54 protein-coding genes and 1 tRNA gene (1 of these 55 only partly in view) are annotated in these 56,884 nt (G+C 72.4%); 36 read left to right on the forward strand and 19 right to left on the reverse strand.

The features are described 5' to 3' along the window. On the reverse strand, window positions 1-113 hold the beginning of the coding sequence (locus AB0367_RS02920; protein ID WP_366224436.1) for a hypothetical protein. 310 nt of this gene lie to the left of the window's left edge; the window shows 113 of its 423 coding nt (coding positions 1-113); the start codon lies at window positions 111-113; its stop codon lies beyond the left edge, outside the window. Between the two features lie 157 nt (window positions 114-270). On the opposite strand from AB0367_RS02920, the gene AB0367_RS02925 reads away from it, so the two are divergent. The 13 genes from AB0367_RS02925 to AB0367_RS02985 all read left to right on the forward strand — a co-directional run bounded on the left by AB0367_RS02925 (window position 271) and on the right by AB0367_RS02985 (window position 10,660). Beyond that, the gene (locus tag AB0367_RS02925; RefSeq protein WP_366224437.1) at window positions 271-927 is read left to right on the forward strand and encodes a hypothetical protein; all 657 of its coding nucleotides are present in this window, start codon (window positions 271-273) and stop codon (window positions 925-927) included. Between the two features lie 105 nt (window positions 928-1,032). After that, a complete protein-coding gene (locus AB0367_RS02930) occupies window positions 1,033-1,356 on the forward strand; it encodes a PadR family transcriptional regulator (RefSeq protein WP_366224438.1) in 324 nt (107 codons plus the stop codon). 178 nt (window positions 1,357-1,534) lie between these two features. Further along, on the forward strand, window positions 1,535-2,455 hold the full coding sequence (locus tag AB0367_RS02935) for a hypothetical protein (protein WP_366224439.1): 921 nt from the start codon (window positions 1,535-1,537) through the stop codon (window positions 2,453-2,455). Between the two features lie 10 nt (window positions 2,456-2,465). Continuing rightward, window positions 2,466-3,167, forward strand: coding sequence for a uracil-DNA glycosylase (locus AB0367_RS02940; RefSeq protein WP_366224440.1), 702 nt, complete (start codon window positions 2,466-2,468; stop codon window positions 3,165-3,167). A 23-nt stretch (window positions 3,168-3,190) separates the two neighbouring features. Continuing rightward, window positions 3,191-3,925 (forward strand): DUF4129 domain-containing protein, encoded by a 735-nt coding sequence (locus AB0367_RS02945; protein ID WP_366224441.1) that lies wholly within the window; start codon window positions 3,191-3,193, stop codon window positions 3,923-3,925. After that, the gene (locus AB0367_RS02950; RefSeq protein WP_366224442.1) at window positions 3,915-4,568 is read left to right on the forward strand and encodes a hypothetical protein; all 654 of its coding nucleotides are present in this window, start codon (window positions 3,915-3,917) and stop codon (window positions 4,566-4,568) included. Before AB0367_RS02945 ends, AB0367_RS02950 begins: the two co-directional genes overlap by 11 nt. Next, the gene (locus tag AB0367_RS02955) at window positions 4,565-5,554 is read left to right on the forward strand and encodes a MoxR family ATPase (RefSeq protein ID WP_366224443.1); all 990 of its coding nucleotides are present in this window, start codon (window positions 4,565-4,567) and stop codon (window positions 5,552-5,554) included. The genes AB0367_RS02950 and AB0367_RS02955 overlap by 4 nt, the downstream gene beginning before the upstream one ends. 5 nt (window positions 5,555-5,559) lie before the next feature. Continuing rightward, window positions 5,560-6,888: a DUF58 domain-containing protein gene (locus tag AB0367_RS02960; RefSeq protein WP_366224444.1), complete on the forward strand. Its 1,329-nt coding sequence runs from the start codon at window positions 5,560-5,562 to the stop codon at window positions 6,886-6,888. Further along, window positions 6,885-7,454: a hypothetical protein gene (locus AB0367_RS02965; protein ID WP_366224445.1), complete on the forward strand. Its 570-nt coding sequence runs from the start codon at window positions 6,885-6,887 to the stop codon at window positions 7,452-7,454. The genes AB0367_RS02960 and AB0367_RS02965 overlap by 4 nt, the downstream gene beginning before the upstream one ends. A gap of 144 nt (window positions 7,455-7,598) precedes the next feature. After that, window positions 7,599-8,966, forward strand: a complete 1,368-nt coding sequence (locus AB0367_RS02970; RefSeq protein WP_366224446.1) for an NAD(P)/FAD-dependent oxidoreductase — start codon at window positions 7,599-7,601, stop codon at window positions 8,964-8,966. Between the two features lie 391 nt (window positions 8,967-9,357). Beyond that, window positions 9,358-9,438: transfer RNA gene (locus tag AB0367_RS02975), tRNA-Leu, on the forward strand. Between the two features lie 116 nt (window positions 9,439-9,554). Then, entirely contained in the window at window positions 9,555-10,340 is a 786-nt protein-coding gene (locus AB0367_RS02980; protein ID WP_366224447.1) for a Bax inhibitor-1/YccA family protein, read from the forward strand. Further along, on the forward strand, window positions 10,340-10,660 hold the full coding sequence (locus AB0367_RS02985; RefSeq protein WP_366224448.1) for a hypothetical protein: 321 nt from the start codon (window positions 10,340-10,342) through the stop codon (window positions 10,658-10,660). The genes AB0367_RS02980 and AB0367_RS02985 overlap by 1 nt, the downstream gene beginning before the upstream one ends. Before the next feature lie 70 nt (window positions 10,661-10,730). Here the strand turns inward: AB0367_RS02985 and AB0367_RS02990 are convergent, their stop codons facing one another. Together AB0367_RS02990 and AB0367_RS02995 are read right to left on the reverse strand one after the other, a co-directional pair. Continuing rightward, complete coding sequence (locus AB0367_RS02990) at window positions 10,731-12,095, reverse strand: cystathionine beta-synthase (protein ID WP_366224449.1); 1,365 nt, start codon at window positions 12,093-12,095, stop codon at window positions 10,731-10,733. A 9-nt stretch (window positions 12,096-12,104) separates the two neighbouring features. Beyond that, on the reverse strand, window positions 12,105-12,446 hold the full coding sequence (locus tag AB0367_RS02995; protein WP_366224450.1) for a YkvA family protein: 342 nt from the start codon (window positions 12,444-12,446) through the stop codon (window positions 12,105-12,107). Between the two features lie 64 nt (window positions 12,447-12,510). Between AB0367_RS02995 and AB0367_RS03000 the strand changes: the two genes are divergently transcribed. The 4 genes from AB0367_RS03000 (at window position 12,511) to AB0367_RS03015 (ending at window position 16,341) form a co-directional block, all read left to right on the forward strand. Next, window positions 12,511-12,960 (forward strand): PPOX class F420-dependent oxidoreductase, encoded by a 450-nt coding sequence (locus tag AB0367_RS03000; protein ID WP_366224451.1) that lies wholly within the window; start codon window positions 12,511-12,513, stop codon window positions 12,958-12,960. A gap of 101 nt (window positions 12,961-13,061) precedes the next feature. Then, window positions 13,062-14,117 (forward strand): SGNH/GDSL hydrolase family protein, encoded by a 1,056-nt coding sequence (locus AB0367_RS03005; RefSeq protein WP_366224651.1) that lies wholly within the window; start codon window positions 13,062-13,064, stop codon window positions 14,115-14,117. 102 nt (window positions 14,118-14,219) lie between these two features. Next, window positions 14,220-15,002 carry an SGNH/GDSL hydrolase family protein gene (locus AB0367_RS03010; RefSeq protein ID WP_366224452.1) on the forward strand — a complete coding sequence of 261 codons (783 nt, stop codon included), beginning with the start codon at window positions 14,220-14,222 and terminating at the stop codon, window positions 15,000-15,002. A 91-nt stretch (window positions 15,003-15,093) separates the two neighbouring features. Then, window positions 15,094-16,341 carry an acetyl-CoA C-acetyltransferase gene (locus AB0367_RS03015; RefSeq protein ID WP_366224453.1) on the forward strand — a complete coding sequence of 416 codons (1,248 nt, stop codon included), beginning with the start codon at window positions 15,094-15,096 and terminating at the stop codon, window positions 16,339-16,341. Window positions 16,342-16,413: 72 nt separating this feature from the next. On the opposite strand, the gene AB0367_RS03020 is transcribed toward AB0367_RS03015, so the two are convergent. After that, window positions 16,414-16,584: a hypothetical protein gene (locus AB0367_RS03020; RefSeq protein ID WP_366224454.1), complete on the reverse strand. Its 171-nt coding sequence runs from the start codon at window positions 16,582-16,584 to the stop codon at window positions 16,414-16,416. Between the two features lie 54 nt (window positions 16,585-16,638). Next, window positions 16,639-18,312, reverse strand: a complete 1,674-nt coding sequence (locus AB0367_RS03025; protein WP_366224455.1) for an aminotransferase class V-fold PLP-dependent enzyme — start codon at window positions 18,310-18,312, stop codon at window positions 16,639-16,641. Window positions 18,313-18,461: 149 nt separating this feature from the next. Here AB0367_RS03025 and AB0367_RS03030 point away from each other — a divergent pair, with 149 nt between their 5' ends. After that, window positions 18,462-18,785, forward strand: coding sequence for a hypothetical protein (locus AB0367_RS03030; RefSeq protein ID WP_366224456.1), 324 nt, complete (start codon window positions 18,462-18,464; stop codon window positions 18,783-18,785). Window positions 18,786-19,150: 365 nt separating this feature from the next. On the opposite strand, the gene AB0367_RS03035 is transcribed toward AB0367_RS03030, so the two are convergent. From AB0367_RS03035 to AB0367_RS03055, 5 genes are all read right to left on the reverse strand, one after another. Then, window positions 19,151-19,273 carry a hypothetical protein gene (locus AB0367_RS03035; protein WP_366224457.1) on the reverse strand — a complete coding sequence of 41 codons (123 nt, stop codon included), beginning with the start codon at window positions 19,271-19,273 and terminating at the stop codon, window positions 19,151-19,153. Window positions 19,274-19,312: 39 nt separating this feature from the next. After that, window positions 19,313-19,609: a type II toxin-antitoxin system PemK/MazF family toxin gene (locus tag AB0367_RS03040; protein ID WP_366224458.1), complete on the reverse strand. Its 297-nt coding sequence runs from the start codon at window positions 19,607-19,609 to the stop codon at window positions 19,313-19,315. After that, window positions 19,599-19,829, reverse strand: coding sequence for a hypothetical protein (locus AB0367_RS03045; protein ID WP_366224459.1), 231 nt, complete (start codon window positions 19,827-19,829; stop codon window positions 19,599-19,601). Before AB0367_RS03045 ends, AB0367_RS03040 begins: the two co-directional genes overlap by 11 nt. Window positions 19,830-19,894: 65 nt before the next feature. Next, entirely contained in the window at window positions 19,895-20,560 is a 666-nt protein-coding gene (gene msrA, locus AB0367_RS03050) for a peptide-methionine (S)-S-oxide reductase MsrA (RefSeq protein WP_366224460.1), read from the reverse strand. Between the two features lie 86 nt (window positions 20,561-20,646). Further along, a complete protein-coding gene (locus tag AB0367_RS03055) occupies window positions 20,647-21,060 on the reverse strand; it encodes an HIT family protein (RefSeq protein ID WP_366224652.1) in 414 nt (137 codons plus the stop codon). Between the two features lie 34 nt (window positions 21,061-21,094). Between AB0367_RS03055 and AB0367_RS03060 the strand changes: the two genes are divergently transcribed. The 3 genes from AB0367_RS03060 (at window position 21,095) to ilvA (ending at window position 25,034) form a co-directional block, all read left to right on the forward strand. Beyond that, window positions 21,095-22,234 carry a cystathionine gamma-synthase gene (locus AB0367_RS03060; protein WP_366224461.1) on the forward strand — a complete coding sequence of 380 codons (1,140 nt, stop codon included), beginning with the start codon at window positions 21,095-21,097 and terminating at the stop codon, window positions 22,232-22,234. A 43-nt stretch (window positions 22,235-22,277) separates the two neighbouring features. Then, on the forward strand, window positions 22,278-23,666 hold the full coding sequence (locus AB0367_RS03065; protein ID WP_366224462.1) for an amidase family protein: 1,389 nt from the start codon (window positions 22,278-22,280) through the stop codon (window positions 23,664-23,666). A 138-nt stretch (window positions 23,667-23,804) separates the two neighbouring features. Continuing rightward, window positions 23,805-25,034, forward strand: coding sequence for a threonine ammonia-lyase (gene ilvA, locus AB0367_RS03070; protein ID WP_366224464.1), 1,230 nt, complete (start codon window positions 23,805-23,807; stop codon window positions 25,032-25,034). A gap of 67 nt (window positions 25,035-25,101) precedes the next feature. On the opposite strand, the gene greA is transcribed toward ilvA, so the two are convergent. Further along, window positions 25,102-25,602, reverse strand: coding sequence for a transcription elongation factor GreA (greA, locus tag AB0367_RS03075; protein ID WP_366224465.1), 501 nt, complete (start codon window positions 25,600-25,602; stop codon window positions 25,102-25,104). Window positions 25,603-25,704: 102 nt separating this feature from the next. Next, window positions 25,705-26,133, reverse strand: coding sequence for a DUF4307 domain-containing protein (locus AB0367_RS03080; RefSeq protein WP_366224466.1), 429 nt, complete (start codon window positions 26,131-26,133; stop codon window positions 25,705-25,707). A gap of 113 nt (window positions 26,134-26,246) precedes the next feature. Here AB0367_RS03080 and mca point away from each other — a divergent pair, with 113 nt between their 5' ends. From mca to AB0367_RS03100, 4 genes are all read left to right on the forward strand, one after another. Next, complete coding sequence (mca, locus tag AB0367_RS03085; protein ID WP_366224467.1) at window positions 26,247-27,116, forward strand: mycothiol conjugate amidase Mca; 870 nt, start codon at window positions 26,247-26,249, stop codon at window positions 27,114-27,116. A gap of 5 nt (window positions 27,117-27,121) precedes the next feature. Next, the gene (locus AB0367_RS03090) at window positions 27,122-27,379 is read left to right on the forward strand and encodes a hypothetical protein (RefSeq protein WP_366224468.1); all 258 of its coding nucleotides are present in this window, start codon (window positions 27,122-27,124) and stop codon (window positions 27,377-27,379) included. A 229-nt stretch (window positions 27,380-27,608) separates the two neighbouring features. Beyond that, window positions 27,609-30,095 (forward strand): bifunctional diguanylate cyclase/phosphodiesterase, encoded by a 2,487-nt coding sequence (locus AB0367_RS03095; protein WP_366224469.1) that lies wholly within the window; start codon window positions 27,609-27,611, stop codon window positions 30,093-30,095. A 93-nt stretch (window positions 30,096-30,188) separates the two neighbouring features. After that, window positions 30,189-30,824, forward strand: a complete 636-nt coding sequence (locus tag AB0367_RS03100) for a hypothetical protein (protein ID WP_366224470.1) — start codon at window positions 30,189-30,191, stop codon at window positions 30,822-30,824. Here AB0367_RS03100 and AB0367_RS03105 read toward each other — a convergent pair. From AB0367_RS03105 to trpB, 3 genes are read right to left on the reverse strand one after another with little or no spacing between them, the layout of a single operon-like run. Then, the gene (locus AB0367_RS03105) at window positions 30,804-31,592 is read right to left on the reverse strand and encodes a GntR family transcriptional regulator (protein ID WP_366224471.1); all 789 of its coding nucleotides are present in this window, start codon (window positions 31,590-31,592) and stop codon (window positions 30,804-30,806) included. The two genes, AB0367_RS03100 and AB0367_RS03105, sit on opposite strands and share 21 nt — an antisense overlap. Before the next feature lie 3 nt (window positions 31,593-31,595). Then, on the reverse strand, window positions 31,596-32,312 hold the full coding sequence (trpA, locus tag AB0367_RS03110; protein WP_366224472.1) for a tryptophan synthase subunit alpha: 717 nt from the start codon (window positions 32,310-32,312) through the stop codon (window positions 31,596-31,598). Then, window positions 32,309-33,454, reverse strand: coding sequence for a tryptophan synthase subunit beta (gene trpB, locus AB0367_RS03115; protein ID WP_366224653.1), 1,146 nt, complete (start codon window positions 33,452-33,454; stop codon window positions 32,309-32,311). The genes trpA and trpB overlap by 4 nt, the downstream gene beginning before the upstream one ends. Window positions 33,455-33,650: 196 nt before the next feature. Between trpB and AB0367_RS03120 the strand changes: the two genes are divergently transcribed. From AB0367_RS03120 to AB0367_RS03150, 7 genes are all read left to right on the forward strand, one after another. After that, complete coding sequence (locus tag AB0367_RS03120; protein WP_366224473.1) at window positions 33,651-34,784, forward strand: Fic family protein; 1,134 nt, start codon at window positions 33,651-33,653, stop codon at window positions 34,782-34,784. 38 nt (window positions 34,785-34,822) lie between these two features. Then, window positions 34,823-36,793 (forward strand): thioredoxin domain-containing protein, encoded by a 1,971-nt coding sequence (locus AB0367_RS03125; protein WP_366224474.1) that lies wholly within the window; start codon window positions 34,823-34,825, stop codon window positions 36,791-36,793. 108 nt (window positions 36,794-36,901) lie between these two features. Continuing rightward, a complete protein-coding gene (locus tag AB0367_RS03130; RefSeq protein WP_366224475.1) occupies window positions 36,902-37,468 on the forward strand; it encodes a hypothetical protein in 567 nt (188 codons plus the stop codon). 131 nt (window positions 37,469-37,599) lie between these two features. Further along, entirely contained in the window at window positions 37,600-38,730 is a 1,131-nt protein-coding gene (locus AB0367_RS03135) for a 5-(carboxyamino)imidazole ribonucleotide synthase (protein WP_366224476.1), read from the forward strand. Further along, window positions 38,727-39,236, forward strand: a complete 510-nt coding sequence (purE, locus tag AB0367_RS03140; RefSeq protein ID WP_366224477.1) for a 5-(carboxyamino)imidazole ribonucleotide mutase — start codon at window positions 38,727-38,729, stop codon at window positions 39,234-39,236. Before AB0367_RS03135 ends, purE begins: the two co-directional genes overlap by 4 nt. Before the next feature lie 55 nt (window positions 39,237-39,291). Further along, on the forward strand, window positions 39,292-39,852 hold the full coding sequence (locus tag AB0367_RS03145) for a 3'-5' exonuclease (protein WP_366224478.1): 561 nt from the start codon (window positions 39,292-39,294) through the stop codon (window positions 39,850-39,852). A gap of 122 nt (window positions 39,853-39,974) precedes the next feature. Next, window positions 39,975-40,802 carry an SAM-dependent methyltransferase gene (locus tag AB0367_RS03150; protein WP_366224479.1) on the forward strand — a complete coding sequence of 276 codons (828 nt, stop codon included), beginning with the start codon at window positions 39,975-39,977 and terminating at the stop codon, window positions 40,800-40,802. A gap of 62 nt (window positions 40,803-40,864) precedes the next feature. Here AB0367_RS03150 and AB0367_RS03155 read toward each other — a convergent pair whose 3' ends face one another. Further along, window positions 40,865-42,013: an acyl-CoA dehydrogenase family protein gene (locus AB0367_RS03155; protein ID WP_366224480.1), complete on the reverse strand. Its 1,149-nt coding sequence runs from the start codon at window positions 42,011-42,013 to the stop codon at window positions 40,865-40,867. Between the two features lie 184 nt (window positions 42,014-42,197). Here AB0367_RS03155 and AB0367_RS03160 point away from each other — a divergent pair, with 184 nt between their 5' ends. Both AB0367_RS03160 and AB0367_RS03165 read left to right on the forward strand, forming a co-directional pair. Then, window positions 42,198-43,619 (forward strand): UDP-glucose/GDP-mannose dehydrogenase family protein, encoded by a 1,422-nt coding sequence (locus AB0367_RS03160; RefSeq protein WP_366224481.1) that lies wholly within the window; start codon window positions 42,198-42,200, stop codon window positions 43,617-43,619. A 127-nt stretch (window positions 43,620-43,746) separates the two neighbouring features. Continuing rightward, the gene (locus tag AB0367_RS03165; protein WP_366224482.1) at window positions 43,747-48,786 is read left to right on the forward strand and encodes a permease; all 5,040 of its coding nucleotides are present in this window, start codon (window positions 43,747-43,749) and stop codon (window positions 48,784-48,786) included. 146 nt (window positions 48,787-48,932) lie between these two features. Here the strand turns inward: AB0367_RS03165 and AB0367_RS03170 are convergent, their stop codons facing one another. Both AB0367_RS03170 and AB0367_RS03175 read right to left on the reverse strand, forming a co-directional pair. Next, complete coding sequence (locus tag AB0367_RS03170; protein WP_366224654.1) at window positions 48,933-50,255, reverse strand: glycosyl hydrolase family 18 protein; 1,323 nt, start codon at window positions 50,253-50,255, stop codon at window positions 48,933-48,935. A 236-nt stretch (window positions 50,256-50,491) separates the two neighbouring features. Continuing rightward, on the reverse strand, window positions 50,492-53,212 hold the full coding sequence (locus AB0367_RS03175; RefSeq protein WP_366224483.1) for a hypothetical protein: 2,721 nt from the start codon (window positions 53,210-53,212) through the stop codon (window positions 50,492-50,494). A gap of 24 nt (window positions 53,213-53,236) precedes the next feature. On the opposite strand from AB0367_RS03175, the gene AB0367_RS03180 reads away from it, so the two are divergent. Both AB0367_RS03180 and AB0367_RS03185 read left to right on the forward strand, forming a co-directional pair. Then, complete coding sequence (locus AB0367_RS03180) at window positions 53,237-53,758, forward strand: acyl-CoA thioesterase (RefSeq protein ID WP_366224484.1); 522 nt, start codon at window positions 53,237-53,239, stop codon at window positions 53,756-53,758. Between the two features lie 246 nt (window positions 53,759-54,004). Continuing rightward, the gene (locus AB0367_RS03185) at window positions 54,005-55,966 is read left to right on the forward strand and encodes an acetoacetate--CoA ligase (RefSeq protein WP_366224485.1); all 1,962 of its coding nucleotides are present in this window, start codon (window positions 54,005-54,007) and stop codon (window positions 55,964-55,966) included. Window positions 55,967-55,989: 23 nt separating this feature from the next. Here the strand turns inward: AB0367_RS03185 and AB0367_RS03190 are convergent, their stop codons facing one another. Continuing rightward, window positions 55,990-56,685 (reverse strand): TIGR03089 family protein, encoded by a 696-nt coding sequence (locus AB0367_RS03190; protein WP_366224486.1) that lies wholly within the window; start codon window positions 56,683-56,685, stop codon window positions 55,990-55,992. Between the last annotated feature and the right edge of the window lie 199 nt (window positions 56,686-56,884).

Here is a 56,884-nt window from a genome sequence, read left to right on the forward strand (position 1 = left end):
CGCACCACCGAGGTCACCTTGATGCGGGCGACGAAGGGCCCGGACTCCAGCCCGTCGCCGCGCCCGCGATACACACCGGGCGCCGCGGCGAGTCGTTTCAAGAGATCGGTCACGGTGCACACCGTAGTACGGTCACGCTCGCTGCTGCGCACCTTGGTCCTCTACCGCTATCGTGAGCCGGTCCAGCGGGCCAGGGGTCGGTTTGCCAAGCTCAAACCCCCTTTTCTGCCCGTTAGGCGATCTTTGCGGCATACCCCCGGAAGGAAACGCATGTCTGATCAGTACCCGCCGCCCGGCAGCTATCCGCCTCCAGGTGGCGGGGGTTACCCGCCGCCGGGTGGTGACCAGCCCCCGGCGTACGGTGCGCCGGCTTCCGGCTCTCCTTACGGTGCGCCGGCTTCCGGCTCGCCTTACGGTCCGCCGACGTCCGGCTCGCCCTACGGTGCGCCGGCGTCGGGCTCGCCCTACGACCAGCCCCCGGCGTACGGCGCGCCCGGCGCTCCGTTCGGCGCCCCGCCGCCGCCTCCGAAGAAGAGCAGCGCCGGCAAGATCATCCTGATCATCCTCGGCGTCATCCTGGTCCTGGTGCTGGTGTGCTGCGGCGGCATCTTCCTGTTCGCCAAGGGCACCTGGAACGACATCGTCGACAGCGTCGAGAGCAACTCGGCGAACGCCAAGGTCGGCGACTGCCTCGCTGGCGACGACATCACCAATGAGACCTCGAAGAGCGTCAGCGTGAAGATCGTCAAGTGTGACGACTCGACCGCCAAGTACAAGGTCTTGGGCATCCCGGGCGGTGTGTCGCAGGCCGACGCGCTCGCGAAGGAGACGAAGGTCTGCGACGCCTACCCGGACACCCAGTACGTCGTCTGGCAGGGCCCCGACGTCAGCAGCGGCGACGCCCTCTGCCTGGAAGACGCGAAGTAGTCCAGCAGCACCTCGCGAGGCGGTCCGCTCCGGGCGGGCCGCCTTTTGCGTGCCCGGGTGTTCCGCGCTTGATACTACTGTGCATTGCGTACTACTCTGCTTGCCGTGGACACCACCCAGCTGCTGAAGGGGGTGCTCGACCTCGCCGTCCTCGCCGTGCTGCGGGACGAGGACGGTTATGGGTACGACATCCTGCGCCGACTGCGCTCGGCGGGCCTCGACGACGTCGGTGACGCGTCGGTCTACGGCACCCTCCGCCGGCTGTTCCAGGCCGGGGCGCTCACGACCTACGTGGTGCCGAGCGAGTCCGGCCCGCACCGCAAGTACTACGCGCTCAACGCCGCCGGCCGGGCCCAGCTCGCCGAGTCCGGCAAGGTCTGGCGCGGCTTCGCGCAGACGATGAACCAGCTCATCGGGGAGGGCACATGACCGGCCCGGAGCGAAGCGGAGGGGCCGGTCATCGGCTGGCTCAGGTTTCAGTCAGGCCGGGGCCGGAGCGAAGCGGAGGTTTCGGCATGACCGGTCCGGAGCGCAGCGGAGGGGCCGGCCCTCGCCGGGTTCCAACAGCAACCTTCTCAGAAGGCCCTGTCAGAAGGATGGTGCCCTAGTGACCGCGCCGATCAGCAGCAGCCTGGAGATCGACTACTACCTGGAGCGGGTCGGGGCCGAGCTCGCCGACCTGCCGCCGGACGTGCGCGACGACCTGATGGAGGACCTGCCGGCGCACTTCGCCGAGGTCCTGGAGGAGCGGGGCGGGCCGCTGGTCGAGCGGCTCGGGCCGCCGGCCGCCTACGCCGCCGAGCTGCGCGCCGCGGCCGGTCTCGACGCGGCGGCCCGGCCGAAGGATGGCCGGGCGGACCTGGGGCGCGTCCTGGAGCGCGTCACAGCCCGGCTCCGGGTCGTCGACGGGCGCGCCGGCCGGCTCATCGGCTACGAGCGGGCCACCGACTTCCTGCGGCTGCTGCGCCCGGCGTGGTGGATCGCCCGCGGGGTGAGCCTGGTGGCCCTGATCTTCGCGCTCGACATCATCCCCAGCGATCGCTTCGACGACCCCCTCGGCTGGTTCCTCGTCGCGGTCGCCGTGGTGATCTCCGTCCGCGTCGGCGCCACCGGCCGCCCGCGCATGCCCCGCTGGGCCGGCTACGCCCTCACCGGGCTGGCCGCGATCGGGGGCCTGGCGCTCCTCGTCAATGCGACCAACGGGGGCCAGTACTCCTCGAGCCCCGGCATGTACAGCCCGTACTCGCACGTCACCGATGTCTACCCGGTCGATCTGAACGGGCGACCGATCGAGGGCGTCACGCTCCTCGACCAGAACGGCGACCCGATCGTCCTCGGCGACCCGTGGCGGTGCGCGACCAACGACCAGCCGCCCCAAGATCCGCCGACCTACCCGATGTGCGTGCGGCCCCGGGCGGAGCCGACCGCGACGCCGTCGCCATCCCCGTCGGCCTCCCCGTCCGCATCCCTGTCCGCATCCCCGTCCGACTTGTTGTCGGCTTCGCCGTCGGCCTCCGCGTCCAGCTAACCTTCGGCGGGTGGAGGACGCCCGCGATGCCTTGGACCGCCTCGACGCGGAGATCACCCAGTGCCGCCGCTGCCCCCGCCTGGTCGCCTGGCGGGAAGAGGTCGCCGCGACGAAGCGAGCGGCGTTCCGCGACGAGGAGTACTGGGGGCGTCCGGTGCCCGGCTTCGGCCCGCACCGGGCGCCCATCGCCATCCTCGGCCTCGCCCCGGCCGCCCACGGCGGCAACCGCACCGGCCGGATCTTCACCGGCGACCGCTCCGGCGATGTGCTCTTCGCCGCCCTGCACCGCGCCGGCCTGGCCAGCCAGCCCACCAGCACGTCGCGTGACGACGGGTTGACGCTCACCGCGACGAGAATCTTCGCGGCCGTGCGGTGCGCGCCGCCGGAGAACAAGCCCACCCCGCTCGAGCGCGACACCTGTGCGCCGTTCCTGCATCGCGAGATGCGCGAGATCGCCCCCGACCTGCGGGTCGTCGTCGCCCTGGGTGCGTTCGCGTGGGCCGCCTTCTGGCCCGCGCTTCGCGCCGTCTACGGTGTAGCACCAGCGCGGAAGGTTCCGTTCGGTCACGGCGCCCTGTGGCGGATCGATGGCGCTCCCGCGTTGCTCGGTTGTTACCACGTGAGCCAGCAGAACACCTTTACCGGTCGGCTCACGCCGGGAATGCTGGACGAGATTTTTGCCCGAGCGAAGCAGCTCGCCGGGCTCACATAGAGCGACGGGATGCCCTCGACATCATGGACCGCACCCTCAACCGCTGGTTGCCGGTGCTGGGCGTCGTTGCCGTGCTCGCGGTCGCGGCCCTCGCGGCGTCGATGTCCTCCCCCGAGATCACCAACGTGCCGGTCCCGCCGACGAACACGGCCCAGCCTTCGCCGTCGGTGCGGACCACGCAGATCGACCTGGACACGGGCCAGCCGAGCACCGGCGCGCCCGGGACGGGCGAGCTGCCGGCCTGGCTGACGTATGTGGCCGTGTCCCTGTGCGTGGTGCTGGTCGCGGTTCTCGTCGGCAGCCTGGTGTGGTATCTGCTGCGCCACCGCGCACCGAAGCGGCCGCCGCGGCTGTTCGTCGAGCCGGAGCAGCCCAAGCCGATGGCGGCCGGCGACGCCGGTGAGGAGGTCATGGCCGCGGTCGAGGCCGGCCTGGTCGACCTCTCCGACACCGACATCGACCCGCGGCGGGCCGTGATCGCGTGCTGGGTGCGGCTGGAGCGCGCCGCCGCCGCGGCCGGCACCCCGCGCCTGGTCGGCGACAGCCCGACCGAGCTGGTCACCCGGCTGCTGGCCGCCCACCAGGTGAGCCGCCCGACGCTGGAGGGATTCGCCGAGGTGTACCGCGAGGCTCGCTACGCCACCCACCCGGTCGGCGAGCGCTCGCGCCAGGACGCGATCGACGCCCTGCGGCAGATCCGCGCCGAGCTGTCCGGCATCGGCCGGGCCGTGCCCGGGGGTGTGCCCGATGCCTCGTGAGCAGGAGCGGGTGGTCGGCCTCGAAGAGCTGTTCGAGGGCGGCCGGGCGGCCCAGCGCCGCGACTCGCGCCCGGTGCGCCGCCCGTCGCGGCCGTTCGACACGCGCTGGTGGGTGCGCCGGCTCTTCGTCGCCGTCGCGCTGAGCACCGTCGGCTGGTTCGTGCTCTGGATGGCCGATTACGTGGTCTCGTACCCCCTGGTGTTGCTGTCCATCGTGGCCATCCAGGTGATGCGCCAGGTGCTGGCACAGGTGCACGCCGACGAGTTGCCCGCCGCGGTGACCGGCATCGGCCTGGAGCCCGTCCGCGAGCCGCCGGAGCGGGGTGACCGCCCGGCCCGCCGCGAGCTGCGCACCGCGATCCCGGCCGGCGACGGCATCCGGCTCGCCGTGGCCAAGTGGGACGACCGTTTCGTGTGGGGCGAGCGCGACCCGGGGCGGTTCGCGGCCGTCCTTATTCCACGCTTCGCCGACATCGTCGACGCCCGGCTGCGCCAGCGCCACGGCATCACCCTGGCCGGCGCCCCCGAACAGGCCCGCCGGCTCGTCGGCGAGGAGCTCTGGCAGCTACTGCACTACACACCGTCCCGGGTGCCCAGCCCGCAGGACATAGCATCGATCGTCGCGAAGGTGGAGGCGCTATGAAGACGCTCGCACCGGCCGAGGTGGGCCGGATCGCCAAGGTGGTCCTGGACCAGGTCGGCACGGTGGTCGTCGGCAAGCGCGACTCGCTCGAGCTGGTCCTGGCCGGGATCCTGGCCGGCGGCCACGTGCTGCTGGAAGACCTGCCGGGCCTGGGCAAGACGCTGACCGCGCGCTCGTTCGCCCAGGCGCTCGGCATCAGCTTCCGCCGCCTGCAGTTCACCCCCGACCTGCTGCCCGCCGACGTGACCGGGTCGTTCCTCTACGACCAGCGCAACCACGAGTTCACGTTCCGGGCCGGCCCGGTCTTCACCAACCTGCTGCTCGCCGACGAGATCAACCGCACGCCGCCGAAGACGCAGTCGGCGCTGCTGGAGGCGATGCAGGAGCGCCAGGTGTCGGTCGAGGGCGCCACCTACCGGCTCGACTCGCCGTTCCACGTGCTGGCCACCGCCAACCCGATCGAGTACGAGGGCACGTATCCGCTGCCCGAGGCCCAGCTGGACCGCTTCCTGCTGCGTGTGTCGTTCGGCTATCCGGAGGCCGACGAGGAATGGGACGTGCTGCGGCGGCGGATGGCCCGCCGGCAGGAGGAGGCCAACCTCGAGGCGGTCGTCGACTCCGAGACGCTGCTGGCCATGCAGAACGCGCTCGAGGAGGTCATGGTCGAGGACTCGATCGGGCGGTACATCGTCTCGCTCACCGCCGCCACCCGCGTCCACCCGCACGTGCTGGTCGGCGCCTCGCCCCGCGGCTCGCTCGCGCTGCTGCTGCTCGCCCGGGCCTCCGCCGCGCTCAGCGGCCGCGACTACGTGGTGCCGGAGGACGTCAAGGCGGTCGCCGTCCCGGCCCTGGCGCACCGCATCTCGCTGCGCCCGGAGATGTGGCTCAAGCGCATCGACCCGCGCTCGGTCGTCGGTGAGGTGCTCGCCGAGACGCCCGCGCCGGCGAGCGGCGCGCTGCCGACCTACGACGGAAGGCGTGGCTGAGCCCTATGGCTGAGCGCGGCGCACCCCGGTCCCACGCCCAGGCCTTCGAGCCGACCCGGGCGCTGGGCCGGGCGGTGCTGGTCGCCGGAGTGCTCGTCTTCGTCGCCGTGCTCACGGGCCGCTTCGACCTCGTCGTGCTCGCCGCGCCCTTCGCCATCGGCACTGCGGTCTCGCTGGTGCGCCGGCCGCAGCGGGTGCCGACGATGGAGGTGAGCGCGGCCGAGCCGTTCCTGGTCGAGGGCAACGACCTCGGTGTGACGATCAACCTGGGCAACCCCAACCCGTCCGGCTTCGACCTGGTCGTGGTCCGGGCGGTGGTACCACGATGGGTCCGCCTGGTGCACAGCGACCGCCCGTACGCGGTCAACGTCGAGGGCGGCACCATCGCCGGCGTCGAGCTCGAGGGCCGGGTGCTGCGCTGGGGCCGCCACCCGCTGGGCCCGATGATCGCGCACGCCGTCGCCGCCGACGGGCTGCTCATCAGCCGCGCCGTGACGACACCGCCGCTGCCGCTCAAGGCCTACCCGGCGACCGAGCACTTTGACGCCGCCGAGGTGATGCCTCGCGCGGCCGGCCACGTCGGCGGCCACCGCTCCCGGCGCACCGGCGAGGGCGGCGAGCTCGCGGGCGTGCGCCGCTTCGGCCCCGGCGACCGGCTGCGCCGCATCGACTGGCGGGTGTCGCTGCGCACCCGCGAGATCCATGTGGTGAGCACGCTGTCCGACCGCGATGCCGAGGTCGTGGTGCTGCTCGACGCGCTGCACGAGGCCGGGCGCTCCGACGGCATCGACGGGAAGGCCTCGGTCCTCGACATCACCGTGCGCGCCGCGGCCGGCATCGCCGAGCACTACCTGCACCGGGGCGACCGGGTGGCGCTGCTGCAGTACGGCGGCACCGTGCGCCACCTGCGCGCGGCGAGCGGCAGGCGGCACTACATGACGGCGCTGGAGTTCCTGCTGGACGTTGCCGCCGGCGGGCACGACGACGAGCCGCCGCCGTCGACGTTCGGGCCGCACATGGTCCAGGCCAACGCGCTGGTGATGGTGCTCACGCCGCTGCTGGACGTGCGGTCGGCGGCGATGCTGGCCAACCTGGCCCGCGCCGGAAGGTTCGTCGTCGCCGTCGACACCCTCGCCGATCCGGTACAGCGGGTCCGCGTGACGGGCAAGTGGGGCGAGGTGGCGCAGCGCATGTGGCGGCTGGAGCGCGAGGCGATCATCGACCAGCTGCGCGAGCACGGCGTCCCGGTCGTGGCCTGGGGCGGTGCGGGGAGCCTCGACGAGGTGCTGCAGGGCGTGGCCCGCGTGGCGATCGGGCGGACGGTGACGACGTGATGGACGAGCTACGGGAGTACCTCACCGGCCGGGTCGGCCGCGCACGGGACATGGCCGGGCGCGCCGCGGCAGGGCCGCTGCTGGTCCGCCTCGGCGTTGCCGTGCTCGCCACGCTGAGCATGGTGCTCGGGTTCCCGGACGCGGTGATGCGCAATCTCGTCGCGATCGCGGTGGCCGGGGTCGTCGCGCTGCTGCCGGCCGTGTTCCCGCGCACCCGCATGGTCGGCCTGGCGATCTTCGCGTGCGCCTTCGGCTGGCTGATCGGCACCATCGTCTACGGCGAGCCGATCTCCGTGGTCCGGCTCGTCGCGCTGTCGTCCGCGCTGTATCTCATGCACTCCCTTGCCGCCCTGGCCGCGGTCCTGCCGTACGACGCGGTGCTCTCCCCGGGCGTGCTGGCCGGGTGGCTTCTGCGCGCCGGTGGCATCGTCGCGGTCAGCGCGATCGTGAGCGTGGCGCTCCTGGTCGTGGTCAAGCTGACGATCGGTCCTGTGTTCCTCGTCGCATCGCTCGTCGGTGTGCTCACGGTCGCCTGGCTCGTGTACCTGATCGCCCGCCGGGCCTGATGCCTTATGCCCGGACGACGGCCAGGTGACGGGTCATATCGACCGGTGTCGGTTCGCTGTGTTGGTCGTTACAGCCCGGGTAACGCCGGTTACATGTCTGTGGCCCGAGCGGCCGTGGGGCGGTTGCGTCGCTAGCGTTGAGTTGTGGCCGCAAAGCGAATCCTGATCGTCGGTGCCGGGCACGTCGGGCTCTACGCCGCCCTGCGCCTGTCGAAGAAGCTCAAGCTGCACGAGGCTGAGGTCACCGTGGTCGACCCTCAGCCGCACATGACCTACCAGCCGTTCCTGCCCGAGTCGGCGGCCGGCAACATCTCGCCCCGGCACAGCGTCGTTCCGCTGCGCCGCGAGCTCAAGCGCTGTCACGTGCTGTCCGGCACGGTGACCAGGATCGAGCACGTGCGGAAGGTGGCGATCGTTCAACCGATCGTCGGGCCGGCCCGCGAGGTGCCGTATGACCACATCGTCGTGGCGCCCGGCTCGGTCTCGCGCACACTGCCGATCCCGGGCCTGCGCGAGCAGGCCGTCGGCTTCAAGACCATCGGCGAGGCGGTGTTCCTGCGCAACAGCGTGCTCGACCGGCTCGACGTCGCGGCGACCACCACCGACCCGGCCACGCGCCGGCGCGCCCTGGCGTTCGTGTTCGTCGGCGGCGGCTACGCCGGCGTCGAGGCCCTGGCCGAGATGGAGGACATGGTCCGCGGGGCGCTGCGCTACTACCCGGAGGTCCCGCAGGAGGAGGTCCGGTTCGTCCTCGTCGAGGCGGCCAACCGCATCCTGCCCGAGGTCGGCGCGGAGATGGGCGCCTACACCGCGGTCGAGCTGACCCGCCGCGGCATCGACATCCGGCTCGGCACGCGGCTCGAGTCGTGCGTCGACGGACTCGTCAAGCTCTCCGACGGTGAGGCCTTCGAGGCCGACACCATCGTGTGGACCGCCGGCGTCAAGCCGCACCCGATGCTCGAGGACACCGACCTGCCGCGCAACCCGCGCGGCGCGATCACCTGCAAGCCGACGCTGCAGGTCGTGGACGCCGAGGGCAACGTGGTCGAGGGCGCGTGGAGCGCGGGGGACTGCGCTGCGGTACCGGACCTGACCGCCGAGGACCCCGGTGCGCTGTGCTCGCCGAGCGCGCAGCACGCCGTGCGGCAGGCGTCCCAGCTCGCCGACAACATCGCGGCGGTCGTGCGCGGGCGGCAGCCGGTCGACTACCGGCACAAGCACGTCGGCTCGGTGGCCGGGCTCGGGCTCTACAAGGGCGCCGCCCGGGTGTATGGCATCAAGGTGCGCGGCCTGCCGGCGTGGTTCATGCACCGTACGTACCACCTCAGCCGGATCCCCACACTGAACCGCAAGATCCGGGTGCTCGTCGACTGGACGCTGCAGCTGGTGCTGCGCCGCGAGGTCGTCGCGCTCGGCTCGCTGCATGATCCGCGCGAGGCGTTCACCGAGGTCGCGGTGCCGATCCCGCTGCCGGTCGGCCGCCCGAGCGGCTCGGGCCGCAAGGCCGCCTAGAGCTGCGGCACGTCGGGGCTTCGCCCGTCTTTCAGGCGCGGTGCGGCCCAGGGGTGGGCGCTCGCCCGCCCCGAGCAGGGCGTCGAGGGTGCTTCGCGGCACCTCGGCGCCCGGCTGGCCGTCGGCGTGCACGGCCTGCGTCAGCACGAACGCGAGCAGCGGTATCGCAGGTCACCGGGGCCTGGGCAGCGCTGGCAACAGGAACGCGGCCGCGTCCCTAGTCCATGGGCGCCGCGGGCGCATCGGCGGACCGGCCGGTGTTGCATGCTCGACCGGAGCAGTCTCCTCCTCGTCGGTCTGCCGGGCTCTGGTCACCCGGATGACAGTAACGGCCGTCCCCTTGTCGGTGTTGATGGTTCGCCGGACGGGCTACCGTGAGACGCGTTTCCACGCCCGGGTGGTGGAACGGCAGACACGGCCGCCTTAAAAGCGGCTGCCGCGAGGCGTGCGGGTTCGAACCCCGCCCCGGGCACGATTTTGGCATTTTCGGGCCGACCGTCACGTTGCACTGTACGGTCGGCGTTTCCAACGCGCCCATACGCGGTACCCTGGTCGTACACGTGAATGCGACGCCCATGGAGGCCGATCGTGCAGAGTTCCAACCCGGTGCTCACCCGCCTTGGCGAGGCGGCTCGGGCATCCCGGTATGAGACCGGGTATGGCCCCGGCTACCCCGGTGAGCAGACCCCGTCACGCGTCATGTCCATGGACGACGTCGTCGTCCGCACGGTGGCGCTGCTCGCCGTCACCGGCGTCGTCGGCGCCGCCGCCTGGGCGCTGCTGCCGGCCAGCAGCGGCGTGACCTACTTCGCCGCCTTCATGGCGGGCATCGCCGGGCTCGTCCTCGGCCTGGTCATCTCGTTCCGCCGGGTCACCAGCCCGGCCGTGATCATTCCCTACGCGGCCCTGCAGGGTGTCGCGCTCGGCGTGATCAGCCGTGCCTTCGAGAGCTGGTATTCCGGCATCGTCATCCAGGCGGTGATCGCGACCTTCGGCATCTTCGCCGTCATGGCGGCGCTCTACAAGCTCAAGGTGTTGCGGGCCACGCCCAAGTTCACGAAGTTCGTCATCGGCGCCCTGATCGGCGTCGTGGTGCTGAGCCTCGCCAACTGGCTGTTCGCCATGTTCGGGCTCAACCTGGGCCTGCGGGAGTACAGCGTCAACGGCCAGGTGGGCTGGCTGCCGATCGTGTTCAGCCTCGTGGTGATCGGCGTCGGCGCGCTGACGTTCATCCTCGACTTCGACGCCATCGAGCAGGGCATGCGCCACGGGCTGCCGGAGAAGTACGCGTGGTATTGCGCGTTCGGCATCCTGGTGGGCCTGATCTTCCTGTACTACGAGATCCTGCGCCTGCTGAGCTACCTGCGACGCTGATGCCCGACGAAGATCAGCTCGGTGCTGCCGTGCGCAAGCTGGTCGGCCGGGTCTCACACTGGACGCCGCCCCGGTGGGCGGCGTCCGGCTGGCCGGGGGCGAGCCGGGCGGCACTCATGCACGACCTCGTCCAGTGGATGGCCGACCGGTGCGCCGAGGCGGAGGGGCGCCCGGTGCTTCCGGTGCCCCGCCTCGACAACGACTTGGCCCTGCCCGATCAGCTTCAGGTGGTCGCGGCGGATCTGCGCCGCTTCGCGCCGCCGGCGGTGCGGGCCGACGCCGCGGAGCGCGTCAACGCTCTCCGCGGCGCCCTCGAGTAGTCCTGCGGCGCCTTCGCGTGGCCCTGCCGCGCTCGCGCGATGCTGATGCTTTCGTGCGGTGCCGCCCGGTTCAGGTCAGATGCGTCAGCAGGTCCTGGCGGGTGAGGACGCCGGCCGGCTTGCCGTCGATCAGCACCACGGCGGCGTCGGCCTTCTCCAGGAGGGCCACCGCCTCGCTCACCGGCTGCCCGCCGCCGATCATCGGCAGCGGCGCCGACATGTGGCGCTCGACGATGTCGTGCAGGTGGGCCTGGCCGGAGAACAGCGCGTCGAGCAGGTCGCGCTCCGCGATCGAGCCCGCGATCTCGCCGGTGACGACGGGCGGCTCGGCCTTGAGCACCGGCAGCTGGGACACGCCGTATTCGCGCATGTAGTCGATCGCGTCGCGGACCGTCTCGTTCGGGTGGATGTGCACCATGCCCGGGATCTGGCCGTCCTTGCCGGTCAGCACGTCGGCGACGGTCGGCGTCTCGGCGGCGGTGCGCAGGAAGCCGTAGCGGGCCATCCAGGTGTCGTTGAAGATCTTGGAGAGGTATCCCCGGCCGCCGTCCGGCAGCAGGACCACCACGACGGCTTCGGGGCCGGCCTCGCGGGCCACCTTCAGCGCGGCGGCCACGGCCATGCCGCACGAGCCGCCGACGAGCAGTCCCTCCTCGCGCGCCAGGCGGCGGGTGAGCTCGAACGACTCCTTGTCGGAGACCTCGACGATCTCGTCGCAGATGTCCCGGTCATACGTGGTCGGCCAGAAGTCCTCGCCCACGCCCTCGACGAGGTAAGGCCGGCCGGTGCCGCCCGAATACACTGATCCCTCCGGGTCGGCGCCGATGATGCGCACGCGGCCCGCGGAGGCCTCCTTGAGGTACTTCCCGACGCCGGAGATCGTGCCGCCGGTGCCGACGCCCGCGACGAAGTGGGTGACCTGGCCCTCGGTCTGCTGCCACACCTCGGGGCCGGTGGTCTCGTAGTGGGAGCGGGGGTTCGCCGCGTTGGCGTACTGATCGGGCTTCCAGGCGCCGGGGATCTCCCGGGCCAGGCGGTCGGAGACGTTGTAATACGAGCGCGGGTCCTCCGGGGCGACGGCGGTCGGGCAGACCACGACGTCGGCGCCGTAGGCGCGCAGCACGTTCTGCTTGTCCTCGCTCACCTTGTCGGGGCACACGAAGACGCAGCGATACCCCTTGAGCTGGGCGACCAGCGCCAGACCCACGCCGGTGTTGCCGGAGGTCGGCTCGACGATCGTGCCGCCCGCCTGCAGCAGGCCGGCCTTCTCCGCCTCTTCGACCATGCGCAGCGCGATGCGGTCCTTCACGCTGCCGCCCGGGTTGAGATATTCCACCTTCGCCAGGACGGTGGCGGAGATGCCGGCGGTGACGTTGCGGAGCCGAACCAGGGGCGTGTTGCCCACCAACTCGACGACGTTGTCGTAGTAGCGCACGTCGCCAGCCTATCGGGAGCGGCCGGGCTGCCCGACGACGTCTCCCTGCACGACGTTGTCGCGCAGCTTCTCCCACTCCAGGAAGCGCTCCAGCTCGTCCATGAGCGCGCCGGCGAAGTATCCGGCCACGGCCAGGTCGTCCACCAGGCCGAAGACCAGCAGGAACGCCTCGGGGACGGCGTCGATCGGGGAAATGATGTAGACGCCGGCCGCGGCGAGCATCAACAGGCGCGACCCGCCGTCGTACTCGCGCTTCAGGGTTGCCTTGATCATGCGAGGCAGCGCGCCCAGCCGCCGGCCGAGGCCGGGCGTGTCTGGCCGGAACACCCGCAGTAGTGCAGTCCATGCCATCCGCCGTCGCAGCGTGCTGTCCGCCATGGTGACCGCCCTCTCTCCCTTGGCTATGAATGTAACGGTGTCGGTCACCATGCGCCGGGGTAAGAATGACGACATGGATCTCGATGAGGCCCGGGCCGTGATCGCCGAGCAGCACCAGGCAGTGCTGGCCACCCGGCGCGCCGACGGCGGCGTGCAGATGTCGCCGGTGCTGGCCGTGGTGGATGCCGACGGGCGGGTGGTGATCAGCAGCAGGGAGCCCGCGTTCAAGGTGCGCAACCTGCGGCGGGACCCCTGGGCGGCGCTGTGCGTGCTGCCGGACGGTTTCTTCGGCCGCTGGATTCAGGTGGAGGGCGAGGCCGAGATCGTGCCGCCGCCGCGGAGCGTGGAGGGTCTGGTCGACTACTACCGGAGGGCAACCGGAGGGGAGCATCCCGACTGGGACGACTACCGGGCCGCCATGCTGCGGGACCAGCGGGTGCTGATCCGTGTCGCGTTGACCCGGGCGGGCCCCGATCGGTCGGGATGAGGACCATCGGGATCAGGACGAATAGCGTCGAATACTTGGAGGGCGGAGGTTAGCCTCGGGTTCGCGAGGGCCTAGGGCATGGAAGGGCGGGGGCGGTGAAACTGCAGTCGGAGCGGGCGCGGCGGATTGCCACAGCGGCGGTGGTCAGTGGCGGGGGTGTCGCAGGTGCGAGTGCGTTGTTCTACGGGCTGGTGCTCGGGCAGGCGCTGATCGCGCGCAAGACGATTCCGCAGGCGGTCAGCCCGCCGCCGCGCGCGGACGGGCTCTATGGCGCGCACTTCGGCGGCGAGCCGATTCGCCTGGTGGTCCTCGGCGACTCCTCGGCCGCGGGATACGGCGCGGAGCGCCCCAGCGAGACGTTCGCCGCGGCGGTCGCGGCCGGCCTCGCCGAGCAGCGGCAGCAGCCGGTCCAGATGCGCTGTGTGGCCGTCGTCGGCTCGGAGTCGAAGGGCCTTCCGCCGCAGGTCGAGGTGGCCTTGCGCCAGAAGCCCGACATTGCCGTCATCTGCGTCGGCGGTAACGACGTGACGCACCGCGTCCAGGTGCGGACCGCGGTGCGCCATCTCGTCAACGCGGTGCGCGCGCTGCGCGCGGCCGGCGTCGAGGTGGTCGTCGGCACCTGCCCCGACCTGGGCACGATCCGGCCGATCCAGCCGCCGCTGCGCTGGCTGGCCCGGCGGTGGAGCCGGCAGATGGCGACCGCGCAGACGATCGCCGTGGTCGAGGCGGGCGGCCGCACGGTGTCGCTCGGCGACCTGCTGGGGGAGCTGTTCTACGCCGAGCCCGACCGCATGTTCAGCTTCGACCGGTTCCACCCCTCCGGCGCCGGCTACCTCGCCGCCGCCCAGGCCGTGCTGCCGACCGTCGTCGCCGCCCTGACCGAGCCAGCGGAGGCCGCGGCGCTGAGCGCCGGCGAGGGCGTGCGCGCGCTGCCGCAGGCCGCGGCGGAGGCCGCCCACCGGCCCGGCACCGAGGTCAGCGCCGTGCAGGTGGCGGGCCGCGACCGCGGTCCGGCGGGCCGCTGGGCGCAGCTGCGGCACCGGGTGTGGCACCGCCTGCCGCAGCAGGACGCGCCTGGTCTGGATCGGTCGGCGCGAAGCCTCACCGAGCCAGACTTGGCGCAGCGCACCCCCGACCGCGCGGCGGAGGCGGCATGACGACGCCGGCCTTTCCGCGTCGGGCGCGGCCTGCGAATTCGCCGGTTACTCTCGTATTTCGTCCGGTCATGCCCCTGACCCGCCCGGAACGGAGGTGACGGCGTGCGCCTCGTCAAGCGCCTCGCCAAGGTCGCTACGGTGACCGTGATCGCCGGCACTGTAGGTGGGGCCGCGGTGCTCGCCGCGCAGGCGGTCACCGCCCGCACCCGCAACTACGCCAAGCCCGACATGCGCCTGGCGATGCGCTCGTCGATCGGCGCCGCCGGCAAGCCCCCCATGCGACTGGTCCTGCTCGGCGACGCCTCCGCGCTCGGCGTCGGCGTCGACCGCGTGGCCGACACCGTGGGCGGCCAGCTCGCCGCCCTGCTGGCGGAGGGCTCCGCGGGTCGCCGGGTGGAGCTGTCCAGCGTCGCCGTGGCCGGCTCTCGCTCCAGCGATCTGACCGCGCAGGTGGCCCGGGCGCTGGTCGGCCCGGTGCCCGACGTCGCGCTCGTGCTCGTCGGGACCAACGACGTCACCCACCTCGGCAGGGCCGCCGACGCCGCCGAGCACCTGGGCGCGGCCTGCCGCCGGCTGGGCGAGGCCGGCATCCCCGTGGTCGTCGGCACGTGCCCCGACTTCGGCGTCCTGCGCGCCTTCGCCCCGCCGCTGCGCCAGCTGCTCGGCCTGCGTAGCCGCCGGATGGCGCGCCTGCAGGCCACCGCCGCGGGCGCCGCCGGTGCGGTCGTCGTGGACCTCGGGGCGCGCACAGGCGCGGTGTTCCGGGCGGACGCGGGCACGCTGTGCCACGACGGGTTCCACCCGTCGGCGGACGGATACCGCGTCTGGGCGCACGCGCTGCTGCCCGCTGTCGAGGAGGCCGGCGCGGTGCGTCGCGGCGTGTAGCCGCTGTGGCTCGCCGTAGCGCCATTCGTTCCTCACGGCGTGTGACAATTCTGGCCAGGGCCGCGCGTTACCCTCCGGTAGATTCGGGGGTATGCCGGAAGCTGTCATCGTTTCCACCGCCCGGTCCCCGATCGGCCGTGCCGCAAAGGGATCGCTGCGCGACCTCCGCCCCGACGATCTCGCCGCCACCATCGTCCGCGCCGCGCTCGACAAGGTCCCCCAGCTCGACCCGCGTGAGATCGAGGATCTCTACCTGGGGTGCGGCCTTCCGGGCGGCGAGCAGGGCTTCAACATGGCCCGCGTGGTGAGCACCCTGCTCGGGTTCGACCACCTGCCGGGCGCGACGACCACGCGATACTGCGCCTCCTCGCTGCAGACCACCCGCATGGCCTTCCACGCCATCAAGGCAGGCGAGGGCGACGTCTTCATCTCGGCCGGCGTCGAGTGCGTCTCCCGATACGCCCGCGGCAACTCCGACGCCCTGCCCGCCGAGGCGCAGGCCGCGGTCGGTGGGCCGTGGCAGAATCCGGCCTTCGCCGACGCGTACGCCCGCACCACCAAGCGAGCCGAGGGCGGCGCCGAGACGTGGCGCGACCCGCGCGAGGACGGCGCACTGCCGGACATCTACATCGCGATGGGCCAGACCGCCGAGAACCTCGCCGAGATCGAGGGCGTGACGCGGCAGGACATGGACGAGTTCGGCGTACGGTCGCAGAACCTGGCCGAGGAGGCCATCAACAGCGGCTTCTGGGCCCGCGAGATCACCCCGGTCACCACCCCGTCGGGCGACGTGGTGTCGGCCGACGACGGGCCGCGCCCGGGCGTGACCTATGAGGCGGTGGCTGCCCTCAAGCCGGTGTTCCGCCCCGACGGGCTCGTCACCGCCGGTAACTGCTGCCCGCTCAACGACGGCGCCGCCGCGGTTGTGATCATGAGCGACACCCGGGCCCGCGAGCTCGGCATCACCCCGCTGGCCCGCATCGTCTCCACCGGCGTCACCGCGATGTCCCCGGAGATCATGGGCATCGGCCCGGTCGAGGCGTCGCGCAGCGCGCTCGCGCGGGCCGGCATGACCATCGACGACGTGGACCTGGTCGAGATCAACGAGGCGTTCGCCGCGCAGGTCATCCCGTCGTACCGCCGGCTGGGCGTGCCTCTGGAGAAGCTCAACGTCAACGGCGGCGCGATCGCGGTCGGCCACCCCTTCGGCATGACCGGTGCCCGCATCACCGGCACGCTGATCAACTCGCTGAGCTGGCACGACAAGTCGATCGGCCTTGAGACGATGTGCGTGGGCGGTGGCCAGGGCATGGCCATGGTCCTGGAGCGACTCTCCTGATCGCACCACGACGAGCCGTAGAGGTCCGGACGCGCTAGCGTCCGGACCTCTACCATCCGTACCGCCCGCGGGTCAGCTCAGCGGGGTGAGGACGAATCCGTCCGGGGTGTAGACGACGGCCGAGCCGGCCCCCTCACCGCGCCGGCTGCGCACGGTCAGGCTGGCCATGCTCGGCAGCAGGGAGGCCGCCACGGTGGAGACGACCCGGCTGTACGCGTCGAGCGCGTCTGTTTCTGGGTCCATGCCCAGGAGAACACGCTCCCGCCGGCGTCGCATGCCCGTACCGTGCGCGCTCGGTTACGCCAACAGCGATACCGCCGGCAGATCGAACCACCGCAAAGCCTCGAAGTTGGGCGAAACGACGCCTTCGGGCTGCTCGTCGATCGGCAGGCTCTCGAAGAGCTCCCGCGCATATCGCAGGTAGCCGGACAAATCCGACTCGGGGGCCCGTTCGTGCCTGGCCGGCCAGGTCAGCACCCCGTCGGCGTCGTAGCGAAGCTCCGACAGGCGCAGCGGCGGCTCGACCACCCCGTCGCGGTGGCGCCACAGGCCGGTGTAGGGGTCGAAGCGGTACTGCGGCAGCAGCGCCCACCCGTGCGTGGCCACGAGGTGCACCGCCTCGACGATGTACTCGAACACCGCGGCGGAGATGAAGTAGTTGAAGCTGACCCGCACCCAGCCCGGCTTGATGCCCTCGCAGCCGGCGATGATCTCCTGCTCGAAGCGGTGCGAGCGCTCGATGTCGATGCCCAGCAGCCGGTGCCCGTAGGGCCCCGCGCACGAGCAGCCGCCGCGCGACTGGATGCCGAACAGGTCGTTCAGCAGCGAGACGACGAAGTTGTGGTGGAGGTACCGGCCCCGGGGTCTTTTGATGACGAACGACACGATCGACAGGCGCGACGCGTCCAGGTTGCCCAGGATCTCGATGTTGGGGTTGGTCTTCCACGAGACGATCGCCTCGCGCAGGAAGTGCTCCTCCAGGGCTCGGATGGTCGGCGTGCCGACCGCCTGCTTGAGCTGGAACACCAGGCCGGCGCGGATCGACTCGACGATGGCGGGGGTGCCGCCCTCCTCGCGGTGCGCGGGGTCGGCGATGTAGTGGTGCTCGGTCGGATTGACGTAGTCGACCGTGCCGCCGCCGGGCACCGTCGGCACCCGGTTGGTGAGCAGCTCGCGGCGCACCACGAGCACGCCCGGGGTGCCCGGCCCCCCGACGAACTTGTGCGGCGAGATGAACACCGCGTCCTTGTACTCGCCCGGCCCGGGCCCGTACATCGCGACGTCGACGTACGGCGCGGCGGCCGCGAAGTCCCAGAACGACAGCGCGCCGTGCTCGTGCAGCAGCGCCGAGATCGCGTGCGTGTCGCTGACGATCCCGGTCACGTTGGAGGCCGCCGAGAACGATCCGATCTTCAGCGACCGGTCGGCGTGCCGCGCGAGTTCCGCGCGCAGCCGGTCAAGGTCGATGTGGCCGTTGTGATCCTCGGGGATGACGACCACGTCCGCGATCGACTCGCGCCACGGCAACTCGTTGGAATGATGCTCGAACGGCCCGATGAACACGACCGGGCGATCGGCCGGCGGGATGTGCGCCGACAGGTCGTAGCGGTCCTCGAGCCCGGCCGGCACCCGCAGGCCCAGGATGTGCACGATCTTGTCGATCGCCGCGGTCGAGCCCGAGCCGGTGAAGATCACGACCGTCTCCGCGTCGCCCCCGACAGCCTCGTTGACGATCTGTCGCGCGTCCTCGCGCAGGCGCGTGGTCTGCAGGCCGGTGCCGGACGATTCCGTGTGCGTGTTGGCGTACCGCGGCAGCACCTCGTCGCGGATGAACCGCTCGATGAAGTCCAGTGCCCGCCCCGAGGCGGTGTAGTCCGCATACGTGACGCGGCGAGCGCCGAACGGCCCCCACATCACCTGGTCGTCTCCGATGACGGCGGCACGGATCCGCTGTAAGAGGGGGCTCTCCATGACGGTCATTATCCGGGGTCGCGACGCCGACCTCTTTCGGGTGGTCGCGAGGATGTCGCACTGCTTGTCCGCCCCGATACACCCTCCGACTGTTTAACGTTTCGTCCGTAGGCGCTCGGGACGCCTCATGGAGACTGGGGGTAGGGAAGTTGGTCAGTGCTGACCAGTCCGAGCCAACAGACGTCGTCGATCGACTCTTGTGGCGCGACGCCACGCAGATCCTGAGCCGGCACAGTGAATCCGACACGGAGGGCCAGTGCCTCTGGTGCGGGCGCGAGTGGCCCTGCGCGCCGCGCCGCCTGGCCGAGAACGCCGCCGAGGCGTCCCGCCGGCCGTGGAACGAGGCCTGGACGGCGCGCCACGACCTGTACAGTCTGCGGACCATGCCCGACTGGCGCATCGACCTCGGCCGGCCGGGCGCCTCGCGGGGTGGCTGGCACCGCGCCGGGGGCAACCGGGGAACCTTCCTCTGACACGATCGTTGATCCAAGCGGAGACTTCGGGGCGCCCGGCCGGCGCGACGCAGTCCCGCGACATATAGACCCGCCCTGAAACGGTTGCCGGCATGCCTCCGCCGGCTCCGAACGCCTCCGGCCAGGCGTCCTCCCCAGGGAACGGGCGGGTCCACCAGGCAGGCGAGGGTACTTCTCGTGGTTCCCCCGCATATATCGCGATGTCGTGCCCTCGCCTGCCAAAACCCAATGAGGAACCGGACACCTGGGAGCTGTGTCACGCCGATCGGGCACGTCATGCCGTTGGGCCGTGGTTTAGTGGCCACCCGGGTTCTTCGGCCCCGGCGAACAGTGCGGTACTCCCACTGGGCCTGACGTCTGCAGCCCTACTCGGCAAGCGTCGGATCGACATACCCCATCTGCCGCATCTTCGAGGCCGCGAAGACGATCACGATCTCATCGCCCGGGATGAACACGTCGTCCGGCTCCTGGAACTGCGGCGTGCACAACGCCTTTATGCCTGACCAACGGGCGCACATGCTGCGGTGTCAGAGGTGGAGCACGAGGCGCAGCGCGTCGTCGACTGCGGACATCTCCTGGTGCGAAAGGTGGCCGACGAGCTGGCCGAGTCGTTCGGGTTGGACGGCCGCCGTCTGTTCGGCGAGCACATATGTGGTCTTGCCTTGAATCTCGATCTCCGGTCGGAAACTGGTCGGCCGGGCGCTGGTGGAGGTCGGTGCGACAAGCCACGTCGAGAGGGGCAGCAGGTCGGACTGGACCACGACGGCGTACCGGTTGCCGCGCGTGTCCCGAGGCGCCTTGAGCTCGTAGACGTCACCACGCACGGAGCGACTCCATGTCTGCCAGCACCGCTCGAGCCTCAGCGACATCGTCGGCATCCACGGCAACGGCTTCTGCCTCGGCGCGGATCTGCTCCTCGCGGCGGGTGCGCCAGGCGGCGAGGATCGCGTCACGGATGACCTGTGACCGATCGCGGTCGCCGGACGTCAGCTCGGCCAGCGCCTGATCGACGTCGTCATCTGTGCGGAATGTAATCGTCGACATAAGACAAACTGTAATACGCCGAAGCGGCCACCGTCGAGATGGCGGTGGCGCTTCGGCGAAGGGGATCAGGCGGGCAGCGTGCCCACGCCGATCGGGCACGTCATGCCGTTGGGGCCGTGGTTGCAGTAGCCACCCGGGTTCTTCGAGTCCGACAGGTACTGCTGGTGATAGTCCTCGGCGTAGTAGAACGGGCCCGCCGGGGCGATCTCCGTGGTGATCTCGCCGCGGCCTGCGGCGCGGACCACCGGGGCGAAGGCCTCGCGCGCCGCCGCGGCCGCCGCGGCCTGCGCCGGGGTGGTGGTGTAGACGGCCGAGCGGTACTGCGTGCCGATGTCGTTGCCCTGGCGCATGCCCTGGGTCGGGTCGTGGTTCTCCCAGAACGCCTTCAGCAACTGCTCGTACGACACCTTCGCCGGGTCGTAGACCACCAGCACCGCCTCGGTGTGGCCCGTCTGGCCGGAGCAGGTCTCCTCGTACGTCGGGTTCTTCGTGAAGCCGCCCTGGTATCCGACCGCGGTCGAGTACACACCCGGGATGCGCCAGAAGATGCGCTCCGCGCCCCAGAAGCAGCCCATGCCGAAGTAGGCGACCTCCAGCCCGGCCGGCCAGGGGCCGCGCAGCGGGGTGCCGAGGACGGTGTGCTTCGCGGCGACGTGCATCTCGGTGTCGCGCCCGGGGATGGCCGACTCAGCGGTCGGCAGGTCAAGCTGCTTGGTGTAGCGCAGGAACACGATCCGCTCCTAGGAAGACTGAGCTGGTCCTCAAAACTTGAGGTACCTGGGCTCAAGTTTGCCGCGAAATCGGCCCCGATGCCTTATCAGGTCATTACGGCCGAGATCTTCTCCGCGAAGGACAACGCTTCCTGGTCGGACTCGTATTTCGTGCGCGGCCAGAAAAAGCCCTTCAGCCCGTCGCCCTTGGTGCGGGGCGCGACGTGCGTGTGGAGGTGGGCGACGCTCTGCGACACGCGGTTGTTGATCGCCACGAATGAGCCGCCCGCCGACAGGCCCGTCTCGACCGCGCGGGCGATGCGCTGGACGAACCCGAAGTACGCCGGGATCTCGGTCGGCTCAAGGTCGGTCAGGGTCACGACGTGCGTCTTCGGCACCACGAGCACGTGGCCCTTGAAGACGGGGCGGATGTCGAGGAACGCGGCGGCGCTCGGAGTCGACGCCACCACGAAGCCGGGCGCATCGCCCGACGCGATCGAGCAGAACAGGCAGTCCGACACGCTCGCCAGACTATCCACCGTTAGGGTCGAACTCATGACCCACGGCTTCGAGACGCTCGCCATCCACGCCGGCCAGGAGCCGGACCCGGCCACCGGCGCGGTCGTGCCGCCGATCTTCCAGACGAGCACCTACGCACAGGACGCCGTCGGCAGCCCGCGGCGGGGGTACGAGTACAGCCGCACCGCCAATCCGACCCGCGACGCCCTGCAGGAGTGCCTCGCCGCGCTCGAGGGCGGCCGCCGCGCGCTGGCCTTCGCCTCCGGCCTCGCCGCCGAGGACACCCTGCTGCGCGCCGTGTGCCGCCCCGGCGACCACGTCGTCATTCCGGACGATGCCTACGGCGGCACCTACCGGCTGTTCTCCAAGGTCGCCGAGCGCTGGGGCCTGAACTGGACCGCCGCGTCGATCCACAGCGTCGAGGCGGTGCGCGCCGCGATCACCGACCGCACCCGGATCGTGTGGGTCGAGACGCCCACCAACCCGCTGCTCGGCATCGCCGACATCGCCGCCCTGGCCCAGGTCGCGCACGACCGCGGCGCGCTGCTCGTGGTGGACAACACGTTCGCCTCGCCGTACCTGCAGCAGCCCCTGAACCTGGGCGCGGACCTGGTCGTGCACTCGACCACGAAGTACCTCGGCGGCCACTCCGACGTCGTCGGCGGCGCGCTCGTCGGCACCGATGAGCAGCTGCTCGGCGAGCTGGCCTACCACCAGAACGCGATGGGCGCGATCAACGGCCCGTTCGACGCCTGGCTCACCCTGCGCGGGATCAAGACGCTCGGCGTGCGCATGGACCGCCACTGCGACAACGCCGAGAAGGTCGTCGAGTTCCTGCAGCGCAGCAAGGCGGTGGCCCAGGTGCTGTACCCGGGCCTGCCGGAGCACCCGGGCCACGAGACCGCCGCCAAGCAGATGAAGCGGTTCGGTGGCATGGTCAGCTTCCGCGCGCACAGCGAGCAGCACGCGGTGGAGATCTGCAACCGGGCCCGGCTGTTCGTGCTGGGAGAGTCGCTCGGCGGCGTCGAGTCGCTGATCGAGCACCCGGGCCGGATGACCCACGCGAGCGCCGCCGGCAGCCCGCTGGAGGTGCCGGCCGACCTCGTCCGGTTGTCCGTCGGAATCGAGACGATTGACGATCTTCTGGCCGATCTGGAGTACGCGCTCGCTCGTTGACACACTTGACCGCACCGCCAATCGGTACGGAAGGGTGTTCGGCATGCTGCAGCGCTCCACCAGCTGGGTGGGTACCACGGCCAGGGAGATCGCCCGCGCGGTCCGGCGTGGCGACACCTCGGCGACCGCCGTCGTGGCCGACCACCTCGACTCGATCCGGGCGTATGACCGCATCATCGGCGCGTTCCGCGAAGTGCGCGCTGGCGAGGCGATCGCCGAGGCGGAGATTGTCGACGACCAGCCCGGGCTGGGCAACCTGGCCCTGGCCGGCGTCCCGGTCGCGGTCAAGGAGAACGTCCAGGTCACCGGAGTGGCGACCTGGAACGGCTCGGCGGCGGCCCGGCGGGCGGTCGCCGACCGCGACCACGAGGTGGTGCGGCGGCTGCGCGGGGCTGGCGCGGTCGTGGTCGGCGTGACTCGGATGCCGGAGCTGGGCACCTGGGCGACGACCGACGACGCCAGTGGCATCGCCCGCAACCCGTGGCGGACCGACCGCACGCCCGGCGGCTCTTCGGGCGGGTCGGCCGCCGCGGTCGCCGCCGGCCTCGTGCCGATCGCCCACGCCAATGACGGGCTCGGCTCGATCCGCGTCCCCGCCGCGTGTTGCGGGATCGTCGGGCTCAAGCCCGGCCGGGGCGCGGTGCCGGCCGGGATCGGCTCCAACGATTGGTACGGCCTGGCGGAGAACGGCATCCTGGCCACCACGGTCGCCGACGCGCACCTGGGGTATGCGGTGCTCGCTGGGCATACTCCCCGGGCCCTCACCCCGCCGGACCGACTGCGCGTGGCCGTCTCGCTGCGCAGCCCGGTCGCCGGCGTGTTCCCGGACGCCGGCGCGCGCAAGGGGCTCAGCGACGCCGTTCGGCTGCTGCTGGCGCACGGGCACGGCGCGGTGCGTGCCGACCCGGCGTACCCGCCGGCGCTGGCCGCCCAGGTGCTCGCCACCTGGTTCGGCGGCGCGAGCCTCGACGCCGACGGCCTCGATCGCGCGGCGCTGCAGCCGCGCACTCGGCGTCATGTGGCGCTCGGCGAGGCGGCGCTGCGTCGCGGCCTGGTTCGCGAGGGCGACCGGGCGGCCTGGCGGGAGCGGTGCCGCAACTGGTTCAACGACGGCGGCTACGACGTGCTGGTGACCCCGGCGCTGGCCGGCCCGCCGCCGGTCGCGGACCGCTGGTCGGCACGCTCGTGGGCGGCCAACATGGTGGCCAACGTGCGTTACGCGCCGTATGCGGCGCCGTGGAACTTCGCCGGCTTCCCGGCCCTGGTGTTCCCGGTCGGGGTGCGCGACGACGGGCTGCCGGTCGCCGTGCAACTGGTCGGCCAGCCGGGCTCGGAGCTGCTGCTGCTCGCCCTCGCCGGCCAGCTCGAGCAGGCCGCGCCCTGGCGGCGGCACGCGCCGGGCTGGCCGAGGACGGCGGCCCGGCCCCGGTGATCGGGGAGATCGCCGCTGATCGCCCGGGTGACGAGTGCGCGGTACGGCCGGGTGGCCCGGCTGTGGGACCTGTCAGGGCGGCGCCGCGGTGTCGCCGGTGCCTCTGACGATTCCCGGGGATGGTGGCACGATCGGGGCATGACCGTCGCCGTCCCATCGGAGCTCGTGACGCTCGCCGATGTCGAAGCGGCAAGGCGACTGCTGGCAGGCGTGACCCGCCTGACCCCGGTGGAGCCCTGCCGGCCACTGACCGCCAAACTCGGCGGGCCAATGTGGCTCAAGTGTGAGAACCTGCAGCGTGCCGGGTCCTTCAAGGTCCGCGGCGCGTACGTGCGGCTGGCCCGCCTCGGCGCCGCGGAGCGCGAGCGCGGCGTCGTGGCCGCCAGCGCCGGCAACCACGCGCAGGGGGTCGCGCTCGCGGCCGCCTTGCTCGGCATCGCCAGCACCGTGTTCATGCCGCTCGGCGCGCCACTGCCCAAGATCGCGGCGACGAAGGGGTATGGCGCGGCCGTCGAGTTCGCCGGCTCCACCGTTGACGAGGCCCTGGTCGCCGCGCACGAGTTTGCCGAGCGCACCGGTGCCGTGCTGATTCACCCCTTCGACCACCCCGACGTCATCGCCGGGCAGGGCACGATCGGCCTGGAGCTGCTGGAGCAGGTGCCCGAGGTCAAGACCGTGATCGCCGGGGTCGGCGGGGGCGGGCTCATCTCGGGCCTCGCCGTCGCGATCAAGTCGTTGCGCCCCGACGTGCGGGTCATCGGCGTGCAGGCGGCCGACGCCGCCGCGTTCCCGCCGTCGCTGCGCCAGGGCCGCCCGGTGCGGCTGGACACGTTCGGCACCATCGCCGACGGCATCGCGGTCGGCCGCCCCGGCGACCTCACCTTCGCCCACGTCGGCAAGCTTGTCGACGATATCGTCACGGTGAGTGAGGAGGACATCTCCCGGGCGCTGCTCATGCTGCTGGAGCGGGGCAAGATGGTTGTCGAGCCGGCCGGCAGCGTCGGGGTGGCCGCGCTGCTCGCCGGCGTCGTGCAGGTCGAGACGCCGGCCGTCGCGGTGCTCTCGGGCGGCAACATCGACCCGATGCTCATGGCCCGCGTCATCGAGCACGGCCTGGCCGCCGCCGGGCGCTACCTCACCTTCACCGTCCGCTGCGGGGATCGCCCAGGCCACCTGGCGAAGCTGTTGACGTGCATCGCCGAGCATGGCGCCAACGTGGTCGACGTCGCTCACCGCCGCCAAGATTCGCGCCTGGCGCTCGGCGAGGTCGAGCTCGGCCTGTCCGTGGAGACCCGCGGCGCCGAGCACTCCGATCGGCTGATCGGCGCCCTCCGCTCGGCGGGCTATACAGTGACCTTCGACATCTAGAAAGATCGATCGGCGCGCACCCTCAAGCCGATGTGAGGGGCGCGCCGACGGGCGTGCGATACCGGGATCAGCCGGCGAACGGCTCGAAGTCGATGACCTTCACTTTGATCGCGGCGCCGCTCGGGGCCGTGTAGGTCACGGCGTCGCCGCGCTTCGTGCCGAGGATCGCCCGACCCAGCGCGGACTCCGGGCTGTAGACGGTCAGGTTGGTGGTCGCGGCGATCTCGCGCGAGCCGAGCAGGAACTTCTCCGTGTCGTCCTCGTCGTCGTCGAACTGGATCGTGACGACGGTGCCGGGAGCGACGGCGTCGGTGGTCGGGGCGTCGCCCACCACCGCCTTGCGGAGGAACTCCTTCAGGTACAGGATGCGGCCCTCGGCCTTGCCCTGCTCCTCGCGCGCCGCGTGGTAGCCGCCGTTCTCACGCAGATCGCCCTCTTCGCGGCGTGCGTTGATCTCGGCGGCTACCGCCGGACGGTTGGCGATGAGCTCGTCGAGCTCGGCCTGCAACCGGTCATATGCGTCCTGCGACAGCCAGGTGGTGGCCTGGTCGCCGTCGGTGGTCGACACTGAAGATCTCCTTACGGGCACGCTTGGTCAAACCACCAAAGTACCAGTGACTCGCATCACCGCAGCCACTTGAATTTGCTGGGGCGTTACCGTCGGGTCATTTCATCTCGACTGTAGCGGCCCGCAGGCCGGGACCTCCGCCGTGACCGGCCGGTCGCTCGTGGCGAGCCGGTATGTGACGAACGCCTCGGCGCCGGGCGGCACGTCGACCTGGGCCCGCCCGACCTCCTGGCCACTGGCCGAGCGTGCCCGGACGCTGCAGGTCGCGCGCTTGTCCGGGTCCTTGCGCACCACGAACTCGACGGTGACGCCGTCGTCGGTCACGTTGTAGAAACGTTGAACCTGCGGCTCGTAGTCCTGCGGCCCGTACTGCGTGTACAGCCGTCCCGCGATCGCGAGCCCGGCCAGCGCGACGAGCCCGGCCAGCGCGAACACCAACCAGCGGCGGCGCGGCTGCGGCTCCCGGCGCCGGCCGTATCGGCCGGGCGGGTACTTGGATGTGGCGTGCGTCTCGTTGCGCGGGTCGGTCACGGGTGAGCGTCCTCGTCGTTTTGTCGGAGGTTCCAACCACAATAGGGTCGTTACCCGGGGCGGCCCCGCGGCGGGGCGGCCAGCGGGGCCGGACAGACCGTGAGGGAGAGCTCGTGAGCGAGCAGCTGCGATTGATGGCGGTGCACGCACACCCGGACGACGAGTCGAGCAAGGGCGCGGCGGCCATGGCGAAATACACGGCCGAGGGCGTCGACGTGCTCGTCGTCACCTGCACCGGCGGCGAGCGCGGCAGCGTGCTCAACCCGAAGCTGGACCGGCCGGAGATCTGGGAGAACATCGCCGAGATCCGCCGCGCCGAGATGGACCGGGCGCGGGAGATCCTGGGCGTCCGCCAGGAGTGGCTGGGCTTCGTCGACTCCGGCTACCCGGAGGGCGACCCGCTGCCGCCGCTGCCCGAGGGCTGCTTCGGCCTGGTCGACCCCGAGGAGGCCGCGGCGCCGCTGGTCGAGCTGATCCGCAAGTTCCGCCCGCACGTGATCACCACCTACGACGAGCAGGGCGGCTACCCGCACCCCGACCACGTCATGACGCACAGGATCAGCATGGTGGCGTTCGAGGCGGCCAGTGACGCGAGCCGCTTCCCGGACCGCGGTGAGCCGTGGCAGCCCCTGAAGCTGTACTACAACATGGGCTGGTCGCGCGCCCGCATCCAGCTGCTGCACGAGGCGATGCTCGAGGCGACGGGCGAGTCGCCGTATGCGGAGTGGATGAAGAACTGGGACGAGCCGGACCGGCGGGACCCCGCCGAGCGGGTCACCACGCGGGTGCCCTGCGGCGAGTTCTTCGAGGTCCGCGACGACGCCCTGCGCGCGCACGCCACCCAGGTCGACCCGGACGGGTTCTGGTTCGCCGTTCCGCTGCCGATCCAGCAGAAGATCTGGCCGACGGAGGACTACGAGCTGGTCAAGTCGTATGTCGAGTCGAACATGCCCGAAGACGATCTTTTCGCTGGCGTAAGGTGAACGGTATGGGCGCGCTGGACATTCTTGCCGAGAACAACTTCGGTGACACCCGGTCTGGGGGCCTGGCCGGTCCCATGGGCCTGTTCATCATCGTGATCCTGGGCATTGTGACGATTTTCCTGATCCGTAACATGACCGCGCGGATCCGCCGCCTGCCGGCCGAATTCCCCGATCCGGACGCCGGCCGCGGCACCGGCGGCGCGGACCTCGGCGATCGTGCCGATTCCGGCCCCGATCGGCTGGACAAATCGACGCCTGCTTGAGCACGCCGGTCGATGATCTGAGTTAGAAACACATCACTGCCCTCTGTTGCCTCTTTCCGCCGTGGCTTAGCCTTCTCGGGGTGCGCGTTCCATTTCGCCGATCGCGCATCCCTGGGCCAGGGAAGGGGGCAAATGTGCGTGCCCCGACGCGCGCCCACTCGGCCGCCCGGCACCCGGCGCACCGGCGCCGGCCCCGAGGCTCATTGCCCCCGGTCGATTCGGCCCGGCGATGAGACCGCTGCCGCTCCGCCTGGTAGCCCCGCTGGTCCTCGCCGCCGCCCTGGCGGTGTCGGCAGCTCTCGTGATCACCTTCGGCCTGCCCGAGGACACCGTCGGCGCCGCGTTGCGTCGGTTCGGACGCAGCGGCCTGCCGGCCGTGCCGGTCGCCCTGTTCACCGGCGCCGCCGTGGCGATGGTGTCACAGCTGGCCTGGCTACGGTTGCGGGCCGGTGGTGGGCTGGCCCGGCTCGCATGGGGCGAGGCCGCCGTCGTGGTGCTGTGCGCGAGCCTGCCGCCCGCGCTCGTGCCACCGGTCGCCCTCGTCGGGTTCGCTGCGGCGCATGCCGCCCTGCACGCCGTCGACCGGCGTGCCAGTCACGCCCGGCCGGCCCGGGAGGTCGTCTACGGCGTCGCCGCGCTCACCGTCGCCGCGGCGCTCGGCGCGCTCGTGGCGGGGGCCGCGCCGGGGCGAGACCCCGGCGACGGGCTGTCGCCGGGGCTGATCGCCGCGCTGGTGGCCGCGGCGGTCGTCTACTACCTGGTCACGGTGGCGCTGGTCACCGTCCGCCTCGTGGCGACCGGCGGCGGCACCGTGCGCGCCGTCGCCGGATCGATGCTCGGCAGCACCGCGCTGGTGCTCGTCGGTAACGTCGCGACCGGCCTGGTGATCGTCTGGGCCTGTGCCACCAGCGGCTTTCTGCTGCTGTTCCTGCCACCGGTGCTGTGGCTGATGCACCAGTTCTACGCCAACCGGCTCGGCGAGGACGACGAGCGCCGCACCTGGGCCGAGTTCGCCGAGGTGGCCCGCGACCTCAACCGTCTCGACGAGCGCGACGCCGCGCTGGCCGGCGTCGCGGGCGCCGTGCGCCTGTTCGGCGTGCCCGCCGCCCGGATCGTGCTCGCCGGTGGCCGGGCATACGGCGAACCGCTCTGCGGTCCGGTGACCACCCGTCCGCTGACCGTCGGCCCGGTCGCGGTCGGCGAGCTGCACCTGGCCGGTCCCGAGCCGCGGCGCGCCCGGGACCGCCTGATGCTCGCCACGTTCGGCGACGCGCTCGCGGCCGCCCTGCACGACGCGATCACCCAGGACCAGCTGCGCGCGATGAGCGAGCGGACCACGTATGACGCGGTGCACGACCCGCTCACCGGCCTGCTCAACCGTGCCGCCCTGCTCGCCCGCGGCGACCTGCGGCTCGGCTCCCGCGCTCCCGGCGACCCGGTGGCCCTCCTGCTGCTTGACGTCAACGACTTCAAGGAGGTCAACAACGCCCTCGGGCACACCGCCGGCGACGATGTGCTCAAGGTGATCGCCGGCCGGGTCCTGGACTCCGGCAACGCCGGGGAGCTGCACGCCCGCCTCGGCGGCGACGAGTTCGCGATCCTCATCACCGACCTGGCTGTCGGCGAGGCCGACCTGGCCCTCGCCGCCGCCGTCGAGCGCGCCCGCAAGCTCGGCGCGCAGATCGCCGTCCCGATGCGCATTGACGGCGTCACGCTGTCCAAGGAGGCGTCGATCGGCGTCGTGGTCGCCGCGGCCGGCTCGGTCGACATCACCGAGCTGCTGCGCCGGGCCGACATCGCGATGTACCAGGCCAAGGACGGCGCCCAGCCGGTGGCCTGGTATGACGCGACGCGCGACGACGCCAGCACCGACCGCCTGGCTCTGCTGGCCGAGCTGCGCGAGGCCCTCGCCGCCAACACGCCCGGCCTGGAGCAGCTCACGCTCGAGCTGCAGCCCGCGGTCGCGCTCGCCGGGCCGGCCGGCGCATCCACCATCACCGGCCAGATCACCGGCGCCGAGGCACTGATCCGCTGGCGGCACCCGCGTCGCGGCAAGCTCTCGCCCGCCCAGTTCCTGCCGGCCGTCGAGGCGAGCGAGCTCATCGGCCCGCTCACGCACTGGGTGCTGGAGCGCGCGATCATCCTGGCCTCGGGCTGGCGCCGGGCCGGCCTGGCCGTCCCGGTCGCCGTCAACATCTCGGCGCGCAGCCTGGCCGAGCGGCAGCTGCCCGAGACCGTCGGCGAACTGCTCGGCCGCCACCGCCTCCCAGCCGAGCTGCTGGTCCTCGAGATCACCGAGACCGTCATGCTCTCCAACTCCCCGGTCATCGACGACGTGCTGGCCCGCCTGCGCCGCCTCGGCGTCCAGCTCGCGGTCGACGACTTCGGCACCGGCTACTCGGCGTTCACCGTCCTCACCCGCGTGCCGGTCCAGGAGGTCAAGATCGACCGCGAGTTCGTGGCCCAGATGCTGGACGCGCCGAAGCCGGGCGCGATCGTGCAGGCCACGGTCGACCTGGCGCGCCGGCTGGGCCTGCGGGTGGTCGCGGAGGGCGTGGAGAATCCGGAGCAGCGGGCCCGGTTGACCGAGCTCGGCTGCTCGGCCGCGCAGGGCTTCCTCTTCTATCCGCCGATGTCCCCGGACGCCCTGCTGGCCGTATTGCGCGAACGCCGCCAGGTGCGACGCCGCCACCTCCGCGCCGAGGGTGCCGTCTGAGCGTCGCTCGGCCAGGTGGTGAAAACCCCAAAAGCCCGACACACCGGCGGCGGTGCGACGGCGCGGCACCGTGTTGCCTTACCGTCACCCCTTGTGAGCAGGCGGGGGTTGACCAGCGCGTTCGGCTTCGCCGTGGCCGCGGTCGCGGCGTTCGTGGTGCTGGATCGCTTCGGCGGGAGCGAGCGCTTCGCCTACCTGCCCGGCGGGGCCGACATGCGGCTCGCCGGGCGTATCACGCCCAAACAGATCGAGCGGCTCGCCGCGCTGCCACAGACCGCCGCGGTCGAGTGCGACCAGGCGCTGCACGACGTCGGGGTCGCGACCTTCGAGGTGACGCTGGCGCACGCGACGGTGGCGACTGCGCTGCGTAGCCCAGCGCTGCGCAGCGCCGCGCTGCTGGAGGGGCGGGTCCCCGACAAGGATGCCGAGGTGCTCGCCGTCGACGGGCGCGGGCTGCGCATCGGTGACCATGTCGCCCTGACCCGTGGCTGGCACGGCCTGGTCGGCACCGTCGTCGGGGTCGTCGCCAAGCCGCCCGGGCGGCCGGACGCGGTGGCGCTCCTGCCGGCCGGCGCGATCGCCCGCCTCGACGGGGGAGCGCCCTGCGGCGAGGTCACCGTCCAGCTGCGCAAGCGCAGCGAGGCGACGGCGTTCGAGCGGGCCGCCAAGGACGTGCTCGGCGGCGCTCCGGCCGTCACGTACGACGAGTCACTGCGCGGCCACGTCTGATCCGGCTGTCCGCGACCCGGCCGGTTCGGGCGCCGAGCCGGCTCGCGCGGCGCCGGACCACGTCATCGACAGGCCGGTCGCGGCCCGCTCGGCGCGGATCTCCATCGCGTCACCGAGGATCACCGCGCGGTCGGCGACCACCGCGGTGGCGTCCAGCGCGTACGTCACCCGCTCGCTCACGAACACCGGCGTGCCGGCGGGCCTGTGCAGGTACACCTGGGAAACCGGATCGAGCAGCGCGGGCCGCACGGTCTCGGAGGCGCGTGCCACCGCCACCCCGGCGTCGGCGAGCGCGGCATAGAGGGCGACCACGGTGAAGTCGACGCCGAGGAGCCGCTCGCCGTGCGGGGCCGGGACCCAGGAGATCTGGTGTACCGAGGGCCGGCCCCCGAACTCCCGCACGCGCTCGAGCCGCAGCGCCCGCGGCCCGAGCTCCGCCGACACGGCGAGCCCGGCCGCCACGACCACGGTCCGCACCGCGTGCCCCTGCTCGCGAAGGTCGTCGGCGAGGCTGCGCAGCGAGCCCAGCCGATACGCGAGGTGGGGCGGCGACACGAACGTGCCCCGCCCCGCCTGCTGCACGATCAGCCCCTCGTCGCTGAGCTGCCGCAGCGCCTGGCGGAGCGTCATGAGCGTCACGCCGTACGCGCTGCTGAGCTCCCGCTGCGCGGGCAGCGCGGAACCGGCCGGGTAGTCGCCGGCGTGGATCTTCGCGGCCAGGTCGGCGGCGATGGCGCGGTAGCGGGGCTCGCCGCCGTCACGGACCAAGGGTCATCCTCCTGACATCGCTGCCCTCAGCTCGGCCACGTATGCCCCCACCTCGGCCGGGCCGGCCCCGTTGAGCACGCGGCGCATGACGGCGGCCCCGACCACGACGCCATCGGCGAGGCCTGCCGCCTCCGCCGCCTGCGCGGGCGTGGAGATGCCGAATCCTAACAAGACCGGCAGTTCGGTCCGGGGCTTGATGCGGGCGGCCAGCGCGGCCGCGGAGGCGGCGAGCTCGTCGCGCTCGCCGGTGGTGCCCATGACCGTCAGCGCGTAGACGAACCGCCGGCTGCGCCGGCCGATCTCGGCGAGCCGGCCGTCCGGCGTGGCGGGGGAGGCGAGCAGGACGAGGTCGATGTGGTCGGCCACCTCGGCGCACTCCTCAAGAGGGAGGTCGGGCACGATGAGCGCGCTTACGCCGGCGTCCCTCAGGCGGCGGCAGAACCTCGCAGCGCCCTCGCGGATCACGAGGTTCGCGTAGGTGCTGGCGATCAGCGGTACCGAAACCGAGATCTCCGATACTTCATGAAGAATCCGATCCAGTGTCGCGCCCCGGCCCAGCGCCGCGGCCGTCGCCTCCTGGATCGTCGGCCCGTCGAGCGTCGGATCGGAGAACGGCAGCCCGATCTCGATCATGTCCGCGCCGGCGGCGGCGAACGCGCGCACGTATTGCGTCCAGTCTGCCGTCACGCCGGCCGTGACGTACGGCATCAGCAGCTTCACAGCGCCTCCCGCAGCGTCGCCAGGTCCTTGTCTCCACGCCCCGACAGCGTGATCAGCACCGTCGAGCCCGACGGCAGCTCCCCGCGCAGGACCCACGCGAGCGCGTGCGCCGACTCGAGCGCGGCGATGATGCCCTCGGTGCGCGCCAGTCGTACCGCCGCCTCGACCACCTCGTCGTCGGTGACCGTGACGTACCGCGCCCGCCCGAGGTCGCGCAGGTGTACGTGCTCCGGCCCGATGCCCGGGTAGTCGAGCCCGGCCGCGATCGAGTGCGCCTCGCTGATCTGCCCGTCGTCGTCCTGCAGGAACATCGAGCGCACGCCGTGCAGCACCCCCAGCCGCCCCCTGCTCGCGCCGGCCCCGCCGTCGGCCTCGACCCCGACCAGCCGCGCCGCGGTGCCGACGAACCCGGCGAACGTGCCGGCCGCGTTCGACCCGCCGCCGACGCACGCGACCACGTAGTCCGGCACCGCGGCGGGCAGTTCGGCCGCGCACTGCCGGCGCGCCTCATCGCCGATGACGCGCTGGAACTCGCGGACCATCCACGGGTACGGCGCGGGTCCGAGCACCGATCCCATGCAGTAGTGCGCCTCGCCGAGGGCCCCGACCCAGTGCCGCATCGCCTCGCTGGTGGCGTCCTTGAGCGTCTGCCCGCCGCCGCGCACCGGCACGACCTCGGCCCCGAGCATGCGCATCCGGAACACGTTGAGCTCCTGCCGCTCGATGTCCCGTTCGCCCATGAACACGGTGGCCTGGAGCCCGAACAGCGCCGCCGCCGTCGCGGTGGCGACCCCGTGCTGCCCGGCTCCGGTCTCGGCGATCAACCGCCGCCGCCCCATCCGCTTGGCCAGCAGCGCCTGCCCGAGCACATTGTTGATCTTGTGTGACCCGGTGTGCGTGAGATCCTCGCGCTTGAGCAGCACGGTGAGCCCGAGCTCCGCCGAGAGCCGCGCCGCGGGTGTCAGCGGCGTCGGCCGGCCCGCGTAGGTGGCGAGCAGCCGGTCGAGCTGGCCGCGAAACGCCGGATCGGCCCAGGCCTCGCGAAACGCCTCCTCGACCTCGCGGCAGGCCCCGACGAGCGACTCGGGCACGTACCGCCCGCCGTACTCCCCGAACCGCCCGAGCGCCCCAGGATCCCCCATGACCGGCCCTCGTGCGACGCCCCGCCGCGGCCGGATGAGTACCTCACCCACGAGTCCCTCCACAGTTCTAGAACAGTCAACAGTTCTAGAACTGTGACACGAGCGAACCTGCTTGTCGAGACCTGGGTACGGCGCCGAGGTCGCCGTTATGCTCGTTCGATCGCCCTCGATGCTACGATCCTTGTAGCATCGAGGCATGCTGTATTCGACGCCGAGGCTGGACAGCGACGACGAGCGCGTCTTGGCCCAGATCGACGACTTCTACGCCAACTTCGCCCGCTCGACCGGTGGTAACGCCGTCAAGGAGTGGGTCGGCGGGCTGCGGAAACGCCAGCTGGCTGGGGCAATCATGGGGTCGAACAGCATCGAGGGCTACACCGTCGAATTGAGCACCGTTGCGGCCATCGTGGAGCGTGCGGCAGTACCGGCGAGCGTGCCCGAGGACTCGCGGGAGGCCGTGGCCGGGTATCGCGACGCGCTGACCTGGGTGCTGCAGACGCCGGAGATGGACTTCTTCACGCACGGCGAGATGGTGCTGTCCGCGCTGCACTTCATGATGCTGCGGTTCTGGAAGAACAAGTCGCCGGGGCGCTATCGCCGCGGCGGCATCGTGGTCACCGGCTCCGACCCCTTGGCGCCGGCCTACGTGGGGCCTGCGGCCGAGGACGTGCCCGCGTTGATGCGCGAACTCGTCGAGTGGCTGGAGACAGGCGACCCCGGTGCCCATTCGCTCGTCCGAGCGGCCATGGCCCACCTCAACCTCGTGGCGATCCACCCGTGGCGCGACGGCAACGGGCGCATGGCACGCTGCCTGCAGACGCTCGTCATCGCCCGCGACGGCCGGACGTATCCAGAGTTCTGCTCGATTGAGGAGTGGCTCGGATTCGACGTCAACACCTACGAGTACTACCGCGCATTGCGGGAGACGAGCCAAGGGTCGTATCAGCCGAGCCGGAGCGCGCACGACTGGATACGGTTCTGCCTTCGCGCGCATCACCAGCAGGCCCAGGTTGTGGACCGCCGGCTGAAGCTCAGCGCCGCGGTCTGGCACCAAGCCGAGGTCATCGCTGGGCACACGGGTCTCGCCGACCGTGCTGTCGCCGCGCTCTACGCTGCGGCGAGTGGCGGGCTGCGCCGGGAGACCTACCAGGAGGAGGAGGGAATCTCGCGCGACCAGGCCATTCGTGACATCCGCCGGCTCGAACGGGCTGGCCTTGTCGCCTCGACCGGGTATGGCCAGACGCTCGCCTACGTCGCGGCGGGCCGGCTCAAGGAGGCCGCCGACACGGAGGCCGCCGCGCTGACGGCCCCGCTGACCGAACCCTACTGACGGCCTACTGGCGGTCCCGTCCGTGAGAGGGTTGGGGTATGGCCAACCGTCTCGCCGGGGCTACCTCGCCCTACCTGCAGCAGCACAAGGACAACCCGGTCGACTGGTGGCAGTGGTCGCCCGAGGCGTTCGAGGAGGCGCGCCGCCGCGACGTGCCGGTGCTCATCTCCGTGGGGTACGCGGCCTGTCACTGGTGCCACGTGATGGCCCACGAGTCGTTCGAGCACGAGGGCGTCGCGGCCGTCGTCAACGAGCTCACCGTGCCGATCAAGGTCGACCGCGAGGAGCGGCCGGACGTCGACGCGGTCTACATGACGGCCACGCAGGCCATGACCGGGCAGGGCGGGTGGCCGATGACCGTCTTCGCCACGCCCGACGGAGAACCGTTCTACTGTGGCACCTACTTCCCCCGCGACGCGTTCCTGCGGCTGGTCCAAGCCGTCTCCGACGCCTGGCGCGAGCAGCGCGACGCGGTGGTCCGCCAGAGCGCCGCCGTGGTCGACGCCGTCCGCAAGGTCGCCGAGCGACCCCCGGCAAACCCCATGGACGATTCGGTACTGCGGGCCGCCGCCGCCACGCTGATGAAGACCTACGACGGCGAGCACGGTGGCTTCGGCGGGGCGCCCAAGTTCCCGCCGCACATGGCACTGCTGTTCCTGCTGCGCCACTATCAGCGCACGCGCGACGACGCCGTGCTCGACGCGGTCCGGCACACCTGCGAACGGATGGCCCGCGGCGGCATGTACGACCAGCTGGCGGGCGGCTTCGCGCGATACGCGGTGGACGGCACCTGGACCGTGCCGCACTTCGAGAAGATGCTGTACGACAACGCGCTGCTGCTGCGCGTGTATACCCACCTCGACCGCGTCGCCGGCAGCGGCACCGGGCGGCGGGTGGCCCAGGAGACCGCCGCGTTCCTGGCCCGGGACCTGCACGACGGGTATGGCTTCATCTCGGCGCTCGACGCCGACGCCGGCGGCGAGGAGGGCCTGACCTACGTCTGGACGCCCGAGCAGGTCGACGAGGTGCTCGGCGAGGTCGACGGGACCTGGGCGCGCCACCTGCTGGACGTGACCCGCGAGGGCACGTTCGAGCACGGCAGCTCGGTGCTGCAACTGCCCGAGGACCCGGCGGACGCCGAGCGCTGGCAGGACATCCGGGCCAAGCTGCTGTGGGCGCGCGCGGGGCGGCCGCAGCCGGCGCGGGACGGCAAGGTCGTCGCGGCCTGGAACGGGCTGGCGATCACCGCGCTGGTCGAGTACGGCAAGGCGTACGGCGACGGGGAGGCGATCGGCCTCGCCGTCCGTACCGCCGAGTTTCTGGCCGGCACCCACCTGGTCGGCGGGAGGCTGCGCCGGGTGTCCCGTGACGGCGTGGCCGGCGAGCCGGCGGGAGTGCTGGAGGACTACGGCGCGGTCGCCGAGGCGTTCTGCGCGGTACACCAGGCCACTGGCGACGGCCGTTGGCTCGCGCTCGCCAAGGAGCTGCTCGACGTGGCCCTTGAGCGGTTCCGCGACGTCGGCAGCGGCGGCTTCTTCGACACCGCCGACGACGCCGAGGCGCTCGTCGCCCGGCCGGCCGACATCACCGACAACGCCACCCCGGCGGGGCTCTCGGCGATCGCGGCGGCGCTGGTCACGTACTCGGCGCTGACCGCCGACACCGCCTACCGCGAGGCGGCCGAGCGCGCGCTCGGCACCGTCGCGGCCGTGGCGGCGACCCACGGGCGGTTCACCGGATACGCCTGTGCGGCGGGGGAGGCGCTCCTGAGCGGTCCGTACGAGATCGCCATCGCCACCGCCGACGCGGCCGACCCGCTCGTCGCGGCCGCCTGGTGGCACGCGCCCCCGGGCGCCGTCGTCGTCGCCGGCGAGCCGGACCGCGCCGGGGTGCCCCTGCTCGAGGGGCGTCCGCTGCGGGACGGACGGCCCACGGCGTACGTCTGCCGGGGTTTCGTCTGCGACGCGCCCGTCACGGCGCTCGAGGACCTCGTCGCCAAGCTGGCCTGAATCGGTCGCGCTCAGGGTGCGTTCACCACAGGCGAACGCACCCTGCCTTGGCGTCTCGCTGTAACGGTGTAATCGTGTAATCAGAGTTGCTCAAGCAAGGGAGTAATGATGATTCGACGAGGAGACGTGCCCTGGGGACGCGGCGGCGGCCCGCGCAGCGAGCCCCCGCCGGCCGACGACGCGACCGCCTGGATCGGCGGCGCGCTGCCGGAGACCTGGTTCCAGGGCCCGGCCGAGGTGACCATCGACCGCGACGAGATCCTGATCGTCGGCCGGCTGAGCGAGCCGGCGCTGCCCGACGACGCCACCGACGCCGATCGGGCAGCGGCCGCGCAGGGCCGCGTCGCCGGGTTCCGGGAGACCACCCGCGACCAGCGGATCGGCATCGCGCAACAACTGGAGCGGCGGTATCGGCGCAAGGTCTCATGGGGCGTGCGGGTCGGCGAGGAGCGCGAGCTGTTCACCACCCACTCGGCGCCGGTGATGACCCGCCTGCGCCAGACCGAGCGCCAGGTGCTCGACACCCTGGTCGACTCGGGCGTGGCGCGGTCGCGCTCCGAGGCGCTGGCGTGGTGCGTTGCCCTGGTCGGGCAGCACGCCGACGCCTGGCTGACCGAGCTGCGGCAGGCCATGGAGTCGGTCGACGAGCTGCGTCGCCGCGGTCCCGCGGTGTGATCCGCGCGGCCCCCTGGGGGCCGGAAGACGGCCGGGTGCCGGGGTATTGCCGGATAAGTCGGACATATCCGGATGCTGTGGCGCCCGGCCCGTGCCATCGGCCGGCGCGGAAACGTTAGGCTGGCCAGCCTATGGACACCCGAACCGGACTCCCCGTCGTCGGCATGGTGGGCGGAGGGCAGCTGGCCCGGATGACCCACCAGGCGGCCATCGCCCTCGGCCAGTCCCTGCGCGTGCTCGCCGTCTCGCCCGACGACGGCGCCGCCCTCGTCGCCGCCGACGTGCGGATCGGGCGGCACGACGACCTCGCCGCGCTGCGCGACTTCGCCAAGGGCTGCGACGTGCTGACCTTCGACCACGAGCACGTGCCCGGCGAGATCATCCGGACGCTCGCCGCCGAGGGCCACACGCTGCTGCCGGGGGCGGACGCCCTGCGGTACGCCCAGAACAAGCGGATGATGCGCGAGCACCTCGGGGCGCTCGGCTTCCCCATGCCGCGCTGGACGGCGGGCGACGCGCGCGCGTTCGGCGACGAGGTCGGCTGGCCGGTGATCGTGAAGACGGCGACCGGCGGGTACGACGGGCGCGGCGTCTTCGTGGCCGAGTCGCCCGCCGACATCCCGGCGGACGTGGAGATCATCGCCGAGGAGCTGGTGCCGCTGCGGCGCGAGCTGGCCGCGGTGGTGGCGCGATCGCCACTCGGGCAGGTCGCGGCGTACCCGGTCGTGGAGACCGTCCAGGAGGGCGGCATCTGCGTCGAGGTGCTCGCCCCCGCGCCGGGCCTCGACGAGGAGCTCGCGGTGCGGGCTCAGCGCCTGGCCATCGACATCGCCACGAGCCTCGGCGTCGTGGGCGTGCTCGCGGTCGAGCTGTTCGAGACGACCGACGCTCAGCTGCTCATCAACGAGCTCGCGATGCGCCCGCACAACTCCGCACACTGGACGATCGAGGGCGCCCGGACCTCGCAGTTCGAGCAGCACCTGCGCGCTGTGCTGGACTACCCGATGGGCGACACCCGGATGACCGCCCCCGCCGTCGTCATGGCCAACGTCCTGGGCGGCGAGCCGGGCGGCATGTCGATCGACGAGCGCCTGCACCACCTGTTCGCCGAGGAGCCGGGCGCCAAGGTGCATCTGTACGGCAAGCAGGTCCGCCCGGGTCGCAAGATCGGCCACGTGACGGTGCTCGGCGACGACCTGGAAGACTGCCGCAGGCGAGCCCGCCGGGCCGCCCGCATTCTCGAGGAGGGGTTCCAGTATTGACCGACGTCGGCATCATCATGGGCAGCGACTCCGACTGGCCGGTCATGCGCCTGGCGGCCGAGGCACTGGACGAGTTCGGCGTTTCCTATGAGGTACGGGTCGTCTCCGCGCACCGCACCCCCCACCTCATGCTCGACTACGCCGGCGAGGCCGTGGGCCGGGGCCTGAAGGTCATCGTCGCCGGGGCCGGCGGCGCCGCCCACCTGCCCGGCATGGTCGCCTCGGCCACCCCGCTGCCGGTCATCGGCGTGCCGGTACCGCTGAAGTATCTCGACGGCATGGACTCGCTCATGTCGATCGTCCAGATGCCGGCCGGCATCCCGGTCGCCACGGTGTCGATCGCGGGCGCGCGCAACGCGGGCCTGCTCGCCGTGCGCATCCTGGCCGCAGCCGACCCCGCGCTGCTGGCGAAGGTCCGTGACTTCCAGGAGTCGCTGCGCGCGATGGTGGCGGAGAAGGACGCCGCCCTCTCCGCGTCCCTCGCCGGGCCGTCGAACCCCACCTGACCCCACGGGGAAATCTGAGGCGCGCTGGGCGTACCGTTTCCTAAACTCACGGCCCATGGACCGACTGCTCAACGTGATCGATGTCGAGGCGACGTGCTGGGACGGGCCGCCACCGCCCGGTCAGGTCAACGAGATCATCGAGATCGGCGTCTGCGTGGTGGATCTCGACGCCCGCGAGCGGGTGGGGCGGGACCGGATCATGGTGCGGCCGGCGCGGTCGACCGTGAGCGGGTTCTGCACCGAGCTGACCGGGATCACGCCCGAGGAGGCGGCGGCCGGCGTGCCGTTCGAGGAGGCGTGCCGGCAGCTCGTGCGACGCCACCGGTCGGACTCCCGGCCCTGGGTGAGCTGGGGCGACTACGACCGCAAGCAGTTCGCTCGGCAGTGTGGCGGCACCCGGTGGTACCCCTTCGGATCGGTCCACGTCAACGCGAAGGCCGTCTTCGCCGATGCCCGCGGGGCCCGGCGGCAGGGCATGGCCGGCGCCCTGCAGAGCGCCGGCCTGCCGCTGGAGGGGCGGCACCACAACGGCGCCGATGACGCCTGGAACATCGCCGCGCTCGTGCTGCACCTGGTCGAGCGTGGCCAGTGGCCGGCCGGGGACGCCGGCGTCTGAACAGTCGGGCGATCGCGGGCGTCGCGACGGCCGGGCGGCGGAACGTCATCGTCTGGCGATGAACGGGCGATTCGGGCAGAATTCCGGCAGACGACACGGTCGGCCCCGGGGGAGCGGCGACGATGACGGCACCATGGCGCGGCGGCAGCACGACCCCATCGGCCCAGGCGCCGGTCATCGACACGACCGTGCCGCACCCAGCCCGGCGGTACAACTACTGGCTCGGCGGCAAGGACAACTTCGCCGCGGACCGGGAGTCGGGCGACAAGATCGCCGCGGTGTATCCGCCGATCCGCACCGCCGCGATCGCCAACCGCCGCTTCCTCGAGCGATCGGTCGCGTTCCTCGCCGAGGCCGGCGTCCGGCAGTTCCTCGACATCGGCACCGGCATCCCGGTCTCGCCGAACACCCACGAGATCGCGCAGGCGATCGTGCCCGACGCCCGCGTCGTGTACGTCGACAACGACCCGATCGTGCTCAGCCACGCCCGCGCGCTGCTGACCAGCGCGCCCGGCGGCATGACCGCGTACATCGACGCCGACATGCGCGACCCGGAGGCGCTGCTGCGCGACGAGTCGCTGCGGGGCGTGCTCGACCTGACCCGGCCGGTCGCGATCCTGCTCGTCTCGGTGCTGCACTTCGTGCCCGACGCCGAGGCCGTCGTCCGGCCGCTGCTGGACGCCGTGCCCGAGGGCAGCTACATCGCGCTGACCCATCTGTCGAAGGATCTGTTGACGCCCGAGGTGGCGGCCCAGACCGACGCCGTCAACCAGCGTGCCGGCGTCGACATGTGGTTTCGCGGCCGTGGCGAGGTCGAACACCTCGTCGACGGCCTTGAGATCGTGCCGCCGGGCATCGTGCCGGTCGCGCAGTGGCGTCCCATCGACGACCCGGCCGAGCGCCCCTCGCCGCTGGAGGCGTCGCTGTTCGCCGTCATCGCCCGCAAGTAACGACATTCAGCTGATATCGGGCACCGGGTGCGGTGCTGGTGCCGCCCGCGCCAGACGTCCGGTCAGCCGTTGAGCAGCTGGCGGGCCATCACGATGCGCTGGACCTGGTTGGTGCCCTCGTAGATCTGGGTGATCTTCGCGTCGCGCATCATGCGCTCCAGCGGGAAGTCCTTCGTGTAGCCGTAGCCACCCAGCAGCTGGACCGCGTCCGTCGTGATCGACATCGCCGCGTCCGAGGCGAAGCACTTCGCGGCGGCGCCGAAATACGTCAGGTCCGCGTCGCCCCGCTCGGACTTCGCCGCGGCGGCGTAGGTGAGCTGGCGGGCGGCTTCCAGCTTCATGCCCATGTCGGCCAGCATGAACTGGATGCCTTGGAAGTCGGCGATGGCCTTGCCGAACTGCTTGCGCTCCTGCACATAACCCAGCGCGAAGTCGAGCGCGCCCTGCGCGATGCCAAGAGCCTGGGCGGCGATCGTCACCCGCGTGTGATCCAGGGTGCGCATCGCCGTGGCGAAGCCCGTGCCGGGCTCGCCGATGACGCGGTCCGCGGGGATGCGCACGTTGTCGAGGTACACCTCGCGGGTGGGGCTGCCCTTGATGCCGAGCTTCTTCTCCGGCGCGCCGAAGCTGACGCCCGGGTCGGACTTCTCGACCACGAACGCGGAGATGCCGCGGGAGCGTGCGCCCGGGTCGGTGACGGCGAAGACGGTGTAGTACTCGCTGATGCCGGCGTTGGTGATCCAGCGCTTGACGCCGTTGAGCACCCAGGCGTCGCCGTCGCGCTCGGCGCGGGTCTTCATGCCGACCGCGTCGCTGCCGGCCTCGGGCTCGGACAGGCAGTACGAGAACATCGCCTCACCCCGGGCCACCGGCGGGAGGTAGCGGCGCTTGAGCTCCTCGGAGCCGGCCAGCAGCAGCGGCAGCGTGCCGAGCTTGTTGACCGCGGGGATGAGCGAGGAGGAGGCGCAGGCCCGGGCGACCTCCTCGATGACGATCGCGGTGGCGAGCGCGTCGGCGCCGGCCCCGTCGTACTCGACGGGGATGTGCGGCGCGTGGAAGTCGGATGCGCGCAGCGCGTCGTAGGAGGACTGGGGGAACTCGCCGGTCTCGTCGGCGGCGGCGGCGTTGGGTGCGACCTTGCCGTCACAAACCGCGCGGACCGCTTCACGAATCGCGGCGTGCTCCTCGGGCAACTGGTAGACGTCGAACACGGCAAACCCCCTCTTCGTGGCGGCACTGAACCACCGTTCAGCGGCTCGCGAGTGTGAGCATACCGACGAGTAATGAATCGGTCGGAGGCGCGGTCGGGGCTGAGGGACTATCCTCGCCGTGGCGACGTCGGCCCGATCCCAACAGGGGAAGGCCTAGTGGATCTCGATCGATCGGAGACAAGGCGTGACCATCGCGTACCCGAGCACCCCACCCGTCGTTGCCCCGCCGTCCGGCTCGCCGCGGCCCAGGCTGACCTTCCTGGGCACCGGTTACCTCGGCGCGACCTATGCGATCTGCTTCGCGGAGCTCGGATACGAAGTCTTGGGCTTCGACATCGACGAGGGGAAGATCGCCAAGCTCGCCGGTGGCGACGTGCCGTTCCACGAACCGGGCCTCGACGAGTTGCTGCGCAAGAACCTCTCGGCCGGCCGGCTGCGCTTCAGCACCTCCTTTGAGGAGGTTGCGCAGTTCGGCGACATCCACTTCATCTGCGTCGGCACCCCGCAGCGCCCCGACGGCATGGCCGCCGACCTGTCGCATGTGGAGAGCGCGGTCACCAACCTGGCCCCGCACCTGACCCGCAAGGCGCTCATCGTCGGAAAGTCGACCGTCCCGGTCGGCACCGCCGAGTGGATCGAGCAGCTCGTCGACCGGAATGCCCCGGCCGACCTGGGAGTCGAGGTGGCCTGGAGCCCCGAGTTCCTGCAGGAGGGCGTGGCGGTCGAGGACGTGCTGCGGCCCAACCGTGTCATCTTCGGCGTCAAGTCCGATTGGGCGACCGGGATGCTGTATTCCGCCCACAAGGGCGTGTTCGACCTGGCGCTGACCGAGGACCGCGAGGTCCCGGTGGTGGTCACCGACTTCGCCACCGCGGAGCTGGTCAAGGTCGCCGCCAACGCCTTCCTGGCCACCAAGATCTCGTTCATCAACGCGATGGCCGAGGTCTGCGAGGCGGCCGGCGCCGACGTGACCCAGCTGGCCCGCTCGATCGGCTATGACGCCCGCATCGGCAACAAGTTCCTGCGCGCCGGCGTCGGCTTCGGCGGCGGCTGCCTGCCCAAGGACATCCGTGCGTTCCAGGCCCGGGCCCAGGAGCTCGGCGTCGGCGAGGCGCTGCGGTTCCTGCACGAGGTCGACCTGATCAACCAGCGCCGCCGGCAGAAGATCGTCCAGCTCTCCGCGGAGCTGCTCGGCCGTGGCTACGGCCCGGCCGGCCCCGACCTCGCCGGCACCCGCATCACCGTGCTGGGCGCCACGTTCAAGCCCAACTCCGACGACGTGCGCGACTCGCCGGCCCTGTCGGTCGTGCGCAAGCTGTCCCGCTCCGGCGCCGAGGTCACCGTCTATGACCCGGAGGGCATGGACAACGCCCGGGCCGACGTCTCCGACGTCACCTACGCCAAGACCCTCACCGACGCCGTCACCGGCGCCGACCTGCTCTGCGTGCTCACGGAGTGGGAGGAGTTCCGCAACACCGACCCCAACACGCTGGCCCCGCTCGTCACGGCGAAGAAGGTCATCGACGGCCGGAACTGCCTCGACCAGGCCATCTGGGTCGCCGGCGGGTGGGAGTACCGCGGCATGGGGCGCCCGGTCGTTGCATAGATGGAATCCCGAACGGGCGCTTCGCTTTCGTAGCCCCGCGAAACAAGGCATTCTTCCCAGTAGGGCGTGAACGGTCCGGGGCACCGCACCGCGGTACCCCGGCCGCCAGCACCGGGGGAGGAATGGCGTGGAGACGTATCCGTGCCCGGCGTGCGGTGGGCCGGCCACCGCGGCTACCGGCTGCCGTGACTGTGGCCGGCCGCACGACCCGGACGCAGCGGCGCTCGCCATGTTCCAGCGCACGGTCGCGGCGCTGGAACAGAAGAAGCGCGACCTCACCGACAACACCCTGGTCCTGCGCAAGCAGCTGGCGCACACCACCGCCCAGCGCGACAACCTGCGGCGCAAGGTCCGCGCGGCGATGGACGCCGAGCAAGCGGCGAAGTCCAAGCGGCCGCACCGGGGCCGCTCCCGGGAGACGCCGCCGCCCGCGTCGGTCACGCAGACCAACCCCACGATCGAGCAGCAGTACTCCCCGAGGGCACCCCACGCGATCGAGAGCGGTCATGCCACTGGCGCGCCGCAGGGCGGCCCGTCGCATCCGGTCATCGCCCCGGAGCGGCCCCAGGCCCAGCTGCCGCAGATGCGCCGCCCGCCACGCGACGGCGGCGGGGCTCCCGGCGCCGACCAGCCCGAGGCCACGCAGAGCAGCATGCAGGCGTCCGTGCTGGCGCTGGGCGGCCTGCTGCTGGCCGGCGCCGCGATCGTGCTCACCGTCGACGCGTTCGGCACCGTCGGCACGTTCGGCCGGATCGTGTCGCTGGCCGCCATCACCGCCATCGCGCTGGCCCTGCCGCTGGTGCTCGTGCGGCGCGGGCTGAGCGCCACCGCCGAGACCGTCGCCTCGGTCGCACTGCTGCTGGTGCTGCTCGACGGCTACGTGGTCCGCTCCGAGAAGCTGCTCGGCGCCGATCGCCCCCAGTTCAGCACCTACCTGGGCATCGTGTGCCTGGCCACGGCGGGCATCGCCGCCGTGTACAGCATGCAGAGCCATCTCATCGCCTCCCGATACGCGACCCTGCTGGCCCTGCAGCCGGTGCTGCCGCTGCTCGTCCTGGACGGGATCCACGGCCCGACCGGCTGGTCCATCGCCCTGTCCGGGGTGGCGGTCATCGACCTGGGCTTCGCCGTCGCGCTCAAGCGGTCAGTGCAGCGGCGCATCGACGCCCACCACGAGGACGCCGCGGCCGAGGATCAACCGGCCCACACCGGCCGCACCAACCGCATCGCCGACGGGCTCATGCGGGATCTCGCCTGGAGCCTGTTCGCCCTCGCCTCCGCGCTCGCCCTGCTGTCGGCCGCGGTCGGGCTGGCCGGCACCGCCGAGCGCGTCGCGACGATGCAGGCCGCCGTGGCGATGCTCGTCGCCGCGGCCCTTGGCGTCGGCGGCTCGCTGGCGTGGCGGCGCGGCGTGCTGCCCGACATCGCCGCGGGCATCGCCACCGGCGCGGTCGTCGTCGCCATCGCCCGCGTCGGCGCGGTCTGGCTGCCCGGCTCGACGCCGCTGTTTCTCGCCCTCGCGGTGACCGTCGCCGCCGCCGGGGTGCCGTTCCTGCCCGCCGACGCCCGGCGCGGCCCGCGCTACGCCGTGTCCGTGTCCGCCGCCGGCGCCACGCTGCTGGTCCTGGTCCGGGCGTTCCCCGGCATCGTCGCGCCGTTGCGCGCCGCGTGGCCGGTCTGGGACGCCGATCTGAGCGGGTACACGGGCCGAGTGCACGAGGCGGTTGGGCGGGACGGCTGGCAGTACGTCATCGCCGTCGTGCTGCTGACCGGCGCCTGCGCGCTCATGCTCACCGGCCGCGGCGAGCCCGTGGCCCTGCCGCTGAGGCCCGGCCGGGGCGCGTCCGTGCCCACCGAAGAGCTGCGCGTCGACGTCGGCGTCGTCGGCGCCGCCCTGACCCTGCTCGTCGCCCCCGCCGCGCTCGGCCTGAGCTGGCTCGCGATCCCGGCGCTGGCGGTCAGCGCCGCCATCGCGGCCGGCGCCCTCGCCCTGCGGGTCCGGGCCGCGCACACCGCCTGGGCCTGCCTCGGCTCCGCGCTCGTCCTGGGTCTGTACGCGGCAGCGGCCAGCCTGACCCGGCCCGCCGCCACCGCGATCACCCTCACCGCGATCGCCATCGCCGGCGCCGCCATCGCGCTGCTGCCGAACCCGCACCAGGCCGACGGCAGCCGGATGGCCGCCGCGCGGCGGGTCAGCGACGCCGCGGGCGGCGGCGCGCTGTTCGCGCTGCCCGGCGCGGCCGCGGCCGCCGCCGCGATCGTCTTCGGGGATCTGCCGGGCGGCGCCACGGTGGTGCTGGTGCTGAGCTTCCTGGCGCTCGCCGTGAGCCTCGGCGTCGCCGCCCTCACCCAGGTCGCCCGCAGCGAGCCGAGCCCGCCGCTGCTGGCCGGGGCCACCGCCGGCACGGTCGCGGTCGGCGTCGCCACCGTGGTCGCGCGCGGCGCCACCACCATCGACCTGGTCATCGGCCTGCTCATGGTGATCGCCGCCGTCATGTTGTGGGCCGCCCCGCGCATGGACGACCGGCGGACCTTCGGCATCGAATTCTCCGGCGCGGACGCGGCCGCGGCCGCCGTGACGATCGCCGCCATCGGCGCGATCGCCCGTGCCGTGTCGCTCGCCGCCTCCGGCATCGAGGTGGTCACGCTCGCGCTGCTGGTCTTCATCGTCGCGGTCGCCGCCCGGACGCTGCCCGAGGAGTGGCGCCGCGGCCCGGTCGCCGGCGCCGCCATGGTCGGTTTGGGCACCGGTCTCTACGCCGGCGCGCTGTCGGCGATCGGCGCCGTCGGGGTGATCCGCGCCGCGGGCCCGGCTTGGCACGCCCCGCTCGACGCGCAGTGGGCCGCCACCGCGCAGGGCCTGGCGCAGTACGGCTGGCAGGTGCCGATCGCACTGCTGCTGCTCGCCGGCGCCGCCGCGATCGGGCTGCCGCAGCCGTACGGCGACGACACCGCCTCGGCCGCCGTCGTGCTCGCCACGCTGGGCGCGCCGGTCGGGCTGGGGCTCGGCTGGCAGGCCCCGATGGTCATCGGCTGGGCCGCCGCGACCGGCGTCGCCGTGTGGGCGAGCTTCGCGCGCAGCTGGCGCGGCGCCTACACCAGGCTCGGTGCGGCGCTCGTGGCCGGCGCGTTCGCGGCCGGAGCCGGGCTGGTCCGCCCGGGCGCCACCGCCGGCACCCTGGCTGCGCTCGGCGTCAGCGGCGTGTTCGTCGCCGGCCTGGCCCGCAACGTCGCCCGGCTGCGCCAAAGCCGGCCCGCCGACGCCTCGCCGGGAGGGCCCGCCCAAGGCGGCGGCGACCCCGACGACGGCCCGCTCGGCGTGGTCGGCGGCATCGGCCTGGCCGGCGCGCTGTTCGCGTTCACCGGCGCGGCCGCGGCGGTGGTCGGCGGCATTCACCCGGACCGGGCCAGCACAATCCTCATCGCGGCGCTGGCCACCGCCGCCGTCGGGCTCGCGGCCGCGGCGGCCGGGGCGCAGCAGGCGCCCGGTTACCTGCCGTACGTCAGCGCTGGCGTCGCCGTCGCCGCCACCACGACCGCGATCGCGGCGCTCATCGTCCAGCGCGAGGGTGCCGTCGTCTACGCCGCCGCGGCGGCGCTGCTCGGGGTCCTCGCCGAACTGCTGCGCGCCAACTGGCACACCCCGGCCGAGCCCGAACTGGCCCGCGGGTTCCGCCCGGACCGCACCCGCCGCCCGGTCACCCGCTGGGAGCAGTCCCGCATCCCGCGCAACTTCGCCCTCGGCGTCGCCGCGGCCGCCGGTATCCCGGCCGCGATCGTCGTGGTCTTCCTCGCGCCCGCGCTGCTCGCCGCGCTCGCCGGGCCGTACCGCTGGATCGAACAGCCCTGGACCGCAACCCCGCAGACCGCCGCGGACCTCGGCCCGCTCGGCCAGTACGCCGGCAGCAGCACCCACGTGCTGGGCGCGTTCCTGCTCACCGTCGCGGGCGCGCTGATGGCCGTCGGGCTGGGCGGCAGCGGGCAGGCGGTGGCCAATCGGGCCGTGGCGATCGTCGTGCCCGGCGCCGCGCTGACGCTGCTCATCGCCCCCGCCGCGCTGCACGCGACCTGGCCGGTGCAGCCGACCCTCGCCCTGCTGGTCGCCACCATCGCCGGCCTCGGCCTGGCGCTCACCGTGCCACCGATCGCGGACAATCCCGACGGCCGGCTGATGATCCACGCCCGCCGGCTGGTGTTCGCGATCGCCGTGCTGGCCGCCGGTGCCGGCGGCGCGGGCAGCCTCGCCACCCGCTCGCAGACCCTCAGCTGGCTCGCCGGCTCGGTCGTGGTCGGCGCGATCGGCGGCATCTGGGGCCGGACCACGAACGGACGGATGCTCGGCTGGCACGTGGCCGCCTCGACCGCCCAGGGCCTCGCGATCGCGGCCGGCCTCGCCGCCGGGCTGGGGATCAAGCAGTGCGCGTTCCCGCTGCTCATCGTCGCCACCGCGCTGCTCGTGCTGGGCGCGGCGCTGCCCCGCCTGCGCCCGAACGACACCATCAACCGCGAGGCGCTCACGATCGAGGCCGCCGGCTACGCGGGTGCCGGCATCGCGGTCCTGCTCACGCTTGGCTCGCCGGCGCACACCGCGGCCGCGCTCACCGCGGTCGGCGCCGTGCTCGGCCTGTCCGCGGCGCGCAAGGGCCGCAGCCCCCGGCACCGCACGATCCTGATCATCGCCGCGTCGGTCGCCGAGCTGCTGGCGATCTGGCTGTTGCTGATCACCGTCCGGGTCGCGCTACCGGAGGCGTACACGCTGCCGTTCGCCGCGCTCGCCCTGATCACCGGCCTGATTGAGATCCGCAACCGGCCGGAGCTGGGCAGCTGGCTCGCCTACGGCCCGGCGCTGGTCGCCGGCTTCGCGCCGAGCCTGGTGATCGCCGTGGCCCAGCCGGACTCCCCGGAGCTGCGGCGGGTGCTGCTCATCCTGGCTGGCGTCATCACCGTGGCCGTCGGTGCGGTACGCCAGCAGAAGGCCCCGGTCGCGGTGGGTGCGGCGGTGACGGTGATCGCCACCGTCAACGAGCTGTTCCGCATCGGCCTGCCGCTGCCGATGCTGTTGCTGCTGTTCACCGGCACCGGCGTGCTGCTGATCAGCCTCGGCGCCACCTACGAGCAGCGGCAGCGCCTCGATCGCCTGCGCGGCGTGTACCGCGGCATGCGGTGACCCGACCGGGTGGCGAGGCGGCGCTCACGCCCGCAGAGTCCGTTGAGCGGCGGTCCGCTGCCGCAACGGCGAGGGGGCTGGGCGATCGCCCAGCCCCCTCTTGATCACGCCGGGCGAGCACCCGGCCTCTCGTCCTTACGCCGGGATCAGCGCCCCTGCAGCGACTTCACGTTGTCGCCGAAGGTCCAGCCCTTCGAGCCGTCCCAGTTGATCGACCAGTCCATCAGGCCCTTGAGCTGGCTGTTGTAGGCCTGCGACACCAGGGACGGGGTCATGTAGCCGCCGCCGGCGCCCGACTGCGCGGGCAGGCCGGGGACCTGCTTGTCGTACGGCACCCGGATCGTGGTGCCCTGGATCGTCAGGCCGGAGTTGAGGCAGTTGGTCTGGACCGTGAAGCCCTGGACCGTGCCGGCCGAGTACGAGTCGCCCGAGCAGCCGTACATGCTGCCGTTGTAGTACTGCATGTTGAGCCACCACAGGCGGCCGTTGTCGACGTACTTCTTGATGATCGGCAGGTACGCGCCCCAGATCGAGCCGTAGGTGACGCTGCCGCCGGTCACGTACGCCGTCTCCGGCGCCATGGTGAGGCCGAAGTTCGACGGCATCTGGGCCAGCACGCCGTCGATGATGCGGATCAGGTTGGCCTGCGACGCCGACAGGGTGTTGATGCTGCCACTACCGGACAGCCCGGTCTCGATGTCGATGTCGATGCCGTCAAAGTTGTTGGCCTTCAGGATCGGCACGATCGTCGCGATGAACCGGTCCGCGACCGCCGACGAGCTCAGGTCGATGCCGGCCGCGGCGCCACCGATCGACATCAGCAGCGTCATGCCGTTTGCCTTGGCCTGGCACATCTCCGCCGGGGTCGGCACCTTCACGCCCGCGTCCATCCCGTTCTCCCACAGCACCGTGCCGTCGGAGCGGATGACGGGGAAGGCCAGGTTGATCACGTTGTATCCGTGCTGCGCCATGCGCGAGTCGGTGATCGGGATCCAGCCGAGGCCCGGGTGTACGCCGTTGGACGCGCCGTCCCAGTTCTCCCAGTAGCCCTGCAGCACCTTGCCGGCCGGCCGCGACTTCACGCCGCAGGTGCCGCCGGTCGGTGGCGCCGAGCTCGACGGCGACTTCGAGGGGGAGCTGGACGGCGAGCTGGACGGCGACTTGCTCGGGGAGGCCGACGGCGACGGCGAGGTGGACGGCGACTTGCTCGGGGAGACCGACGGGGATGGCGAGCCACCGCCGCCGCCGGTGCAGGCGCCGAGGTCCTTCCACAGCGACGGCGTCCCCGCCGGGTTCCAGTTGGCGCCCACATAGGCGGTGTGGGTCTGCAGAGCCTGGTACGTGTGACCGTTGTAGGTCACCTGCGTGCCGGCTGTGTACGTGTTGCCCTCAGCCCAGTTCGGCGCCGAGCAGGCGGCCTGGGCCACGGTGCTGACGGCCTGCGCCTGGAGCGTCGGCGCGAGGACCAGCGCCGCCACGGCGGCCGCAGCCGCGCCGGCTACCAGGGTGAATGTGCGACGACGAGATCTCACGGGACCTCCTGCCCATCGATGGATCGATGAGCAGGGACGCTATCAGTTAACACTATTAAATGTAAGGGTCGGGAACCTTAAAGTGACGGCGGCTCGATCCGCGGCGCGCCGACGACGATGCGGCCCCGCCGCCCGAGGGGCGACGGGGCCGGATCACAGCGGTCGTGCGGCGGTCAGCCCCGATCGCGCGGCGGCTGCGACCAAGGTGAGGTGGGTGGAGTGTCGCGGCGCGGCCGGGTGTCGACCACCTCGGTGGCGTCGCCGTCCGCGGAGTCATCCTCGGCGCCGGGCTTGCGCGCGGCAGCCTCCCTGGCGGCGTGCTCGGCGGCCGGCCGTTCGAGCTCGGACTGCGCTCCGGCCCGCCGCTCCGTCAGTTCGGCCGCGCCGAACGTGCCGCCCCCGAATCCGAAGTTCGCGGTCGCCTCGGCATCCACGACCGGCTCTGAAGACGGCCGGAACCACGTTGTCGGCTCACCCGCATCGTCGCCCGGCGCGTTCGCGGCGGACCCGAAGCTGGCGGCCGGCGGGGCCTTCAGGACGGTCGTCGTCGGTTCGGCCGCATCCCCGGCCGCATCCCCTGTCGGAGAGTCCTTGGGCGGGACGATCGGATCGAGGGGCGCCATCGGCTGGAACCGAAGCCCGGGCTTGTCCGGGCCCTCTTCGCCCTCTACCGACACCACCGGGTGCTCCCCGGTCTCGCTCGGCGCCGCGTGCCGCGGCCGTGAGGGCACCGGAGACTGATGCCCGGGGTGGAACGCCTCGGTCTCCGCCTCGCGCCCGGGCCGCGGCGGCACCGCGAACCCGTCGAACGACGGCCCGTCCAGGATGGAGCGTTCCCCACGGACCGGCCCACGGGCGGCCCGGGACGGCAGCCCGCTCGGCGTCGCCGCCGGGGGCCCGCCCGCATGCAGCGGCCGGGTGGCGTCCTCGTCCGCCGCGCTCCCGGTGCCACGCGGCGCGGGAACGACCGGCCAGGACCCCGAAGGCCCCAACTCGGGCGGCCCGGGTGGCGCCGAGGCCGACGAAACGGGGACCGATGAAACGGGGGCCGACGCGGGGGCGGGGTGAGCGGACGCCGGCGGAGCCGTGACCGGCGGGGTGGACACCGGCGGGGCGAAAACTGGCGGGGTGGAGACAGGCGGCGTGGCGGCGCCTCCGGTCGTCGGGTGTGTGACCTCGAACGGCTCGGTGGCCCTGTCCTCGGCTGGCGGTGGTGCGCTGGCACCCCTGCTGTACGCGATGGCATCCTCCGGGACGGTCTCGCTGGGCGTGGGCGAGGTGGCCGGCTGCCCACCCCCGTACGGAGGGGGCGGGGACACCGGCACGGTCGGCAGCCGGATGGGAAGCTCACTCGTGCCGGAACCGGCGAACCCCGGCCGGGGCCCGGCCGGCGCCCCGCTCCATGGCGTGGCCCCAGCCGCCCCGGGCGGCACCGTCCCACCGGCCGGAGTCATCCCGGTCGGCGATGCGGCCCCGCCCGCCCCCGGCGGCTGTGGCGGGGGCGCGTACTCGGGCGTCAGCCAGGCTGGATCGCCGGGGGCTCGCAACGGCGGAGCCGCCGGCCCACCGACGCCGGAAGGCACAGCACCGGGTGGCGTGGCAACGGGAGGCGTGGTGGTGGGAGGCGTGGTGGTGGGCGGGAGGGGCGGCGGCGCGGAGGCCGCGAAATCGAACCGGCTCGGCGGAACGGCCTGCGGAGCCACTCCGGCCGGCGTGGGCGGAAACGGCCCGGGCAGCGAACCGGGCTGCCCGCCCGTCGGCCCGGGCGGCGTGACCACGGGTGCGGGCGGCGCGGACACCACAGGGCCGGGTGGGGTGAATGCGGGCCCCGCCGCAAGCCTCGGCGGCGCGGACACGACGGGCGCGGGCGGTGCGGAGACCATGGGGCCGGGCTGGGTGAATGCGGGCCCCGGCGGCGCGGACACCACGGGCGCGGGCGGAGCGGAGACCGCGAGGCCGGGCGGGGCGAACGCGGGCCCCACCGCAAGTCCCGGCGGCGCGGACACGACGGGCGCGGGTGGTGCGGAGACCATGGGCGCGGGTGGTGCGGAGACCGCCGGAGCCGGCGGCCCCGACACGACGGGCGGACCGGAGACTACGGGAGGACCGGACACGACCTGAGCGGGCGGGCCCGACGCGACCGTCGGCGCGAAGGCTGGGTGGCGGGCGGGGGCGCCGCCGGACACTGGCGGTGGGCCCCACGCCGGGACGGGCTGCGTCTCGTCGCTGGCGGGCGCCGGGATGCCGCCCGGCGCCCCGAAACCGCCCGGCGGGTAGCCGCCGGGGGCTGCGGCGCCCGAGGTGGGCAGGACCGAGGTGCTCGCCGCCGGGAACGCGGTGCTCTGGCCGGGCTGCCCGCCGTACGGCGGCCGGGCGGCCACCGGCGCAGCCGCGCCCGGCCCCTGGCCCAGCGGGTACTCGTGGATGTCCGAGGGCGCCTCCGCGCCGGTCGGCCCGAGCGGGACCGCCGCCGGCCAGGCGCGCCAGCGCTTCACGCTTGCGGCGGCGACGAGCAGGGCCAGGCCCAGGACCGCCGTGGTGCCGTTGGTGATCGGCAGGGTGAGGTCGACCGTCAGGCCGGGGATCGTCGCATCCTTCTTCAGGCTGTTGAGCGCCGAGAGCGGATCGATGAAGAGGCTGACGTATGTGGCGAGCAGCGCCAGGCCGGCGACGATCGGTCCAACCGGGGAGATGCGCAGGGTGGCGATGAGACCGATGAGCAGGCCGGCGCCGAGCAGGTACGCGGCGGGCGGGAGCAGGTCGACGGAGTTGAAAGCGCCGTGCTCGACCCATTTCGCCACGGTATCCGCGGATTTCTGCTGTCCGATGGCGATCAGCAGCCACGCGAGGGGAGCGATCAACATCCCCGCGATCAGGCTTCCGACGTGTCGCATGAGTCGCACCGTACCGTCTTTGGTATGACCGAGCACACCGGCCGACCGACCAGCCGTCCCACTACTTACTCGCGGGTCACGCTGAGCCGGATCATGACCGCCGTCGACGTGAACCTGTATGGCACGGTGCATGGCGGCGTGATCATGAAGTTTATCGATAATGTGGCCGGCGCGGCCGCCGCGCGGCACAGCGGCGGGATCGCGGTGACCGCCTCGATCGACGAGATCGTGTTCGTCGAGCCGCTGCGGGTGGGCGACCTCGTGCACGCGTTCGCGCAGGTCAACTGGACCGGCACCACGTCGATGGAGATCGGCGTGCGGGTGGAGGCGGAGCGGTGGGACGAGGTGAGCGAGTCCGCGCCGGTCGTGGTCGCCACCGCGTACCTCGTGTTCGTCGGCGTCGACGCCGAGGGTAAGCCCCGCCCCCTGCCCGCCGTCGTGCCGGACTCGCCGGAGGACGAGGGGCGGTGGCGGGAGGCGGAAATCCGACGCGAGCACCGCCTTGCCCGCCGCGACGCGATCCAGCGCCACCGGTCGGGCCGATAGCCCGCTCCATCTTTCTTGGCACCGCGGACCCGGCAGGGCCGGGGCGCCCTTCAGGCAGCCCCGGCCCGTTGTCTCGCGGGAGGAGCGGCCCGCAGCTGACGCGGACCCGAGTCCAAATAGCCCGAGTCCCGGTGGCGGATGTCATGACTTACCCGGATCGGTACGTGGGCATGACACACCGAGGCGGGGGGTCGGGTAGGGGCCGCCCATACTGAGCGATCTTCTGAAGTGCCGCAAGATGGTTCAATGGCGAAGGTGCTCTGGCGACCCCCGGCGGACGTGCTCGAACGCACCCGGATCGGGGCGTTCCTGCGTTGGCTGGAGGCCGAGCGCGGCGAGAAGTTCGAGGACTACGCGGCGCTGTGGCAGTGGTCGGTGGACCGTCCCGCCGAGTTCTGGCGGGCGATCTGGGAGCACTTCGAGATCGTCGCCCAGGTGGAGCCGGCCGACGTCCTCGCCGACGTGAGTATGCCGGGCGCGCAGTGGTTCCCCGGCGCGCGGCTGAACTACGCCGAGAACGTGCTGCGCATGCCCGGCGTCGCCGACGACGAGCCGATCGTGCTGGCCTGGTCGCAGACCCGCGGCCCGATCACGCTGAGCGCCGCCGAGCTGCGCGAGCAGGTCCGCCGGGCGCGGGCCGGGCTGCGCCGGCTCGGGGTGAGGCCGGGCGACCGGGTCGCCGCCTACGCGCCGAACATCCCGGAGACGTTCGTCCTGCTGCTCGCGACGGCCAGCCTTGGGGCGATCTTCTCCAGCTGCGCGCCCGAGTTCGGCACCCGCTCGGTGGTGGACCGCTGGCGGCAGATCGAGCCGAAGGTGCTGGTCGCCGTCGACGGGTATCGCTACGGCGACAAGGTCGTCGACCGCGCCGCCGAGGTCGAGGCGATCCGTGCGGAGCTGCCGTCGCTGGAGCACGTCGTGCGGATCGGATACCTGCACGAGGGCCATGAGGGCCATGAGGGCACGGACTGGGCGGCGCTGACCGCGCAGACGGACGAGCCGCTGGCGTTCGAGGCGGTGCCGTTCGAGCACCCGCTGTACGTGCTCTACTCCTCCGGCACGACCGGCCTGCCGAAGCCGATCGTGCATGGGCACGGCGGCATCCTGCTCGAGCACGTCAAGATGCTCGCCCTGCACCACGACCTCGGCCCCGGCGACCGGTTTTTCTGGTTCACCACCACGGGCTGGATGATGTGGAACTACCTGGTCTCCGGCCCGGCGGTGGGCGCGGCGATCGTGCTCGTCGACGGCAACCCCGCCTACCCCGACCTGAGCTGGCTCTGGCGGGTCACGCAGGAGACCGGCGCCACGTACTTCGGCACGTCCGCGCCGTTCCTGCTGGCTTGCCGCAAGGCCGGCCTGGTGCCGAAGGACATCGCCGACCTGAGCCGGCTGCGCGGCGTCGGATCGACCGGGGCGCCGCTGCCGCCGGAGGGCTTCGAGTGGGTCTACGAGGCGGTCTCCGCGGACGTGCTGCTGGCGTCGGTCTCGGGCGGTACCGACGTGTGCACCGCCTTCGTCGGCGGCGTGCCGCTGCTGCCCGTACGGTCCGGCGAGATCGCCTGCCGGGCGCTCGGCGCCCGGGTCGAGGCGTACGCGGCGGACGGCAGCCCGGTCCTCGGCGAACTCGGCGAGCTGGTGATCACGGCGCCGATGCCCAGCATGCCCGTCGGCTTCTGGGGCGACGAGGACGGCTCGCGCTACGCCGACGCGTATTTCGGCACATACCCGGGCGTGTGGCGGCACGGCGACTGGATCACCATCGACGACGGCGGCGCCTGCGTGATCACCGGCCGCTCCGACGCCACCCTCAACCGCGGCGGCGTGCGGCTGGGCACGAGTGAGTTCTACTCCGTCGTCGAGAGCCTCGACGAGGTCGTGGACTCCGTGGTCGTACACCTGGAAGACCCGGAGGGCGGCGCCGGCGAGCTGCTGCTGTTCGTGGTGCTGTGCCCCGGCGAGTCCCTCGACGACGCGTTGCGCGCGCGCATCGCGCGGGAGCTGCGCACCGCGCTCTCCCCGCGGCACGTTCCGGACCAGGTCTTCCAGGTCGACGCCGTACCGCGGACGCTGTCGGGCAAGAAGCTCGAGGTGCCCGTGAAGCGGATCCTCACCGGCACGCCGGTCGACCGGGCGGCAGCCAAGGGCGCCCTGGTCAACCCCGAGTCGCTGCGCTACTTCGCCGAGATCCGCGCCGCCCGCGGGTGACGGTCCGCCAGGCTCAGATCGGCTTAGATCGGCACGGCCTGTTCGGCGGCGGCGCGGGCGGCCAGCTTCTCCGGGTCGCTGTTGACGCTCAGCACGATGCTCGCGCCGGCCGCGAGCGGGCCGACCAGCCACTGCACCGGGTCGGGGTGGGTGACCGCGTCGACGAGCAGCCGCCCGCCCGGCAGTGCCAGCGCGCGGGCCCGCTCGACGAGCTCGCCGGTGCCCTCGCCGCCGACCGGCCCCGGGTAGTGGTCGCCGAACTGCCGCACCTCGGCCACGTAGTCCGCCCAGCCGGTGGGCACGCCGCCGCGCATCGGCAGTCCCATCGGGGCCAGGCCGAGCACGTACCGGTCGGCCGCCCCCGAAGCAGTGCCCGCCGCGCCGGTCTCGGCACCTCGTTCGGCGACGGCCAGCGACGCGAACTCGACGTCGGCGGCGGCGGTCGGCTCGCCGTATGCGACGCTCAGCCCGGCCGTCCAGGCCCCCAGCAGGATCGCCGCCGTCTGCCAGTGCGCGGGCAGGCGCACCGCGGCCACGTCGCCGGGGCCGAGGCCGCACCCGTCGACGAGCAGGTTCGCCGTCTTCGACACCCAGTTGGCCAGCGTGGCGCCCGACAGCTCGGTCCGCTCGCCCGTCGCGTCGTCGTAGAACGTCAGAAACGGAAGTGACGGGTCCTTACCGACGACTGCCGCAAAGAGTGAAGGAACTGTATTCCTCATATGTCTAAAAAATCCCTTCCATGGCATCTCACCCGAGTCTCTGGCGAGATGGGTGTCTGGGCAACGCGACGATACCGGCGCGGCGCGTGCGCCTGCACGGCATGGCACAGCCCAGCTTTACTTTGGGCCCGAACGAGATCGCCGTGCGGGCCTACTATGACGGCGACGGGAACCACGCTGCTGACCCGTGAGCGCGGTC

The organism is Dactylosporangium sp. NPDC051484 (assembly GCF_040689395.1).
Taxonomy (GTDB): domain Bacteria; phylum Actinomycetota; class Actinomycetes; order Mycobacteriales; family Micromonosporaceae; genus Dactylosporangium.

What these genes read in the sequence shown, in the direction of transcription:
- AB0367_RS02925 (WP_366224437.1), top strand. Translation starts at nt 271, where the DNA reads ATGTCTGATCAGTACCCGCCGCCCGGCAGCTATCCGCCTCCAGGTGGC.
- AB0367_RS02945 (WP_366224441.1), top strand. Translation starts at nt 3,191, where the DNA reads ATGGACCGCACCCTCAACCGCTGGTTGCCGGTGCTGGGCGTCGTTGCC.
- AB0367_RS02950 (WP_366224442.1), top strand. Translation starts at nt 3,915, where the DNA reads ATGCCTCGTGAGCAGGAGCGGGTGGTCGGCCTCGAAGAGCTGTTCGAG.
- AB0367_RS02955 (WP_366224443.1), top strand. Translation starts at nt 4,565, where the DNA reads ATGAAGACGCTCGCACCGGCCGAGGTGGGCCGGATCGCCAAGGTGGTC.
- AB0367_RS02960 (WP_366224444.1), top strand. Translation starts at nt 5,560, where the DNA reads ATGGCTGAGCGCGGCGCACCCCGGTCCCACGCCCAGGCCTTCGAGCCG.
- AB0367_RS02985 (WP_366224448.1), top strand. Translation starts at nt 10,340, where the DNA reads ATGCCCGACGAAGATCAGCTCGGTGCTGCCGTGCGCAAGCTGGTCGGC.
- AB0367_RS02995 (WP_366224450.1), bottom strand. Translation starts at nt 12,446, where the DNA reads ATGGCATGGACTGCACTACTGCGGGTGTTCCGGCCAGACACGCCCGGC.
- AB0367_RS03015 (WP_366224453.1), top strand. Translation starts at nt 15,094, where the DNA reads ATGCCGGAAGCTGTCATCGTTTCCACCGCCCGGTCCCCGATCGGCCGT.
- AB0367_RS03020 (WP_366224454.1), bottom strand. Translation starts at nt 16,584, where the DNA reads ATGGACCCAGAAACAGACGCGCTCGACGCGTACAGCCGGGTCGTCTCC.
- AB0367_RS03025 (WP_366224455.1), bottom strand. Translation starts at nt 18,312, where the DNA reads ATGGAGAGCCCCCTCTTACAGCGGATCCGTGCCGCCGTCATCGGAGAC.
- AB0367_RS03045 (WP_366224459.1), bottom strand. Translation starts at nt 19,829, where the DNA reads ATGTCGACGATTACATTCCGCACAGATGACGACGTCGATCAGGCGCTG.
- AB0367_RS03060 (WP_366224461.1), top strand. Translation starts at nt 21,095, where the DNA reads ATGACCCACGGCTTCGAGACGCTCGCCATCCACGCCGGCCAGGAGCCG.
- AB0367_RS03065 (WP_366224462.1), top strand. Translation starts at nt 22,278, where the DNA reads ATGCTGCAGCGCTCCACCAGCTGGGTGGGTACCACGGCCAGGGAGATC.
- ilvA (WP_366224464.1), top strand. Translation starts at nt 23,805, where the DNA reads ATGACCGTCGCCGTCCCATCGGAGCTCGTGACGCTCGCCGATGTCGAA.
- AB0367_RS03090 (WP_366224468.1), top strand. Translation starts at nt 27,122, where the DNA reads ATGGGCGCGCTGGACATTCTTGCCGAGAACAACTTCGGTGACACCCGG.
- AB0367_RS03095 (WP_366224469.1), top strand. Translation starts at nt 27,609, where the DNA reads ATGAGACCGCTGCCGCTCCGCCTGGTAGCCCCGCTGGTCCTCGCCGCC.
- trpB (WP_366224653.1), bottom strand. Translation starts at nt 33,454, where the DNA reads ATGGGGGATCCTGGGGCGCTCGGGCGGTTCGGGGAGTACGGCGGGCGG.
- AB0367_RS03120 (WP_366224473.1), top strand. Translation starts at nt 33,651, where the DNA reads ATGCTGTATTCGACGCCGAGGCTGGACAGCGACGACGAGCGCGTCTTG.
- AB0367_RS03125 (WP_366224474.1), top strand. Translation starts at nt 34,823, where the DNA reads ATGGCCAACCGTCTCGCCGGGGCTACCTCGCCCTACCTGCAGCAGCAC.
- AB0367_RS03130 (WP_366224475.1), top strand. Translation starts at nt 36,902, where the DNA reads ATGATTCGACGAGGAGACGTGCCCTGGGGACGCGGCGGCGGCCCGCGC.
- AB0367_RS03135 (WP_366224476.1), top strand. Translation starts at nt 37,600, where the DNA reads ATGGACACCCGAACCGGACTCCCCGTCGTCGGCATGGTGGGCGGAGGG.
- AB0367_RS03145 (WP_366224478.1), top strand. Translation starts at nt 39,292, where the DNA reads ATGGACCGACTGCTCAACGTGATCGATGTCGAGGCGACGTGCTGGGAC.
- AB0367_RS03150 (WP_366224479.1), top strand. Translation starts at nt 39,975, where the DNA reads ATGACGGCACCATGGCGCGGCGGCAGCACGACCCCATCGGCCCAGGCG.
- AB0367_RS03175 (WP_366224483.1), bottom strand. Translation starts at nt 53,212, where the DNA reads ATGCGACACGTCGGAAGCCTGATCGCGGGGATGTTGATCGCTCCCCTC.
- AB0367_RS03180 (WP_366224484.1), top strand. Translation starts at nt 53,237, where the DNA reads ATGACCGAGCACACCGGCCGACCGACCAGCCGTCCCACTACTTACTCG.
- AB0367_RS03185 (WP_366224485.1), top strand. Translation starts at nt 54,005, where the DNA reads ATGGCGAAGGTGCTCTGGCGACCCCCGGCGGACGTGCTCGAACGCACC.
- AB0367_RS03190 (WP_366224486.1), bottom strand. Translation starts at nt 56,685, where the DNA reads ATGAGGAATACAGTTCCTTCACTCTTTGCGGCAGTCGTCGGTAAGGAC.